The 57,220-nt window shown below is 67.5% G+C and carries 47 protein-coding genes, 1 tRNA gene and 1 pseudogene (2 of these 49 running past the window's edge); 19 read left to right on the forward strand and 30 right to left on the reverse strand.

The annotated features are described in order from the left end of the window. Positions 1-515, forward strand: the 3' portion of a protein-coding gene (locus AC3A84_RS08715) for a GGDEF domain-containing protein (RefSeq protein ID WP_487969195.1). The gene continues 514 nt to the left of window position 1, outside the view; only the last 515 of its 1,029 coding nucleotides appear in the window; the start codon falls outside the window, past its left edge; its stop codon occupies positions 513-515. A gap of 117 nt (positions 516-632) precedes the next feature. Here the strand turns inward: AC3A84_RS08715 and alaS are convergent, their stop codons facing one another. The 4 genes from alaS to AC3A84_RS08735 form a co-directional block, all read right to left on the reverse strand. Next, on the reverse strand, positions 633-3,242 hold the full coding sequence (gene alaS, locus AC3A84_RS08720) for an alanine--tRNA ligase (RefSeq protein ID WP_487969196.1): 2,610 nt from the start codon (positions 3,240-3,242) through the stop codon (positions 633-635). 124 nt (positions 3,243-3,366) lie between these two features. After that, positions 3,367-4,578 carry an ABC transporter substrate-binding protein gene (locus tag AC3A84_RS08725; protein ID WP_487969197.1) on the reverse strand — a complete coding sequence of 404 codons (1,212 nt, stop codon included), beginning with the start codon at positions 4,576-4,578 and terminating at the stop codon, positions 3,367-3,369. Continuing rightward, complete coding sequence (locus AC3A84_RS08730) at positions 4,575-6,170, reverse strand: sensor histidine kinase (protein ID WP_487969198.1); 1,596 nt, start codon at positions 6,168-6,170, stop codon at positions 4,575-4,577. Before AC3A84_RS08730 ends, AC3A84_RS08725 begins: the two co-directional genes overlap by 4 nt. After that, a complete protein-coding gene (locus AC3A84_RS08735) occupies positions 6,157-6,879 on the reverse strand; it encodes a response regulator transcription factor (RefSeq protein WP_487969199.1) in 723 nt (240 codons plus the stop codon). Before AC3A84_RS08735 ends, AC3A84_RS08730 begins: the two co-directional genes overlap by 14 nt. 381 nt (positions 6,880-7,260) lie before the next feature. Here AC3A84_RS08735 and AC3A84_RS08740 point away from each other — a divergent pair, with 381 nt between their 5' ends. After that, positions 7,261-8,625: a CitMHS family transporter gene (locus AC3A84_RS08740; protein WP_487969200.1), complete on the forward strand. Its 1,365-nt coding sequence runs from the start codon at positions 7,261-7,263 to the stop codon at positions 8,623-8,625. 526 nt (positions 8,626-9,151) lie between these two features. Next, the gene (locus AC3A84_RS08745; RefSeq protein ID WP_487969201.1) at positions 9,152-11,656 is read left to right on the forward strand and encodes an EAL domain-containing protein; all 2,505 of its coding nucleotides are present in this window, start codon (positions 9,152-9,154) and stop codon (positions 11,654-11,656) included. Here AC3A84_RS08745 and AC3A84_RS08750 read toward each other — a convergent pair. Then, positions 11,609-14,044, reverse strand: coding sequence for a YgiQ family radical SAM protein (locus AC3A84_RS08750; protein ID WP_487969202.1), 2,436 nt, complete (start codon positions 14,042-14,044; stop codon positions 11,609-11,611). The two genes, AC3A84_RS08745 and AC3A84_RS08750, sit on opposite strands and share 48 nt — an antisense overlap. Before the next feature lie 270 nt (positions 14,045-14,314). Between AC3A84_RS08750 and AC3A84_RS08755 the strand changes: the two are divergent. Continuing rightward, positions 14,315-16,143, forward strand: a pseudogene (locus tag AC3A84_RS08755) (methyl-accepting chemotaxis protein). A gap of 197 nt (positions 16,144-16,340) precedes the next feature. Here the strand turns inward: AC3A84_RS08755 and azu are convergent. Beyond that, a complete protein-coding gene (gene azu / locus AC3A84_RS08760; RefSeq protein ID WP_487969203.1) occupies positions 16,341-16,802 on the reverse strand; it encodes an azurin in 462 nt (153 codons plus the stop codon). 346 nt (positions 16,803-17,148) lie between these two features. On the opposite strand from azu, the gene AC3A84_RS08765 reads away from it, so the two are divergent. The 4 genes from AC3A84_RS08765 to AC3A84_RS08780 all read left to right on the forward strand — a co-directional run bounded on the left by AC3A84_RS08765 (position 17,149) and on the right by AC3A84_RS08780 (position 20,212). Beyond that, positions 17,149-17,742: an IMPACT family protein gene (locus AC3A84_RS08765; protein WP_487969204.1), complete on the forward strand. Its 594-nt coding sequence runs from the start codon at positions 17,149-17,151 to the stop codon at positions 17,740-17,742. A 128-nt stretch (positions 17,743-17,870) separates the two neighbouring features. Next, complete coding sequence (locus AC3A84_RS08770; RefSeq protein ID WP_487969205.1) at positions 17,871-19,313, forward strand: dihydrolipoyl dehydrogenase; 1,443 nt, start codon at positions 17,871-17,873, stop codon at positions 19,311-19,313. A 112-nt stretch (positions 19,314-19,425) separates the two neighbouring features. After that, positions 19,426-19,635 carry a putative motility protein gene (locus AC3A84_RS08775; RefSeq protein WP_487969206.1) on the forward strand — a complete coding sequence of 70 codons (210 nt, stop codon included), beginning with the start codon at positions 19,426-19,428 and terminating at the stop codon, positions 19,633-19,635. Between the two features lie 61 nt (positions 19,636-19,696). Further along, positions 19,697-20,212, forward strand: coding sequence for a hypothetical protein (locus tag AC3A84_RS08780; protein WP_487969207.1), 516 nt, complete (start codon positions 19,697-19,699; stop codon positions 20,210-20,212). A 76-nt stretch (positions 20,213-20,288) separates the two neighbouring features. Here AC3A84_RS08780 and AC3A84_RS08785 read toward each other — a convergent pair whose 3' ends face one another. The 3 genes from AC3A84_RS08785 to dsdA all read right to left on the reverse strand — a co-directional run bounded on the left by AC3A84_RS08785 (position 20,289) and on the right by dsdA (position 24,340). Further along, positions 20,289-21,845, reverse strand: coding sequence for an amidase (locus AC3A84_RS08785; protein WP_487969208.1), 1,557 nt, complete (start codon positions 21,843-21,845; stop codon positions 20,289-20,291). Between the two features lie 62 nt (positions 21,846-21,907). Next, a complete protein-coding gene (locus AC3A84_RS08790; protein ID WP_487969209.1) occupies positions 21,908-22,900 on the reverse strand; it encodes a Bug family tripartite tricarboxylate transporter substrate binding protein in 993 nt (330 codons plus the stop codon). A 69-nt stretch (positions 22,901-22,969) separates the two neighbouring features. After that, positions 22,970-24,340 carry a D-serine ammonia-lyase gene (gene dsdA / locus AC3A84_RS08795; protein WP_487969210.1) on the reverse strand — a complete coding sequence of 457 codons (1,371 nt, stop codon included), beginning with the start codon at positions 24,338-24,340 and terminating at the stop codon, positions 22,970-22,972. A gap of 117 nt (positions 24,341-24,457) precedes the next feature. Between dsdA and AC3A84_RS08800 the strand changes: the two genes are divergently transcribed. The 3 genes from AC3A84_RS08800 to AC3A84_RS08810 are packed head-to-tail and all read left to right on the forward strand — an operon-like array spanning position 24,458 to position 27,138. Further along, positions 24,458-25,417 carry a LysR substrate-binding domain-containing protein gene (locus AC3A84_RS08800; RefSeq protein WP_487969211.1) on the forward strand — a complete coding sequence of 320 codons (960 nt, stop codon included), beginning with the start codon at positions 24,458-24,460 and terminating at the stop codon, positions 25,415-25,417. 53 nt (positions 25,418-25,470) lie between these two features. Further along, positions 25,471-25,788: a helix-turn-helix domain-containing protein gene (locus AC3A84_RS08805; protein ID WP_487969213.1), complete on the forward strand. Its 318-nt coding sequence runs from the start codon at positions 25,471-25,473 to the stop codon at positions 25,786-25,788. A 27-nt stretch (positions 25,789-25,815) separates the two neighbouring features. Continuing rightward, on the forward strand, positions 25,816-27,138 hold the full coding sequence (locus AC3A84_RS08810; protein WP_487969214.1) for a type II toxin-antitoxin system HipA family toxin: 1,323 nt from the start codon (positions 25,816-25,818) through the stop codon (positions 27,136-27,138). Positions 27,139-27,148: 10 nt separating this feature from the next. On the opposite strand, the gene AC3A84_RS08815 is transcribed toward AC3A84_RS08810, so the two are convergent. Further along, on the reverse strand, positions 27,149-28,480 hold the full coding sequence (locus AC3A84_RS08815) for a PQQ-dependent sugar dehydrogenase (protein WP_487969334.1): 1,332 nt from the start codon (positions 28,478-28,480) through the stop codon (positions 27,149-27,151). 217 nt (positions 28,481-28,697) lie between these two features. Next, entirely contained in the window at positions 28,698-29,030 is a 333-nt protein-coding gene (locus tag AC3A84_RS08820) for an SMR family transporter (protein WP_487969215.1), read from the reverse strand. Between the two features lie 211 nt (positions 29,031-29,241). Between AC3A84_RS08820 and AC3A84_RS08825 the strand changes: the two genes are divergently transcribed. Further along, a complete protein-coding gene (locus AC3A84_RS08825) occupies positions 29,242-31,377 on the forward strand; it encodes a TonB-dependent receptor family protein (RefSeq protein WP_487969216.1) in 2,136 nt (711 codons plus the stop codon). Between the two features lie 238 nt (positions 31,378-31,615). On the opposite strand, the gene plsY is transcribed toward AC3A84_RS08825, so the two are convergent. The 3 genes from plsY to AC3A84_RS08840 all read right to left on the reverse strand — a co-directional run bounded on the left by plsY (position 31,616) and on the right by AC3A84_RS08840 (position 34,158). Then, on the reverse strand, positions 31,616-32,245 hold the full coding sequence (gene plsY, locus AC3A84_RS08830; RefSeq protein WP_487969217.1) for a glycerol-3-phosphate 1-O-acyltransferase PlsY: 630 nt from the start codon (positions 32,243-32,245) through the stop codon (positions 31,616-31,618). Positions 32,246-32,316: 71 nt separating this feature from the next. Continuing rightward, positions 32,317-32,817: a Cys-tRNA(Pro) deacylase gene (gene ybaK / locus AC3A84_RS08835; RefSeq protein ID WP_092939518.1), complete on the reverse strand. Its 501-nt coding sequence runs from the start codon at positions 32,815-32,817 to the stop codon at positions 32,317-32,319. Positions 32,818-33,096: 279 nt separating this feature from the next. Further along, positions 33,097-34,158 carry an aldo/keto reductase gene (locus tag AC3A84_RS08840; protein ID WP_487969336.1) on the reverse strand — a complete coding sequence of 354 codons (1,062 nt, stop codon included), beginning with the start codon at positions 34,156-34,158 and terminating at the stop codon, positions 33,097-33,099. Between the two features lie 125 nt (positions 34,159-34,283). Here AC3A84_RS08840 and AC3A84_RS08845 point away from each other — a divergent pair, with 125 nt between their 5' ends. The 6 genes from AC3A84_RS08845 (at position 34,284) to AC3A84_RS08870 (ending at position 41,451) form a co-directional block, all read left to right on the forward strand. Then, on the forward strand, positions 34,284-35,240 hold the full coding sequence (locus tag AC3A84_RS08845; RefSeq protein WP_487969218.1) for an alpha/beta fold hydrolase: 957 nt from the start codon (positions 34,284-34,286) through the stop codon (positions 35,238-35,240). A gap of 179 nt (positions 35,241-35,419) precedes the next feature. After that, a protein-coding gene (gene prfB, locus AC3A84_RS08850; RefSeq protein WP_139222791.1) for a peptide chain release factor 2 occupies positions 35,420-36,524 on the forward strand; the annotation gives its coding sequence in 2 pieces (ribosomal slippage) (positions 35,420-35,500 and positions 35,502-36,524; 1,104 coding nt in all). Between the two features lie 34 nt (positions 36,525-36,558). Then, a complete protein-coding gene (pepN, locus tag AC3A84_RS08855; protein ID WP_487969338.1) occupies positions 36,559-39,267 on the forward strand; it encodes an aminopeptidase N in 2,709 nt (902 codons plus the stop codon). A gap of 72 nt (positions 39,268-39,339) precedes the next feature. Continuing rightward, positions 39,340-40,347, forward strand: coding sequence for a class 1 fructose-bisphosphatase (locus AC3A84_RS08860; RefSeq protein WP_487969219.1), 1,008 nt, complete (start codon positions 39,340-39,342; stop codon positions 40,345-40,347). Positions 40,348-40,358: 11 nt separating this feature from the next. Then, positions 40,359-40,434, forward strand: a tRNA-Thr gene (locus AC3A84_RS08865). Between the two features lie 210 nt (positions 40,435-40,644). After that, positions 40,645-41,451 carry a hypothetical protein gene (locus AC3A84_RS08870; protein WP_487969220.1) on the forward strand — a complete coding sequence of 269 codons (807 nt, stop codon included), beginning with the start codon at positions 40,645-40,647 and terminating at the stop codon, positions 41,449-41,451. A gap of 29 nt (positions 41,452-41,480) precedes the next feature. Here the strand turns inward: AC3A84_RS08870 and AC3A84_RS08875 are convergent, their stop codons facing one another. From AC3A84_RS08875 to rpsB, 16 genes are all read right to left on the reverse strand, one after another. Further along, positions 41,481-42,254 carry a TrmH family RNA methyltransferase gene (locus AC3A84_RS08875; protein WP_487969221.1) on the reverse strand — a complete coding sequence of 258 codons (774 nt, stop codon included), beginning with the start codon at positions 42,252-42,254 and terminating at the stop codon, positions 41,481-41,483. An 87-nt stretch (positions 42,255-42,341) separates the two neighbouring features. Continuing rightward, complete coding sequence (rnhB, locus tag AC3A84_RS08880; RefSeq protein WP_487969222.1) at positions 42,342-43,028, reverse strand: ribonuclease HII; 687 nt, start codon at positions 43,026-43,028, stop codon at positions 42,342-42,344. After that, positions 42,997-44,166, reverse strand: a complete 1,170-nt coding sequence (gene lpxB / locus AC3A84_RS08885) for a lipid-A-disaccharide synthase (RefSeq protein WP_487969223.1) — start codon at positions 44,164-44,166, stop codon at positions 42,997-42,999. The genes rnhB and lpxB overlap by 32 nt, the downstream gene beginning before the upstream one ends. A gap of 16 nt (positions 44,167-44,182) precedes the next feature. Then, a complete protein-coding gene (lpxA, locus tag AC3A84_RS08890) occupies positions 44,183-44,971 on the reverse strand; it encodes an acyl-ACP--UDP-N-acetylglucosamine O-acyltransferase (protein ID WP_487969224.1) in 789 nt (262 codons plus the stop codon). Between the two features lie 20 nt (positions 44,972-44,991). Next, on the reverse strand, positions 44,992-45,432 hold the full coding sequence (gene fabZ, locus AC3A84_RS08895; protein ID WP_092940152.1) for a 3-hydroxyacyl-ACP dehydratase FabZ: 441 nt from the start codon (positions 45,430-45,432) through the stop codon (positions 44,992-44,994). Between the two features lie 12 nt (positions 45,433-45,444). Continuing rightward, a complete protein-coding gene (lpxD, locus tag AC3A84_RS08900; RefSeq protein ID WP_487969225.1) occupies positions 45,445-46,434 on the reverse strand; it encodes a UDP-3-O-(3-hydroxymyristoyl)glucosamine N-acyltransferase in 990 nt (329 codons plus the stop codon). Between the two features lie 27 nt (positions 46,435-46,461). Continuing rightward, entirely contained in the window at positions 46,462-46,998 is a 537-nt protein-coding gene (locus AC3A84_RS08905; RefSeq protein ID WP_487969226.1) for an OmpH/Skp family outer membrane protein, read from the reverse strand. Further along, the gene (bamA, locus tag AC3A84_RS08910; protein ID WP_487969227.1) at positions 46,998-49,295 is read right to left on the reverse strand and encodes an outer membrane protein assembly factor BamA; all 2,298 of its coding nucleotides are present in this window, start codon (positions 49,293-49,295) and stop codon (positions 46,998-47,000) included. The genes AC3A84_RS08905 and bamA overlap by 1 nt, the downstream gene beginning before the upstream one ends. Before the next feature lie 45 nt (positions 49,296-49,340). After that, positions 49,341-50,705, reverse strand: a complete 1,365-nt coding sequence (gene rseP / locus AC3A84_RS08915) for an RIP metalloprotease RseP (RefSeq protein WP_487969228.1) — start codon at positions 50,703-50,705, stop codon at positions 49,341-49,343. A gap of 21 nt (positions 50,706-50,726) precedes the next feature. After that, positions 50,727-51,911: a 1-deoxy-D-xylulose-5-phosphate reductoisomerase gene (ispC, locus tag AC3A84_RS08920; RefSeq protein ID WP_487969229.1), complete on the reverse strand. Its 1,185-nt coding sequence runs from the start codon at positions 51,909-51,911 to the stop codon at positions 50,727-50,729. Next, positions 51,908-52,762 (reverse strand): phosphatidate cytidylyltransferase, encoded by an 855-nt coding sequence (locus AC3A84_RS08925; protein ID WP_487969230.1) that lies wholly within the window; start codon positions 52,760-52,762, stop codon positions 51,908-51,910. Before AC3A84_RS08925 ends, ispC begins: the two co-directional genes overlap by 4 nt. Positions 52,763-52,817: 55 nt before the next feature. Further along, positions 52,818-53,558, reverse strand: coding sequence for a polyprenyl diphosphate synthase (gene uppS / locus AC3A84_RS08930; protein ID WP_487969231.1), 741 nt, complete (start codon positions 53,556-53,558; stop codon positions 52,818-52,820). Between the two features lie 51 nt (positions 53,559-53,609). Continuing rightward, positions 53,610-54,170 (reverse strand): ribosome recycling factor, encoded by a 561-nt coding sequence (gene frr, locus AC3A84_RS08935; protein ID WP_487969232.1) that lies wholly within the window; start codon positions 54,168-54,170, stop codon positions 53,610-53,612. Positions 54,171-54,216: 46 nt separating this feature from the next. Beyond that, positions 54,217-54,939: a UMP kinase gene (pyrH, locus tag AC3A84_RS08940; RefSeq protein WP_092940143.1), complete on the reverse strand. Its 723-nt coding sequence runs from the start codon at positions 54,937-54,939 to the stop codon at positions 54,217-54,219. Positions 54,940-54,998: 59 nt separating this feature from the next. Then, entirely contained in the window at positions 54,999-55,925 is a 927-nt protein-coding gene (tsf, locus tag AC3A84_RS08945) for a translation elongation factor Ts (RefSeq protein WP_092940142.1), read from the reverse strand. Between the two features lie 106 nt (positions 55,926-56,031). After that, a complete protein-coding gene (gene rpsB / locus AC3A84_RS08950) occupies positions 56,032-56,784 on the reverse strand; it encodes a 30S ribosomal protein S2 (protein ID WP_288508789.1) in 753 nt (250 codons plus the stop codon). 283 nt (positions 56,785-57,067) lie between these two features. Here rpsB and AC3A84_RS08955 point away from each other — a divergent pair, with 283 nt between their 5' ends. Beyond that, positions 57,068-57,220, forward strand: the beginning of a protein-coding gene (locus AC3A84_RS08955) for an FAD-dependent oxidoreductase (RefSeq protein WP_487969233.1). It continues 1,101 nt past the right edge of the window; the window shows 153 of its 1,254 coding nt (coding positions 1-153); the start codon lies at positions 57,068-57,070; its stop codon lies off the right edge, out of view.

Raw genomic sequence — 57,220 nt, forward strand, 5'->3', positions numbered from 1 at the left:
TCTCTCGGCGCATCGCCGGCAACACCCACAGCGCCACAGAACTGGGTCCCGAGGGCGCCGAGCAGGACGTGCAGCAGTGGCTGGCCGTGGTGGACGTCGATCACTTCAAGCAGGTGAACGATCGCTTCGGCCACCTCTACGGCGACGAGGTGCTGATCCTCATGGCCAACATCCTGCGCAATTCGTTCCGCGCGCAGGACCGCATCTTCCGCTTCGGCGGCGAGGAGTTCGTGGTGCTGCTGCGCTCCACCACGCTGGAGATGGCCTACCGGATCTTCAATCGTTTCCGAGAGGCCGTGCAGGACCACCACTTCCCACAGGTCGGCAAGGTCACCGTCAGCGTGGGCTTCGTCAGCACGCAAGAGGGCATTCCCGTCGAGATCCTGGGGCACGCGGATCAGGCGCTCTACTACGCCAAAGACCATGGCCGCAACCAGGTGTGCTTCTACGGCGACCTCGTCAAGCAAGGCCACGTCGCTGCCACGGTGCGGCAGGACGACGTCGAATTCTTCTAACGCCTTCTCGGCAACCTTGCGGGCTTGGCTACCGGCCGCCGCTCCACAGAAGACGAAAAAAAGGCCTGCATGTGCAGGCCTTTTTCCATCGGCGCCCGAAGGCGCTGGCTACGGGGCTCAGACCCGATCGGCCACCCAGGCCTGCACCGAGGCCAGAGCTGCCGGCAGCGCCGCAGCGTTGGTGCCGCCGGCCATGGCCATGTCGGCCTTGCCGCCGCCCTTGCCACCGACCTGGCTGGCCACGAAGTTCACCAGTTCGCCCGCCTTGACCCGGCCCGTACTGTCGGCCGTCACGCCTGCGGCGATCTGCACCTTGTCGCCATCGGCGGCGGCCAGCACGATGGCGGCCGTCTTGAGCTTGTCCTTGAGCTTGTCCATGGTGTCGCGCAAGGTCTTGGCATCGGCGCCGGGCAGTGTCGCTGCGAGCACCTTCAGGCCCTTCACGTCCACCGCCTGGCCGACCAGCTCGTCGCCCTGGCTGGAAGCGAGCTTGCCCTTCAAGGCCGCCACTTCGCGCTCCAGCGCCTTGACCTGATCCAGCGCCTGGCCGATGCGGCCAGTGATCTCGGCCACCGGAGCGCGCAGCGCGCCTGCGGCCTGGCTCACGGTGTCTTCCAGCTGCTGCAGGTAGGCCAGCGCATGGGTGCCGGTCACGGCCTCGATGCGGCGCACGCCTGCAGCCACGCCACTTTCGGCCACCACCTTGAAGAGGCCGATGTCGCCCGTGCGCTCGACGTGGGTGCCGCCGCACAGCTCGCGGCTGCTGCCGATGTCCAGCACGCGCACGGTCTCGCCGTACTTCTCGCCGAACAGCATCATGGCGCCCGTCTTCTGGGCCGATTCGATGTCCATCACGCGCGCATCGGTGGCGGTGTTGGCCAGGATCTCGGCATTCACGCGGCGTTCGATCTCGCGGATCTGCGCATCGGTCACCGGGGCGCCGTGCGTGAAGTCGAAGCGCGTGCGCTCAGGCGTCACCAGGCTGCCCTTTTGCTGCACGTGATCGCCCAGCACCTCGCGCAGGGCCTTGTGCATCAGGTGAGTGGCCGAGTGGTTGCGCAGCGTGGATTCGCGCAGGGGCTTGTCCACCTCGGCGGAAATCGTCTGGCCCACGCGCAGCTCGCCGCGCACCATCACGCCGTGGTGGCCGAACACCTGGGCCTTGATCTTCTGCGTGTCGGACACGGCGAAGTCGGCATGGTCGGCCCGCAGATGGCCCTGGTCGCCCACCTGGCCGCCGGATTCGGCATAGAACGGCGTGGCGTCGAGCACGACCACACCCGCCTGGCCCTGTTCGAGGCGCTGCACGCTCACGCCATCGGCGTAGAGCGCGGTGACCGTGGCGGTGGAGCCCAGCGTCGTGTAGCCCACGAATTCGCCATCGGCGCCGGTGTATTCCAGGGCGCGGTCCATCTTGAACTTGCCTGCGGCGCGGGCCTGGGACTTCTGGCGCTCCATGGCGGCCTTGAAGCCCTCTTCGTCCACCGTCAGGCCGCGCTCACGGCAGACGTCGGCCGACAGGTCGAGCGGGAAGCCGTAGGTGTCGTGCAGCTTGAAGGCCACGTCGCCGGGCAGCACCTTGGCGTCGCCGGCGAGGGCGGCGTCGAGGATCTCCATGCCGTTGGCCAGCGTCTCAAAGAAGCGCTCTTCCTCGGCCTTGAGCACTTCGGTGATGCGCTGTTCCTGCTCGCGCAGCTTGGGGTACGCCTCGCCCATCTGCTCGGCCAGGTCCTTCACCAGCTTGTGGAAGAACGGCGTCTTCTGGCCCAGCTTGTAGCCGTGGCGGATGGCGCGGCGCACGATCCGGCGCTGCACGTAGCCGCGGCCTTCGTTGCTGGGGATCACGCCGTCGCTGATGAGGAACGAGGTGGCACGGATGTGGTCGGCGATGACCTTGAGCGAAGGGTTCGCCAGATCGGTGGTGTGCGTCTCGCGCGCAGCGGCCTTGATCAGCGCATCGAAGATGTCGATCTCGTAGTTGCTGTGGACGTGCTGCAGGATGGCGGCGAGCCGCTCCAGGCCCATGCCGGTATCGACGCAGGGCGCGGGCAGCGGCACGACGCTGCCGTCTTCCTTCATGTCGAACTGCATGAACACGTTGTTCCAGATCTCGATGAAGCGGTCGCCGTCTTCATCGGGGCTACCTGGGGGGCCGCCGGGGATGTGCGCGCCGTGGTCGTAGAAGATCTCGGAGCACGGGCCGCAGGGGCCGGTGTCGGCCATCATCCAGAAGTTGTCGGACTTGTAGCGGCCGCCCTTGTTGTCGCCGATGCGGATCACGCGCTCGGGCGGCAGGCCGATCTCCTTGGTCCAGATGTCGTAGGCCTCGTCGTCTTCCTGATAGACGGTGGCCAGCAGGCGCTCGGGCGGCAGTCCATACACCTTGGTGAGCAGCTCCCAGGCCCACTTCAGCGATTCGCGCTTGAAGTAGTCGCCGAAGCTCCAGTTGCCCAGCATCTCGAAGAAGGTGTGATGGCGGGCGGTGTAGCCCACGTTCTCCAGGTCGTTGTGCTTGCCGCCGGCGCGCAGGCAGGCCTGAACCGAGGTGGCGCGGTTATAGGGACGCTTGTCGGTGCCCAGGAACACGTCCTTGAACTGGACCATGCCCGAATTGGTGAACATCAGCGTGGGGTCGTTGCCCGGAACGAGCGACGACGAAGGCACCACGGTGTGGCCGCGCTCGGCGAAGAAGTCGAGGAACTTGGCGCGGATTTCAGAGACTTTCATCCGGGTCTTTCTGCGCGGCCTGCCGCGCTGGGGCCAGCGCATGCCAAGCGGCGTCTTTTCGGTGGAAATGGAAGGAGGCGAAAGCCTTCGATTATCTCATCGTTCCCCGGGTGGCCCTGCCCCTTTAGCCCGTGCCCATGCTGGTCGCCCAGGCCTGCAGGAAACGCTGGCGCTTCAGAGGGTCCAGATACACCAGCAGGCCCAGGCCGGGCGCCAGCAGGCGCCATGAACTGGCGCCCGCGCCCAGCAGCTCGGGGTCGATGCCGGCCGTGCGGCCGGCAGTGCCGGCGGCCACCGCCTGGCGGATGGGGATCAGCCGCGTGTCCCGGGCCAGCACGGCCTGGCCCTCGGGCGAAATCAGGTAATCAAGGAAAGGCCGGGCCAGCTCGGGATGAGGGGCCGTGGCGGGGATGACGGCTGAGCGGGTGGTGAGCAGGGTGTAGTCCTCGGGCACCACCACGCGCAGCGGCGAACCTGCCGCGATACGGGCCTGGGCGTAGGAGGCCGGCACGTTGTAGACCAGCGCCAGCTCGCCGCGCTCCAGCGCATCCAGCAGCGGGTCGATGTGGTCGCCCAGCCGCACCCGGTTGGCGCCCATCGCGGCCAGCAGCACGCTGGCGGTGCTGTCCTGGCGGGAGTCCTGCGTGGCCAGCAGATAGCCCAGGCCGCTGCGGGTGGCGTCGTAGGTGCCCAGGCGGCCCGCCAGCGGCCGCTGGGAGTCGCGCAGCAGCGCCAGCAGCTGGCCCCGGGTGCGCGGCGCCAGGTGCGGCGGCAAGAGGCGCGGGTGATAGGCCATGACCACCGCGTCGGCGCCCAGGCTGAACACCTCGTGCCGCCAGTGCGCTCCGGCGGGCAGGCTGCGCGCCAGCGCCGACGGGTGGGCCAGCACGTGGCCGTCGTTGGCCAGCTGGGTCTGCAGGTCCAGGCTGCTGCTGACGAGCAGGTCGGGGGCGCCGTCGGCTGCCGCCAGCGGGGGCGCGGCGCCCCGCAGCCGTCCTTCGGCGCGGGCCAGGGCCTGGGCATGGATGTCCAGGCTCTGCCGGTCGGCGCAGCGCACGGCCAGGTCAGGTTCGCGGCGCTGGAAGTCGCGGATGGCCGGGGCGAAGAGCGCCGTGTCGGTCGCGCAGTCGATGCTGAGCAGCGCCTGCTGGCGGCCCGAGGCTGGCGGGAAGAAGGTGACGGTCGCGGCGTCGCCGCGCATGGTGGTCGTGCCGCGCATGGCCTTGGCGGCGGCGTTGGGCAGCGGCGCGGCCAAGGCCGGCGCGGCGCCGGCCGGGGCCAGCGCGAGCGCGGCGACGCCCTGCAGCCACTGGCGGCGGGAAGGGATGGCGTTCACGGCGAACGCTCCCCAACAGGTGGCAGCGCGGAGGGGGGCGACATGCCATCGGCAACCGCCGGCAGGGTGAAGGCGATGCGCCAGCCACCGCCTTCGCGCGCCGCCATCTCGATGCGCCCGCCGTGCCCGGCGACCACGCGCTGCACGATGGCCAGGCCCAGACCCGCGCCGCCGGCCCCCGCGCCCGGCCCGCGCACGAAACGCTCGAAGAGATGCGCATGCTGCTCTTCGGGCACGCCCGGGCCCCGGTCGGCCACTTCCAGCTGCCAGCCGCCGGGCACGGCGCGCAGCGTCACATCGACGATGGCGGGCTGCGCCGCCTCTTGTTCGTCGTGCCCGAGCGGCACGCCGTGCTTGAGCGCGTTGTCCACCAGATTCTTGATTGCCTCGCGCAGCATCAACGCGTCGCCATGCACCCGGGCCGGGCGGCCAGGCAGTGCGGCCATTTGGGCTTCTCGCCCTTGCGGATAAATGGCAATCAGCTCCTCTTTCGATAGCAAATCGGACTGCAGCCAGAGCCGCACCACCGGCTGAGGCTCAGCGCGCGGCACCACGTCGCGCAGGGCCTCGCGGGCCAGCGCCAGCAGATCGACGGGCGCGAACCGCTGCAGCTGGCCCTGGTGGCTGACGCTGGCATCGCTCAGCAGCTGGTTGAGCAGCCGGCGCAGGCGCAGCGCGTTGCGCTCGACCGCCTGCAGGCTCTGGCGCTGGGCATGCGGGTCGTCATCGTCCAGCCCCTCCTGCGCCTGGGCGATGAGCGCGGCCAGTGGCGTGCGCATCTGGTGGGCGGCTTCGGCGATGAAGGTGCGCAGCGCGTCCAGGTTGAGCGCCAGCCGCCCCATGAAGCCGTTGAGCGCACCGGCCAGCTGCGCCAGCTCGCGCGGCACCGGGCTGGCGATGGGGCGCAGGTCGGAAGCCTCGCGCTCCAGCAGCTCGCGCTGCAGCTGGGCCAGCGGGCGCAAGGCGCGGTCCACGCCCAGCCACAAGAGGCCGAACACGCAGGCCATCAGCGCCGCGATGGCGGCGGTGGCGCGCCAGACGATGTCCGCCGCCAGCGCGTCGCGTGCCTGCCGGGTCTGGCCCACCTGCACCCAGAACCGGCCCGAGCCCGGCCCGCCCGCGATGGCCCTTGGCACAGCGACGAAGCGCACGGGCGCGCCACGGTAGTGGGCGCTGAAGAAGACGGGCTGCTGGCCGTCGGCATCCCCCCTGGAGAGGGAGGCCGGCGGCGGGGGCAGGTCGGCATAGCCGGTGATGGTGGCGCCGTCCGGCCCGGCGATGCGGTAGAAGGCGCGGTCTTCGGGCGCCATGGCCAGCAGATCGAGTGCGGCATAAGGCAGATCGACCTGCCAGCGGCCCTGCACGAAGGCCACGCTGTCGGCCATGGAGAGGGCCGAGGCGCGCAGCAGGTGGTCGTAGGAACGGTCGGCCGCGCTCAGTCCGTAGCTGCGGGCGGCGAAGAACAGCACCACCGTGGCCAGCGCGAACAGCGCGGCGATGGCCGTGAGCAGCGTGCGGCGCACGGCGGGCAGCGTGCGCGCCGGCGCGTCGGGCGCGGGGCCGGCGCCCAGCGCGCTGTCAACGGCCGTCATCGGCGGGGGCCGGGGCCGGCGGGGCCCCATCGGCCGGCGGCAACGGCTGCACGTCTGCGCGGTAGCCCACGCTGCGCACGGTGGTGATCACCAGCTGGCTGCCGGCCAGCTTGCGGCGCAGGCGGCCCACATAGACCTCGATGGCGTTCAGGCCCACGTCCTCGTCGAAGTGGAAGAGCCGGCCGGCGATCTCGTCCTTGCTGACGGCGCGGCCCAGCCGGCCGACCAGGATCTCCAGCAGGCTGAACTCACGGTGCGGAAGGTCCAGCGCCCGCCCGTGCAGGCTGACGCGGCGTGCGGCGCTGTCGATGGCCAGCCCCCCGACCGCCCAGAGCCCGGAGGCCTGCCCCTGCGGCCGGCGCAGCAGGGCGCGGCAGCGCGCGTCCAGCTCGCGGAAGTCGAAGGGCTTATCGAGGTAGTCGTCGGCCCCCTCGTCCAGGGCGTTGACGCGGTCCTCGATGTCGGAGCGCGCGGTGAGCATCAGCACCGGCGTCTTGTTGCCCTGGCGGCGCAGGTGGGCCAACAGGGCCATGCCGTCCATGCCCGGCAAGCCGATGTCGAGCAGCAGCAGGTCGAACTGCGCATAGCCCAGCACCTCGCAGGCCTCGCGGCCGTTGGACTGCCAATCCACCGCATGGCCCTGGCGCCGCAGGCGGCGCACCACGGCCTCGGCCAGGTCGGTGTCGTCTTCGACCACCAGGATGCGCATCGTCAGCCCCCGGCTCCGCGCCGCGTGAAGGCAGCAACGGCGGGAACGGCAGCGATGACAGAGCGGGCAGGCTGTGCGGCGGCAGCGGCAACGGGCGTCGGATACATGGCAGGGGTCGGCGGTGCAAAGCCCGGCAGTATCGCTGCAATCGGCCCCAGGCTTGGTCGTCAAAACCAGGGTTTACCCCATCAGCACATCCACCTATAGCCGCGCCTACGACAGGCGCACGACAGGGTCGCTGCCTAAGGTTCACCCCGCTCGCACTCCTGCAGCCCCACCCCTGGGCGCAGGCCTTCGCTGTGCGTTGTTTTTTACGACCCCGCATTCGATTCGATAGAACACGGAGACACCCCCGATGCCATCCACCCGGAGAACCCCGCCATGCTGCTGACCCTGCTCGGATTCGGCATGGTGCTGACGTTCATGACGCTCATCATGACCCGGCGCCTTTCGCCGCTGGTCGCGCTCATCATCATTCCCATCGTCTTCGCCCTGGTGGGCGGCTTCGGGCCCACCATGGGGGCCATGATGCTGGACGGCATCCGCAAGATCGCGCCCACCGGCGTGATGCTGATGTTCGCCATCCTGTACTTCGGGGTGATGATCCACGCGGGCCTCTTCGACCCGGTGGTGGGAGTGATCCTCAAGCTGGTCAAGGGCGACCCGCTCAAGATCGTGATGGGCTCGGCCGCGCTGGCGCTGCTGATCTCGCTCGACGGCGACGGCTCGACCACCTACATGATCACCATCGCCTCGATGCTGCCGCTCTACAAGCGGCTGAAGATGAATCCGCTGAACCTGACCTGCGTGGCGCTGCTGGCCAGCGGCATCATGAACCTGACGCCCTGGGGCGGCCCCACGGCCCGCGCCGCCAGCGCCCTGCACGTGGACCCGGGCGAGGTCTTCGTGCCCATGGTGCCCGCCATGGGCATCGCCATCGCGAGCCTGATGGCCATCGCCTTCTGGCTCGGCCTGCGCGAACGCCGCCGCCTGGGCCGCGTGGCGCTGCCGGGCGATGGCATGAGCGACGCCTCCGCCGTGCAGGGCGATGACGAGAGCACGGGCGAGCACCTGCCCACCATGGCCGGCACCGAGACCGCCGAACTGCGCCGCCCCCAGCTGCTCTGGGTGAATTTCGCTCTCACCACCGCGCTCATGGTGGCCCTGGTGATGGGCCTGCTGCCGCTGCCCGTGCTGTTCATGATCGGTTTCGCCATCGCGATGGTCATCAACTACCCCAACCTCGCGCATCAGCGCCACCTGATCGCCGAATACTCGGGCAATGCCCTTGCCGTGGTGGCGCTGATCTTCGCAGCCGGCATCTTCACCGGCATCCTCTCCGGCACGGGCATGGTGGAAGCCATGTCGCGCGGCCTGCTGGCGGCCATCCCGCCCAGCCTGGGGCCCTACCTGCCGAGCATCACCGCGCTGCTGAGCATGCCGCTGACCTTCTTCATGTCGAACGACGCCTTCTACTTCGGCGTGCTGCCCATCCTCAACGAAGCCGCCCAGGGTTACGGCATCAGCGCCGTGGAAATGGCCCGTGCCTCGCTCATCGGCCAGCCCGTGCACCTGCTGAGTCCGCTCGTGCCCTCCACCTACCTGCTGGTCAGCCTGGCGGGCGTGGATTTCGGCGACCACCAGCGCTTCACTCTGAAGTGGGCCGTGCTGGTCTGCCTGGCGCTGATGGGCGCCTGCCTGCTGCTGGGGCTCTTCCCGCTGGTGGGCCAGGCGCTGGCACGCTGAGCCGGGCTTTCCGCCCCGGCCACGGCGGCGGGGCTGCCCAGCAGAGCGGCCCGCGTGCACCGGCCACGCACCAGACCGTCGCCGCCGTCGTGGCGAGTCGCTCCTGCGCCCCACTGCAGGCACTGGCCCGGGAGCACCACAATCCGGAAAACGCACTCCCTGGTGACGGATCGCCGGGTGCGTGGCTCAGTTGCAAACGCTCCTCTTTTGATAGCGAAAAGCCCAAAGGAAGCATGGGCCTGACGTCGATTTGACCTGCAGCCATGGGGCCCAACCCCGGCCCGCCCGCAGCCTGGCGCTCCAGCGCAACACCCCTGCAGCGGCCCATCTGATCGTTGTCCAATGCAATTCCCTACGGGATTACAGGCGGATGCCGGGGGGCCGCAAACAGATGCTTCGTCGCTATAGTGATTGCCATGCAAGCGTACGCAAGTCACCCTTTGCTGCCTCGTCTCGGCGCCCCGCACGGACCCCGCGGTCCAAAGGCGCCGCGTAGCCGCCGCCGCGCCCGCTAGCGGGCATCGCCATGAGCACGCAGCCGCAGCAGCCATCGCCCATCGCGCAGCTGCGGGACACCTTGCGCCGCTCGTGGCCCGTCATCGCCATGGTGCTGCTGCAGGTGGCGCTGGCCGCCGGCAGCATCCATCTCATGTCCGCACTGCGGGCTCTGGTCTATGGCGAGAGCCAGTGGAGCAAGGGACAGAAGGACGCGGTACGCTATCTGAGCCTGTATGCGGACAGCGGCCGCGCCGACCACCTGGCACGCTTTGAACAAGCCCTCAGCGTGCCACTGGCCGACCGGCTGGCGCGGCAGCTCGCCCTGTCCGATCCCGCCGATGACGTAGCGGCGCACGCCGCAGCGGTACGCGGCGGCAATCATCCGCATGACGCCAGCGACCTGATCTTCCTGATCCGCCACTTGCAGCATTCGGCTCTGCTCAGGGAACCCATTGCGCTCTGGAAGCTGGGCGACATCTACCTGCTGCAACTGCAGGACCTGGCGCTGGAGATGCGCGCCCACCTCGCCAGCGAAGGTCTGCCCGATGCCGCCCTCCGGCAGCAATGGCAACAGCGCATCCAGGCCATCGACGAAGCCGCCACGCCTGCCAGCATCGATTTCGGCCTCGAACTGGGCAATGTCACGCGCCAGATCAGCCGGCTGCTGCTTGCAGTGAACCTGTGCACCGCCGGCCTGCTCATCGTGTGGACGCTCTGGATCACCCGCCAGTTGCAGGCGCAGCGCCGCCGAATGGAAAACGCGCTGCAAGGCGAGCGCGAGAATGCGCGCTCCACCCTGGCCGCGATCGGCGACGCCGTAGTCACCACCCGGGTGGACGGTCGCGTGGCCTACATGAACCCCGCCGCCGAAGCCATGCTGGGCGTGAGCCTGCAGCACGCCCACCAGCGTCCAGCCCAGGATCTGATGCGATTTTCGGCAAGCGCTGCTGCCTACCCGTTCGCCCCGTTGCTGGAGCTCGCCCTGCATCAGGGAGGGCCGCTGCACGAGGGCGACACCATGTTGGCGGTGCAGCGCGCCGACGGCAGCACGCTGCCCGTCACGGTGGTGGGCTCGCCGCTACACGAACAAGGAGAGGTGTCCGGCGCCGTCTTCGTGCTCCGTGACATGCAACGCGAGCAGGAGTATCTGGAACAGCTCTCCTGGCAGGCCACGCACGACCCGCTGACAGGGCTGGTGAACCGCCGGGAGTTCGAGCGCCGCCTGCATGCCCTGCTGGCGCAACCTCTGCCAGCCGGCGAAGCAGACGGGCCGCAGCCGACCCGTGGCAGTCTGCTCTATGTGGACCTGGACCAATTCAAGCTCATCAACGACAGCTGCGGCCACCCTGCCGGCGATGCCATGCTGCAGGCGGTGTGCCAACTGCTGCAGAACGGGCTGCGTGCCGAGGACACCCTGGCACGCCTGGGCGGTGATGAATTCGGCGTGATACTGGCGGGCTGCCCGTCCGACAAGGCACTGCAGGTCGCCACCGAGATGCGCCAGGGCGCTGAATCGCTGCACATCCGCTGGGGCGAACGCGTCCTTCGCACGGGCGTGAGCATCGGACTGGTGCATCTGACGCCCACGCTGGACTCGCTGCAGGAAGTACTGCGCGTGGCCGACATCGCCTGCTACGGCGCCAAGGAACGAGGCCGCAACACCGTCCATGTCCACCAGCCCCAGAGCAGTGCGCCCCCCACCGGCGCGAGCGACATCGACTGGATGCAGCGACTGCGGGACGCACTGGACCGCGGCCTCTTCAGCCTCTACGCGCAGGAGATCCATCCGCTCCAGCGGGAAAGCTCGGGCCTGCATCTGGAGGTGCTGCTGCGGCTGGAAGACGGCACGCCCGAGGGCAATGCGCCGGCCGAGTTCATACCGGCGGCCGAGCGATTCGGGCTCATGCCCGCCATTGACCGTTGGGTGGTGAGCCGCGCACTCGCCGAGCTGGCCCGGCGCCGGGCGAACAGCATCGGGCCTTCCATCGAACGCTGCGCCATCAACCTGTCGGGCACCAGCCTGGGCGACGACGGCCTGCTGGCCTTCCTGCGCGGCCAGATCGCGCTGCATGCCGTGCCGCCCGGCGTGCTGTGCTTCGAGATCACCGAGACAGCGGCGATCGGCCGCATGTCCAATGCCATCCGGCTGATCGGCGAGCTACGGCAGCTCGGCTGCCGCTTCTCGCTGGACGACTTCGGCGCCGGCATGTCCTCGTTCACCTACCTTCGGCAGCTGCCGGTGGACTATCTCAAGATCGACGGGAGCCTGGTGCGCAGCATGGCGCAGGACGACGCCCACCGGGCGATGGTGCAGATGGTCCACCACATCGCCCACGTGATGGGCAAGGAAACCATCGCGGAATACGCCGAAACCCCCGCCACCGTGCAGGCGCTGCGCGAGATGGGCGTGGACCATGCGCAGGGCACCGCCATCGGCCCACCCACACCGTTCGCGGCCGCGCAGCCCACCAGCAAGCCGCTGCCTTCAGCGGCCGCGGCGCAGCGGTTTGCCGGCGGCGGGTTTTCCGCCTGAGCCGGCAGGGCGCGAGCCGCCCGCCGACTTGGCGGCAGCGCCGCCCACACCGGCACGCGGTGGCAGGCCGGTATGCTGCGTCAGCAAGCGGCCCGGAACGGGCTTGCTGGGCTGCACCGTCTTGCGGGCCGGAGCGACGGTGCTGTTGCTGCGCCGCGCGCTCTGGTAGCTGCCATCCGTCATCGGCTGGAAGGTCGGGATCAGATGGTGCTTGCCGTTGCCGATCAGGTCGGCCCGGCCCATGGCCTTGAGCGCATCCCGCAGCAGCGGCCAGTTGTTGGGGTCGTGGTAGCGCAGGAAGGCCTTGTGCAGGCGGCGGCGCTTTTCGCCGCGCACGATATCCACCGACTCCTCGTCCGCATCGCGCATCTGGCGCCGCACGCGCGTGAGCGTGTTGCGCCCGGAGTGGTACATGGCCGTGGCGGTGGCCATGGGGCTCGGGTAGAAGGTCTGCACCTGGTCGGCGCGGAAACCGTTCTTCTTGAGCCAGATGGCGAGGTTCATCATGTCCTCGTCGCTCGTGCCCGGGTGGGCAGCGATGAAGTACGGGATCAGGAACTGCTTCTTGCCCGCCTCTTCGCTGAACTGCTCGAACATCTGCTTGAAGCGGTCGTAGCTGCCGATGCCCGGCTTCATCATCTTGGTGAGCGGACCCTGCTCGGTGTGCTCGGGCGCGATCTTGAGATAGCCGCCCACGTGGTGCTGCACCAGTTCCTTGACGTACTCGGGCGACTTCACGGCCAGGTCGTAGCGCAGGCCCGAACCGATCAGGATCTTCTTGATGCCCTTGAGCGCGCGGCCGCGGCGGTAGATCTTGATGAGCGGGCCGTGGTCGGTCGTGAGGTTCTGGCAGATGCCCGGATAGACGCAGCTGGGCTTGCGGCAGGCGGCCTCGATCTCGGGGCTCCTGCAGCCCAGGCGGTACATGTTGGCCGTGGGGCCGCCCAGGTCGGAGATGGTGCCGGTAAAGCCCTTGACCTTGTCGCGGATGTCCTCGATCTCCTGGATGATCGAATCCTCCGAGCGGCTCTGGATGATGCGGCCCTCATGCTCGGTGATCGAGCAGAAGGTGCAGCCGCCGAAGCAGCCCCGCATGATGTTCACGCTGAAGCGGATCATCTCCCAGGCCGGGATCTTGGTCGCGCCGTCGTGGCTGCCGTTCTCGTCGGCGTAGCTCGGGTGCGGGCCGCGGGCATAGGGCAGGTCGAACACGTAGTCCATCTCGGCCGTGGTGAGCGGGATGGGCGGCGGGTTGATCCACACGTCGCGCGCCGTGGCGCCCTCGCCGTGCGCCTGCACCAGCGCGCGGGCGTTGCCGGGGTTGGTCTCCAGGTGCAGCACGCGGTTGGCGTGGGCGTAGAGCACCGGGTCGCTCCTGACCTGCTCGTAGCTCGGCAGGCGGATCACGCTCTTCTCGCGCGGCGGCACCTTGAGCTTGACCCGCAGCGACGGGTTGGCGACGAACTGGATGGGCTGGGCGGCCGGCTGGGCATCCTTTGGGCCGCTAGCGCAGGCGGCACCTGGGCCTTCAGCTACCGATTCAGGAGCATCTTCCTTGCTGCAGGTGCTGCCCTGGGCGGCGGCCTGCTCGCTGGTCGTCATGTAGGGGTTGACGTGGGCCTCCACGCGGCCGGGCTCATCGACGTCGGTGGAGTCGATCTCGAACCAGCCGGCGGCCGTCTCGTCGCCCGGGCGGCGCACGAAGGCCGTGCCGCGCACGTCGGTGATCTGCTCGACCGGCTCGCGCCCGGCCAGGCGGTGGGCCACCTCGACCAGGGCGCGCTCGGCATTGCCGTAGAGCAGCAGGTCGCACTTGGCATCGACCACGATGGAGCGCCGCACCTTGTCGCTCCAGTAGTCGTAATGGGCGATGCGGCGCAGGCTGCCCTCGATGCCGCCCAGCACGATGGGCACGTCCTTGTAGGCCTCGCGGCAGCGCTGGCTGTAGACGATGGCGGCGCGGTCGGGGCGCTTGCCGCCCACGTCGCCGGGGGTGTAGGCATCGTCGCTGCGGATCTTCCGATCGGCCGTGTACCGGTTGATCATCGAATCCATGTTGCCCGCCGTCACGCCCCAGAACAGGTTGGGCCGGCCCAGCGCCTTGAACGCCTCGGCGCTCTGCCAGTCCGGTTGGGCAATGATGCCCACGCGAAAGCCCTGCGCCTCCAGCGTGCGGCCGATCACCGCCATGCCGAAGCTGGGGTGGTCGACGTAGGCGTCCCCGGTGACGAGGATCACGTCGCAGCTGTCCCAGCCCAGCTGCTGCATCTCCTCGCGGCTCATGGGCAGGAACGGAGCCGTGCCGAAGCGCTTGGCCCAGTAAGGGCGGTAGCTCGTCAGCGGCTTGGCGGCGCGCGCGAAAAAGGAAACGTCGACAGGGGCGTTCATTGGATTGGTGTTGGCGGGGGGCCGTGGATTTTAGTGGGTCATGCCGTGAGGCGTCTTTGCACGGGCACTGCCACCACGGGAGCGATGTGGACTTCCCGACCCAGGCGCCTCTTTGTGGCGTCTGTGCAAGGCCGCGGGCTGCCGCCCCATGGCCCAAGACAGGCAAAACACCAAAAGTGTTCGCAATTTCCTACACGCGCACCTTTTTACTTATGGAAACAATAGCCCCGCACACAAACAAGCGCCTCAGGCGCTCCGAGGACGCTCCCGATGATCACCCCACGCTTCAAAGTCAAGACCCAACTCAGCCTCGCTTTTGGTGCATTGGTGGTCATGGTGCTTGTGGTGGCCGCGCTGTCGCTGCTTTCATTGAGTTCGGCGAACAGCAAGTTCACCGACTACGTGCATGGCATACAGGCGCAGTCCGATCTGGCCAGCAGCATGCGCGACGCGGTCAGTCGGCGCGCCGTCGCCGTGCGGAATCTGGTGCTCGTCACCGAAGCCTCGGATATCGAAAAGGAACTCAAACTGGTACTCCAGGCGGATAAAGACGTGCAGAAAGACTTGGCGGCCCTGACGCAGGCCATCGCGAAAGGCGGCGCCATCCCCGAATCGACCCGCGGCCTGCTGGCCGACCTGACCCGCATCGAATCCGTCTATGGCCCCGTGGCACGTGACATCGTGCGCCTGGCCATGGCCGGCCAGCACCAGGCCGCCGTGGCCAAGATCGATCAGGAATGCCGACCTCTGCTGGCAGAGCTCACGGGCAAGGCCGGGGACTTCGTCGCCGATGCCGGCTTGCGCGCCGCCGAGACCAACAAGGCGACGGTCGAGAGTTTCTCGCAGCAGCGCAGCATCCTGATCGTGGCCTGCGTGGCGGCCCTGGCCATGGCCATCGTTTCGGGGGTGATCATTACCCGCCGGCTCGCGCGCGCGCTGGGGGCGGAGCCCGCCGAGCTGGGCCTGGCGGCGCAGCGCGTCGCCGGAGGCGACCTGAGCCCGCTGGAGAACTTCCACACCATGACGGACGGCAGCGTCATGGCCTCTCTGGCGGCCATGCAGCGCAGCCTGGCCGGCATGGTCGCGCAGGTGCGCAACGCCTCCGACTCCATCGTCACGGGATCGACCGAGATAGCCACGGGTGCCCGCGACCTGAGCATGCGCACCGAACAGCAGGCGAGCGCACTGCAGCAGACCTCCGCCACCATGGAAGAGCTCAGTTCCACCGTCCGCCATAACGCCGACAACGCCCTGCAGGCCAACCAGCTGGCGCAAGGCGCCTCCACCGTGGCACAGCAAGGCGGGGACGCCGTGGGGCAAGTCGTAGTGACCATGCGCGGAATCAACGAAAGCGCGCGCCGAATCTCCGAAATCATCGGCGTGATCGATTCCATTGCCTTCCAGACCAACATCCTTGCACTGAACGCAGCGGTGGAGGCCGCCCGGGCCGGGGAGCAGGGGCGAGGCTTCGCGGTGGTGGCCGGAGAGGTACGCAATCTGGCGCAGCGCAGCGCGCAAGCGGCGCGGGAAATCAAGACCCTCATCACCGACAGCGTGGCACAGGTGGAGACCGGCTCTGCCCTTGTGGAACGTGCGGGCCGAACGATGGAGGAAGTGGTGTCTTCCATCAAGCGCGTGACCGACATCGTGGGCGAGATCAGCGCCGCGAGCAGAGAGCAGAGCAACGGAGTGGCTCAGGTGGGTATCGCCGTGAACCAGATGGACGAAGCCACGCAGCAAAACGCCGCACTGGTCGAAGAAAGCTCCGCAGCGGCCAGCAGCCTTCAGCAGCAGGCGCAGGAGCTCTTCGATGCGGTGTCCACTTTCAAGCTGAAGCCGGCTTCTGTGCCCACCCTGGGCATGGCGCCTCGGTCACTGCGACTGGCCTCACCGCAGAAGTAAACCGGGCGATCACCACTCGCCCGAGGCGCGAACGCGCTGGTCCAGATCGGCCGGCGGCTCGTCGTAGGCAGACAGCAGCGTCGCAGCGGCAGGCCCCGCCTCTGTCGCCCGCACTGGCAGCAGCGCAGCGGTGGCCGGCGACTCCCCCACGAACGACGGGGCAGAGAACAGGCGGGTCAAGGCGAACGGCAGATTGAAGGACAACATGGCGGGCTTCCTGTAGCGGCGCACGGGCGTCGCGGGGTGATGCAGTGCAGACGGTGCAAGTCCGAGCCTAGAAGGCTTCCTGCCGCACCGGTGTAGGCCGTCGCCCCTCTCCTGCTCAACGCCATCCCGCCGTGGTGCCACGGTCACGCCGGCCCGCCGCTGTGGTCGTCATCGCGGCGTCACTGCTTCATTTCGCCAGCGTCAGCGTGCCCTTCATGATGGCTGCATGACCGGGGAAGGAACAGAAGTACGCATACGACTCGCCAGCCTTCAGCGAAGCCACGGGAAACGACACTGCATCGCTCTCGCCGCCCCCCACCAGCTTGGTGTGCGCGATCACGCGTGCATCACCGTCCTTGACGAAATTTTTCGCCGCGCCCGCCGCGATGCCGTCCGTCAGAGCGCCCTGCATGTCGGACGCCTTGGTCAGCACCCAGTTGTGGCCCATGGCTGTCTTGGGCAGCTTGCCGGAATGCTTGAGCTTGACGGTGAACTGCTTGCAGCTGGCGGGCACCGAGATGCTGGCCTTGCTGAACTGCATCGCGTCGTTGCCGTCGATCTCGACGGAGCAGTCGGCCGCACGGGCGGGGCCCGCCACAGCGGCGGCACACAGTGCGACGAGCGCCAGGGGTTTCCAGAAAATTGCCATGTTCTTGTTGCCTTCGTTGAGAGAGAGGATGGCAGGCACGGGGCCTGCGGAAGCGATGGGCGCTTGCACGCAGCCATCGGTCAGGCCATCTTAGGCAGACGGCTCCTGCGGACATTGATGTGGCTCAAGCAGGCGCCTGGCCGATCTGGGACCGGACAGGCTTCGCCTCGCCTTGCCCCCGAACACGAATCCGGATCTGCGTCGCCAGGAGCCGGTACACACGCTCAGCGCAACGCCAAGGCGGCGGCGGCCATCCCGCTGATCTTCGGGCTGCCCGCACCCGGAGCCATCCGGGATCCACGCAAACCCCAAGGCCAGTGGCAACAGGCCCTAGACTTTGCGCCCCATGCCCCAGACCCTGAGCTCCCCCGCATACAGCGAAATCATCATCAAGAAGAGCCGCTTTATCGGCTGCGTGCAGCCCATGGCCGACCGCGCCAGCGCGCAAGCCGCCGTGGATGCGCTCTGGAAGCAGCACCCCGATGCGGCCCATATCTGCTGGGCGCTACTGGCGGGCGGACAGTCCGCCGCCGTGGATGACGGCGAACCCGGCGGCACCGCAGGCCGGCCCATGCTCGACGTGCTGCGCCACCAGGATCTCGAGGGTGTCCTGGCCACCGTAGTGCGCTATTTCGGCGGCGTGAAGCTCGGAGCGGGCGGCCTGGTTCGCGCCTACACCGATACCGTGGCGCAGGCACTGCTCGGCGCCGAGAAGGTGGTCCTCCAGCGCATGGCCACGCTGCAGTGCGAGGTGCCCTACGCACTGGAAGGGCTGCTGCGACGAGAGACCGACGCGACGGGTGCCGAGCTGCTGCAGGTGGAGCACGCCTCGCAGGTGATGCTGCGCCTGCGCCTGCCCCACGCCCAGGCGGATGCGTTCGTGCAGCGCATCAACGATCTGGGCCAGGGCCGGGTCGGCTGGCACCCGGTGCAGGACTGAAGCCACCGGGCTGCCGGCACGGCCTGCCTGCGCAAGCGCAGGGCCTGGCGGCCTACACCGCCGTGCGCTGGCACAGGCCACACTGCCCCATCCAACTCCTTCTCTTCCGCTGGGGAAGAACTGCGTTCATGAGCGACACCCTCGACGTCATCATCATCGGCTCGGGCTCCGCCGGGCTGGCGGCCCTGCGCGAAGTACGCAAGCGCACCGACCGCTACCTCCTCGTCAATGACGGGCCGTGGGGCACCACCTGCGCCCGCGTGGGCTGCATGCCGTCCAAATTGCTGATCGAGGCCGGCAACGCTTTCCACGCGCGGCGCAAGCTGGAAACGCTGGGCATCCGGGGCGCAGACGGCCTTTCGGCGGACCTTGCGGCGGTGTTGCAGCGCGTGCGCTCCGTGCGCGACCGCTTCGTTGACGCCACGCTGCGCTCTACCGACGCGGGCGAGCGGGCCATATCGGGCCGGGCGCGCCTTTTGGACGCGCAGCGTGTCGAAGTGAACGGCACCGTCCACAGCACACGCAACATCGTCATCGCAACCGGCTCACGGCCGGTGGTGCCTGAGCCCTGGCTCGCGTTCGGCGACCGCATCCTGACGACCGACACCCTTTTCGAGCAGCCCAGCCTGGGGCCGCGCATCGCGGTGATCGGCCTCGGGCCGGTCGGCTCCGAGATGGCCCAGGCGCTGGCACGCCTGGGCCTGGAGGTGTCGGCCTTCAGCAAGCAGGGCACCGTAGCGGGACTGAGCGACCCGGAGATCAACAACGCGCTGCTCGACAGCTTCAAGGACGAATTCAGCGTGTACCAGGGCGGCGAGGTCCAGTTGCGGGAGGTGGCCAGCGGCATCGAGGTGACCAACGGCCGCACCACTGTGGTGGTGGACCAGGTGCTGGCCGCTCTGGGCCGCCGCCCCAACGTCGAGCACTTGGGGCTCGACACGCTGGGGCTGGAACTGAACGACAAGGGGCTACCCCCCATCGACCCACGCTCCATGCAGGTGGGCGAGCTGCGCGTCTTTATGGCGGGCGACGTGGACGGCGACCGCTCGCTCCTGCATGAAGCGGCGGATGAAGGCCACATTGCCGGACTGAATGCCATGGCGGATGAGCCCCACCCATTCAAACGCCGCACCCGCCTCGCGATCGCTTTCACCCAGCCCAATGCAGCCGTGATCGGCCGTCGCCATGCGGTTCTGCACAAGCGCCAACAGGAGTCTGAGGCATCGGCCGGCAGCGACTTCGTGACCGGCAGTGTGGACTTCGAGGACCAAGGCCGTGCCCGTGTGGCGCAACGCAACCATGGCCTGCTGCACGTCTATGCCGACAAAGCCGACGGCCGGCTGCTGGGCGCGGAACTCTGTGCGCCCGACGGCGAGCACCTGGCCCATCTTTTGGCTCTGGCCATCGAACGCAAGCTGACTGTGGCTGAACTGCTCGGCATGCCGTTCTACCACCCGGTGCTGGAAGAAGGCCTGCGCACCGCGCTGCGCAAGGCCGCCTCCCAACTGCCGCGCTTGTCCGAATCGGACCTGGCCGCTTGCGGCGCCTATGGCAGCAACGCACTGGATTGAAGATATTGACGCAGAGAGGCTCAACCCGCGGGCCGATATGCCGATAAAGAAGCGGACTGCACTCGCATGCCGGCGGCCCGCCGGGATTCAGACACACTCCCAGGAGTCTTCCATGGACGTTTCGCTCTCCCAATCCATCGTCAACGCCGCCACCGCGGCGACCAACGCCCAAACGTCCAATGCCGTGGGTGTTGCCGTACTGAAAAAAGCCATGGACACGCAGAAAGCGGCCGCCGCCACGCTGCTGCAGGCCCTGCCCTCGCCCCAGCCTGCACTCGCGACCTCCGGCAATCTGGGCACGCAAGTGAACGCCTTCGCCTGAAAAGCATCCAAGGGGGACTGGCAGCGGCCGTTGCAAGGCCGCTGACACCAAAGGAGTTCGTATGGACGTTTCCCCTTTCGCCGGCCTCCCCGGCCTTCCCGGCCTCTTCAGCGCAGGGTTCGACGCGTCCAGCAGCACCGCGCGATCGAACGCGTTGCGGCCGATCCAGGATCTTGAGCAGGCCGACGAGTTGGCGCTCCTCGGCCCGGCTTCCGTGCTATCCGACTCCCTGCAGGCGGCATTGCTGGACAGCCAGACACTTGCAAGCCAGCCGCCGGCCACCCCAGGCACGGCCGACCCCGCTCTCGAAGCGGCACTGAATGAAGCCAGCCTGCTGCAAACCGGCATGCTGGACAGCACACTGCTGGGTTCCGTGTCCCAGGGAGGCATGTCACAGGCCTATACCGGCATGACCGAACCGGGGGCCTTTGGTGGCGGGTTGCTTCAAGCCGGCCTGCTGGAATCGTTAGCCTCACTACAGGCCGATACGGGATCGAACACGGGCGCAGCCGCCCCACCCAAGCTGCCGCCAGCCGGTTCCGGACCCTTGGGCACCCAGGTCAACACCTACGCCTGAGCAGGAAACGACGGACTGCCGCCGAGGTCTGCCCGTCCCTGTCTGCCAGGGGGGGCCGGGCCACAGCAGACCGCAATCAGACCGCGGATACCGTAGCGGCCGACACCGACGCTCCCGCGCGCGGCACGCCACGCGCATCTTCGGGGTGCGGCGCCTGCGTCACGATGGAGGTCAGCGCCGGCTCGGCCGGCATGTGCACCAAAGCCTCCAGATCAGGGCGCGGCCTCTGGAGCCCAGGAATGCCAGTGAAAGCCTGTTCCAGCGATTGCCCTATGCCCAGCGTGAAGTGATCACCCCGGAACGGCCCCACCACCTGCAGCCCGAACGGCATGCCCGCTTCGTCACGCCCGCACGGCAGGCTGAGCGAGGGGTGGGTAGTGAGCGTGGTGACATAGGTGAGGCCGAGCCAGCGGTAGTAGTTGGCTTGCGCCTCTCCGTCGATATGACTGGCGAAGAGCGACGTCCACGGAAAGGGCGAAACCGGCGTGGTGGGCGCCAGGATCACGTCGAAGTCGCGGAAGGCCTGCTGGAAACGCGCCAGGATGCGCGTCTGCTCGGCCTGCGCCCAGGCGCTGTCGATCAGCGACATGGCGGCACCGATCTCGTAATTGGCGCGGGTGTTGGGGCCCAGGCTCTCCGGATCGCGCTGGTAGGCGTCGCGCGTGCTGGCCACGAAGGCCTCGGCGCGCAGCACGTCGAAGCAGCGATGCACATCGCCCAGGTCGAAGTCGATCGGGTCACAGCGCTTGAACAGGTGCCGCATGGCAGCGACCTTCTCGCGGAAGGTGCGGCGGATGCCCGCATCGACCGCGCAGGCACCGAAGTCCTCCGTGTAGCCCACGCGCAGGCCGGCCAGATCCACCGGCTCAGGATGCAGAAAGCTCATCGGGTCCAGCGGATAGCTCAGCGGATCGCCTGCCGACAGGCCCGCCGAGGCGGCCAGTTGCAGGCAGGCTTCGGCCACCGTGCGGCCCATGGGTCCAACGACGGAGAGTGGCGTCCAGCCCAGCAGCTTGCGCGAACTGGGCACCACGCCGGGCGAAGGCCGAAAGCCCACCACCCCGCACTTGGCGGCGGGGATGCGCAGCGAGCCGCCAGTGTCGGAGCCCGTGCAGACCGGCAACATATCGCAGGCCAGCGCGGCCGCCGAGCCTCCCGAGGAGCCGCCCGCATTCAGGTTCGGATTGAAAGGGTTGCCCGTGGCACCCCACACTGTGTTGCGCGAATTGGCGCCCGCGCCCATCTCGGGAATGTTGGTCTTGCCCGTGACGATGGCACCCGCCGCGCGCAGCCGAGCCACCAGCACGTTGTCCTCGGCAGGGATGTTTTCGCGGTAGATCTGCGAGCCGTAGGTGGTCAGCAGGCCGGCCGTGGCCTCCAGATCCTTCACCCCCATCGGCAGCCCGTGCAGCAACCCCAGCGGCTCGCCGCGCAGCACGGCCTGCTCGGCCGCACGGGCCTCGGCGCGGGCGCGGTCGTAGCAGGTAGCCGTGACGGCGTTGACATAAGGATTCACCGCGTCGATGCGCTCGATGCAGGCTTCGAGCAGTTCGACGGGCGAGATCTCGCGCTGGCCGATGCGGTGGCGGAGCTCATTGGCGGACAGCTCCACCAGGCGGGTGTCAGAAGTCATGTCGTTTCATCAAGAGAGGCGGACGGCCGGGCCGCCGTGGGTACTAGGCCGTGGGAGGGGGCTCAGTCGGCCTTGATGCCGGCACGCTGGGCGATGGCCCGCATCAGGGGCAGTTCCTTTTCGATCATCGCACTGACCTCCTTGCCGGGCATGAAGACGGGCTCGAAGCCATTGTCCAGCAGCTTCTGGCGCGTGCCAGGGTCGGCCATCGTGGTGGCGAGGGCCTGTTCAAGACGGCTCCTCACGGCAGGCGGCAGGCCCGCGGGAGCCACGAGGGCGAGCCAGGTATCCATCTCCAAGCCCGGGTAGCCGCTTTCGGCCAGGGTGGGCACCTGCGGCAGCAAGGGCGATCGGCGCGCCGAGGTAACGGCGATCGCACGGATCTTTCCTTCCTTGACCTGAGGCACGGCAGCGGACACGGTATCGACCGTGAACGGGATCTGCCCACCCATCAGGTCCACCATGGCCGGTGCGCTGCCTTTGTAGGGCACATGCTGAATCTTCAGGCCGGCGGCGTTGAAGAACATCTCTCCGGCGAACTGCGAGGTCGTGCCGGAGCCGAAGGAACCATAGGAATAGGTATCGGGTGCGGCCTTGACCGTGGCAACGAACTGCTTCAGGTCACGCACGGGCACATCCTTGCCGGCCAACAGCACCAGTCCGGTGCGTCCGGTCATGCCGATGGGCTCGAAGCTCTTGACCGGGTCATAGGGCAGCCGGGCGCGGATGGCGGGGTTCACGGTGAAGGTGGTGCCCGAGCTCATGAACAGCGTGTAGCCGTCGGGTGCAGCCTTGGCCACAAAGCTCGCGCCGATCACCGTGCCCGCGCCAGCCCGGTTGTCGATCACCACGCTCTGGCCCAGCACATCGCCCAGCTTCTTGCCGATAAGCCGGCCCAGCACGTCGGTGGCGCCGCCCGGCGGGAACGGAATGACCACCGTGATCGGCCGGGTGGGATAGGCCTCGGTCGCGGCAGCGATGCCGGGCGCGGAGGCACCCAGGGCGCAGAGCGCTGCGGGCAGCAGCAGGGACAGCATCATCTTCTTGCGGTTCATGGCGGTTCTCTCAGAAGGCGGTTGACGAAAAACGGAAGCGGAAGCGAAAAGGGGAAGATGGCCGGCGGCTCAGGCAGCGGGGCCTTGCGCCAGCAGCGCCCTACCCCGCTGTTCGAAGCGAACGTACTCGGCGGGTGGCACAAAGAGCCCCCCTGTGGTCCAGACCAGGTGCGTGGCCCGTTCCAGGCGGATGTCCAGGCCCGAGGCCTCCAGCCATCGCCGGCCTGCGGGGCTGTCCGCCAGCCACGCCGGGCCGCTGAAGCCGGCCGCAGCCGATGGCTCGATACGCTGACCCGTGGCGTCCAGCACCTGCACCAACTGGCGGAACAAGGTGTCGTCGCGCACGGTGAAGCAGCCCGAAATCACCGGCTGCATCAGCTCCGCCGCCAGCAGCGAGGCGCGCGGCACGGCGAGCCCATCGGCCTCGGTGGCGTTGGTCAGGCCGTGGTCATAGACGGAGGGGTGGGCGCCCTCGCCCGCCAGCATCTGCACCAGAAAGCAAGGCGACTGCACAGGCTCGGCGAAGAAGCAATGCACGTGCGGGCCCAGCAGCTGCCGCAGCCCGAAAGCGATGCCGGCGGGGGCTCCGCCCACGCCGCAGGGCAGATACACGAAGAGCGGATGCTCGGCATCCACCTCGATGCCCGCTTGCTGCAACTGGCCCTGCAGATGCAGAGCCGCTGCGCTGTAGCCCAGCAGCAGCGAGAGCGAACGCTCGTCATCCACGAAGTGGCAGAACGGATCGGCTTCGGCCTCGGCGCGGCCCGCGGCCACGGCGCGTTCATAGTCGCCTGCATGCTCCACCACCTGCACGCCACGCTGGCGCAGGCGTGCCTTCTTCCATTCCTTGGCGTCCGCCGACATGTGCACCACCGCCTTGAAGCCCAGCGCCGACGCGGCCACCCCGATGCTCAGGCCCAGATTGCCCGTGGAGCCGACCGCCACCGTGTAGCGACCGAAGAGTGCCCGGGCACGCGGAGAGGCCAGGGTGCGCCAGGCCTCAACCTGCGAATCAGGCGGAGTGGTCGGGTCCACCAGGCCGTGCTCCAGCGCCAGGCGCTCGGCGAATTCCAGCACCTCGTGCAGCCCGCCACGCGCCTTGATGGAGCCCGCTACCGGCAGGCTATGGTCGGCCTTGATCCAGAGCGCACCGGCCTGCGCCTGCAGCCCCAGCGCCGGTCGCAGCGCCTCGGCGGGCAGCAGGGGCGACTCGATCACTCCGCCGGTGGCCTGCAGTTCAGGGAACAGCTCGGCCAAAGCGCCGGCCCACCGCGCGAACCGGCCAGCGGCCGCCTTCGTATCACCCAGGCTAATGCCTTGGCCATCGGCGTCGAGCACGGGCTGCAGATCCGCGGCGCGGCTGGGGTTGGCCCAGAAAGCGGGCTCCGCATTGCGGATGCTGGACAACAGGAGATCGGGAACGGGGCATTCAGAGCGCATGGATCGCATTCTTGGGCAGGCAGGCGTCTGCACACAAAGCATTTATATTGGCCGCCATCATTAGTCATACTCATAGCGAAGACTTGGCAGCCCGCCCGTCGCAGACACTTGCCCGCCATGGACATCCGACTCTCCCCCTCACTGCTGGCCTGGCTGCGCGCGTTCGACGCGGCCGCCCGCCACGGCAGCTTTACCCGCGCAGCGGCCGAACTGTGCATTACCCAGGGTGCGGTCAGTCAGCAGGTCAAACAGCTGGAGCAGTGGCTCGGCCGGCCCGTGTTCCTGCGCGCGCCGCGTGCCCTGGTGCCCACGCCCGAAGGCAAATGGCTGGCGGTGGTGCTGCGCGAGAGCTTCGACGCGATCGAGAGCACGCTGGGCCAGATGCAGCGGCGAGGCGATGCGGAATCGCCGATCGCAACCCTCAGCTGTTCGCCCTCTTTCGCCATGCAGTGGCTAACGCCGCGCCTGGGTGAGTTCCTGCGCCAGCATCCCGAGGTGGGCCTGCGCGTATTCGGAGAATTCCACCGCCTGGACCGCACACGCATGGTGCAGGGCGGCATCGAGGCCGCCGTGCGCTTCGACCTGGGCGGCTACCCCGACTTGCAGGCGACCGTCTTTCTTGACGAATGGCTGATCCCGGTTGCAAGCCCTGACTTTCTGGCGGCCCATCCCGGCCTGCAGGAGCCCGCACAACTGCAGGGCGACTGGCTGCTGCATGACAGCACACCCTGGGAAGGCGCCCGCCCCCATGAAGAGTGGCAACAGTGGCTGAGCCAGGTCGGCGCACCCTTGCCGGCCTGGCACGGCGGACCCGAATTCAATCTCTCGCAGCTGGCACTGAGCGCGGCGCTGGCCGGCCGGGGCATCGCCATGGGCCGCGCCGCGCTGGTGCTCGACGATGTGATCGCCGGGCGCCTGGTGCCGCTTTTCGGCCGCAGCGTGGTCTCGCACGCGGCCTATTACTACGTGACCCTCCCGCAGCCCGGCACAGCCATGCAGTGGGTGGGCGAATGGCTGATCCAGGAGGGGCGGCGCTTCGCGCAACGGAGAGCCAGCGTCCTGCCGCCCCCCGCCTGATGCATTAGCTATTTAAAATGAGCTTTATCACAAATAAGCGTATAAATATGATCATGAATCCAGACTCCCCGCCCTCGCTGATCTCCAGCCTGGCAGCGGCACGCAAGGCGCAGCAGCTCACCCAAGCGCAACTGGCCGAGCGCGCTGGCCTCTCGCGCATGACGGTGCAGCGTACCGAAGGCGGCGATCTGGACCCACGCTTTTCCACCCTGGCCGAGATGGCCCGTGTATTGGGCATGGAACTGATCGCCGTGCCCAGCGCACTGAGGCCCGAGCTGCAGGCCTTCATCCAGGCCGGCGGGCGCTTTCTGGGCCAGCCGCCGGGTGCGGATGCACCGCCCTCGGTCGTGGATGGCCTTCGCCAGGGCTAGGCCCCGCCCAGAACCCACGCCCCAGCCATGTCCACCGCCATCCGCTACTTGCGCCTCTACCTGCACCAGCCTGCAGCGCTGGGTGCCGGTCGGCGGGGTATCGGATACCTCTCGCAGTACGGCGACATCCTGCGCGTGTCCTTCGACGCGGAGTACATAGCAGACCCGGCCCGCCCCACCCTGTCGCTGGCATACCGGGGCGATAGCGAGGCTGCCACGCGGCAGATCCTGACCTCGGCCCGCGACGCGCGGCTGGTGCGCACTGACGGCCGCTGGCCGGCGTATTTTCAGAACCTGCTGCCCGAAGGCCACAACCGCGACCGGCTGGCGCGCGAGCGTGGCTGCGGACCGGACGACGAATTCGAGCTGCTGGCAGCCGCCGGCCACGACCTGATGGGCGCGCTGGAGGTAGAACCGGTGCCGCCGCGCGAAGGCATTCCCGACGTGGTGCGCCACTGGCACACCACGCAAGGACTGGACGTGCTGGAGCCCGGCTTCGTCGAATACCCCGTGGAAGATGCGGCCTCGCTGCCAGGCGTGGTGACCAAGTTCAGCGCCGTGCAGGACGGGCGCCGCTACGTGGTGCGGCGCCGGGGCGCAGCGGGCAGCGTGATCCTGAAGCTGCCCACCACCGCACACCCCGACTTGGTGGACAACGAATTCACAGGCTACCGGCTCTGCCGGGCGCTGGGCCTGGAATGCGCGCAGGCCGCCATCGTCACCCGCGCAGAGGCCGACCTGCCCGAAAGCCTTCCCTTCGACAGCCTGCTGGCCGTGCAGCGCTTCGACCATCTCCCCGACGGCTCGCGCATCCACATGGAAGAGTTCAACCAGGTGCTGGGCTATACGCCGCGCCAGAAGTACGGCCGGGGCCTGCTGCACGATGGCACCACCATGCTGCGCGTGCTCGACCGCCTGAGCAGCCGCCCGGTGCAGGACGTGCGGGAATTCGTCACCCGCATGGTCGCCTTCACCCTGCTGGGCAATACCGACGCACACCTGAAGAACTGGGCGCTGATCTATCCCGACGGCCGCACGCCCTGCCTGGCACCGCTCTACGACCCGGTCTGTGTGGCCGCCTTCTTCGAGGGCACACCGCCCACGCAATACGCCGTGAACCGCGCCATCGACAAGACCTTGCGCGCTCTGACCTGGGCCGACCTGGAGGCGCTGCTCAAGGCCGCGGGCCTGCTGCGAGCGCCGCGCTACGTGGCCTGGGCACGTGAGGCGGTGGCGCAAGCCCAGGCCGAATGGCCGGCCCTGCTGGCCGAGGCGCCCGCCAGCCTGCGCGCCACGGTGCTGGAGCGGCTGCAGGGCGGCGTGGCCCTCACCGCATCGCGCCGCGCCTGAACGACGGGGCTCAGCGCGCCGGGGCCGCGCTCACGCGCCAGACCGCATTGCCCACGTCATCAGCCACCAGCAGGCCGCCCTTGGCATCGAGCGCCACGCCCACCGGGCGGCCCCAGGCCTTGCCGTCAGGGCTGACGAAGCCGCTCAGCACTTCGATCGGCCGGCCCTGCGGCTTGCCACCCACGAAGGGCACGAAGACCACGTTGTAGCCGCTGCGCGGCTTGCGGTTCCAGGAGCCGTGCTGGCCGATGAAGGCGCCGCTGGCAAGCGCGGGCGGCAGTGCCTTGTCGCGCGCCGGGTCGGAGAACGCCAGCCCCAGCGGGGCCACGTGGCTGCCCAGGGCGTAGTCGGGCGAGATGGCCCGGGCCACCAGCTCGGGCTGCGGCGGCTGCACGCGCTGGTCCACATGCTGGCCGTAGTAGCTGTAGGGCCAGCCGTAGAAGCCGCCATCCTTCACCGAAGTGAGATAGTCCGGCACGAGGTCGCTGCCGATCTCGTCGCGCTCGTTGACCACCGTCCAGAGCGCGCCGGTGCCAGGCGCCCAGGCCAGGCCGTTGGGGTTGCGCAGGCCGCTGGCGAAGAGGCGGTGCGCGCCCGTGGCGCGATCCACCTCCCAGATGGCGGCACGGCCGGCTTCGGCCTCCATGCCGTTTTCGGCCACGTTGCTGTTGGAGCCCACCGTCACATAGAGCTTGGCGCCGTCGGGACTGGCGATGAGGCTCTTGGTCCAGTGATGGTTGATGGGCAGCCCGGGCAGGTCCACCACCTTGGCGGGCGCGGCGGAGATCTGCGTCTGGCCTGTCTGGTACGGAACGCGCACCACCGCATCGGTGTTGGCCACGTAGAGCTCGCTGCCCACCAGCGCCATGCCGAAGGGGGAATGCAGGCCCTGCTGCAGCAGCACGCTGCGGGTCTCGGCCACGCCGTCGCCGTCGGTATCGCGCAGCAGCGTGATGCGGTTGGCCGGAGGTGCGCCGGAGCCGGCGCGCGCCATCACCTTGCCCATCACCCAGCCGCGCAGCTTCTGCCACAGGCTCTGGTCGGGCTGAGGGGGCTTCGCAGGCGTGTTGGTCTCGGCCACCAGCACGTCGCCGTTGGGCAGCACCAGCAGCCAGCGCGGATGGTCCAGCCCCTGGGCGAAGGCCGTCACCTGCATGCCGGCCATGGGCACAGGCTTTTGCCCCTGCGGCCAGCCTTCGGCGGGAGCGATGTTGACGGTCGGGATCAGCGACTTGTTCGGCTCGGGCAACGTGGGCGCCGGGCCCACGCCGGCCTCGAAGGGCAGCTTGGCGGTATCGCCGCAGGCCGACAGCGCGGCAGCGGCAATCAGGCCCAGCGCCATGGCGGGCCAGCGGGTACGCAAGGAGTGGCAGAAGACGAAAGCGCGGGGCTCTGGCATGGTGGGTGTCTTTCGGCAGGGGCAACAGAGGCCGCAGTCTGGCCTGGCGCCAACGGCCCTGTCTGTCAGCCGTTCGCCCGTCCACCCGCTGCTATCAAAATAAAAGCGCAATGCGCCCGTTTTGCATACGCCAGGGGGCGATTTGACCTGAACCAGCGGGTCAGTGCGACGCGGTCTTGGACAGCAGCTGGATCACGGCCACCCCGGCCACGATCAAGGCCATGCCGGCGATGGCCGCCGCATCGAGCTTCTGGCCGTACAGCACCCAGCCGACGACGGAAATCAGCACGATGCCCAGACCCGACCAGATGGCATAGACCACGCCGGTCGGAATGCTTTTCATCACCTGGGCCAGCATGAAGAAGGCCAGGCAGTAGCCGGCCACGGACAGCACCGAGGGCCAGAGCCGCTGGAAGCCATCGGACGATTTGAGGGCCGAGGTGGCGATGACCTCGGCCACGATGGCGATACCCAGGAGTGCGAAGGGATGCATGGAGGGGAAGCGAAGACAGACGGTTGAAGCGGGGCGAAAGGCGGGCCGCATGGGGCCCCGGGCGACGCGTGCCGCCCCATGACTCAGAACTATAAGCAACACGCGCCCTGGAGGCGCCGCCGCCGCTGGGCACCGTGCCTGTATCCTCGCCGCCTCCTCTGCGCCCTTGCGCGCCCGGTCTCGGTCTTTTTTCTCTGCAGCCCACTCCGCCATGTCCCAGCGCCCTCCTCTCTGCCCCTTTGCTCCGTCCCTGCCACACCCCCACCGGCTCATCGCCCTGTGCGCTGCCCTGGCCTGCGCGCCCAGCGCCTTCGCCCAGGCCGCGGCCGGCACCGCGACGCTGCCCACGGTCGATGTGCGGGGCGGGAGCACCGAGGCGCAGCGCCGCTTCGATGCCGCGGCCAGCTACACACGGGTGGACGTGGACGGCTTCACCGCGCCCACGCCGCTGGTCAACCTGTCGGAACTGCTGGCCGGCCAGCCCGGCGTGGTGGCACTGGACCGCCAGAACTACGCGCAGGACCTGCAGATCTCGGTGCGCGGCTTCGGCGCCCGGTCCACCTTCGGCGTGCGAGGCGTGCGCATCCTGGTGGACGGCATTCCCGCCACCATGCCCGACGGCCAGGGCCAGGCCGCCACGGCGCAACTACAGTCGGCCGCGCACATCGACGTGCTGCGCGGCCCGCTGGCGCAGCTCTACGGCAACTCCGCCGGAGGCGTGCTGCAGGTGACGACGCGCGACCCACGCCCGGGCGGCGGCGCGCAGGCCGCAGTGGCGGCGGGCTCCTACGGCCAGCGGCTGGCCGATGCCTCGGTCGATTTCGGCGACCGCACCCTGGGCGGACTGGTCGATGTCTCGCGCTTCGAGACCGACGGCTGGCGCGACCACAGTGCCACCCGCCGCACCCACCTGAACGGCAAGCTCGTGGCCCGCCCCGATGCCGACACCACCATCACCACCCTGGTCAACCTCTACGACCAGCCCCTGTCGCAAGACCCGCTGGGCCTGACGCGCTCGCAGTGGCAGGCCAACCCGCGCCAGGCCACGGCCCAGGCCTACGATTTCGACACGCGCAAGTCCGTTTCGCAGAACCAGCTGGGCGTGGTGCTGGAGCGGCGCCTGGGCGAGCACGACAGCGTGCGCGCCCGCGCCTACGGCGGCAACCGCCAGCTCACGCAGACCCTTTCGTTCAGCAGCGCGGCCGCCACCAGCTCGGGCGGCGTGGTGGACCTGGACCGCGATTACTACGGCCTGGGCCTGGCCTGGACGCATGCCACCCGCATGCCCTCGGGCCTGCCGCTGACCTGGACGGTAGGACTGGACGCCGACCGCCAGTCCGAGCACCGCCAGGGCTTCGTCAACAACAACGGCCAGAGCGGGGCCCTGCGCCGCAACGAGCAGGACCGAGCGTGCAACACCGACCTGTTCGCGCAGGTCGATGCCTGGATCGCCCCGCAATGGCGCGCCATCGCCGGGCTGCGCATGAGCCGCGTGCGCGCCTCGGTGGACGACCGCTTCATCAACGCCGCCAGCCCGGACGACAGCGGCCTGCGCACCTGGAGCCAGACCAGCCCCGCCGTGGGCCTGGTCTGGGCCGCGAGCGAGCAGCTGAACCTCTATGCCAACCTGGGCCAGGGCTTCGAGACGCCCACGCTCGCCGAAATGGCCTATAGCCGCGACAACACCGGGCCCAACTACGGCCTGGCCGCATCGCGCAGCCGGCAGGTGGAGCTGGGCGCCAAGTGGCAGGGAGCGGTCCACCGCGTGGAGGGCGCGCTGTTCGACGCCAAGAGCCGCGATGAGATCGTGCCTGCCGCCACCGTGAACGGCCGCACCGTCTATCAGAACGCCGACAACGTGCGCCGCCGCGGCCTGGAACTGGCCTGGAGCGCCAAGGCCGGCGCCTGGACGCCGCGCGCCGCCTACACCTGGCTGGATGCCTACTTCGGCAGCCCCTACACCGGCGCCAACAACGCCCGCGTGACCGCAGGCAACCGCATTCCCGGCACGGCGCGCCAGGTGGCGCAGCTGGCGCTGGACTACGCCCCCACGGCCGCCTGGCAGCTGGGCGCATCGCTGGATATCTCCAGCAAGGTGCAGGTGAACGACACCAACACCGCCGCCGCCCCCGGCTTCGCCGTGGTGGGCCTGCGCGCGGGCTACACCATCGGCGGCGGCGCAGCAGGCGGCTCCGGCCAGCCACGCTGGCAGCTCTGGGCACGGCTGGACAACCTGTTCGACCGCAACTACGTCGGCTCGGTCATAGTGAACGACGGCAACGGCCGCTTCTACGAGCCCGCGGCCGGCCGTCGCGTCATGGTCGGGCTGCGAGCCCAGTTCCTGTAAGGCTGGCAATCGCCGAGCGCCCCCGGCTTCCGTGAGAAGGAATGCGGGGATGGCCACCGACGCCTGGCGCACCTGCCTTGAAGAACGAGAAGGCCAGGAGACGGGCCGTGAAAGGTCGATGAATGCCGACCATGGCCTCGCCGAGCGCGTCATGAAGGATTCCGCGCTCATGCGCCAGCGGACACGCCCCGGCTACGGCCTGACCGACGCGAGGTTCCCCTCGCCCCCGAAGGAACGGCTACTTCTTGCGCGAGCCCAGGCGCGACTCGGTGCCGGCCATCAGGCGCTGGATGTTCTCGCGATGCCGCCAGACCAGCAGTGCCGACATGGCGGCGATCGACACGCCGATGCGCGCATCGCCGTCCCAGGCCACGCCGCCACCCAGCACGTAGTAGGCCGGCGCAAACACTGCCGACACCAGCGAGGCCAGCGACGAATAACGGAATAAGAAGGCGATGATGATCCAGGTCAGCAGCGTGGCCAGGCCCAGCCAGCCGCTCACGCCCAGCAGCACGCCCAGCGCCGTGGCCACGCCCTTGCCGCCCTGGAAGCGGAAGAACACCGGCCACAGGTGGCCCAGGAACGCCGCCAGTCCCACCAGCGCCTGCGTCCCCTCTTCCATGCCATAGGGCTGGCCGAACCAGCGCACCAGCACCACGGGCAGCCAGCCCTTGAGCGCATCGAACAGCAGCGTGACGACGGCAGCCGCCTTGCTGCCCGAGCGCAGCACGTTGGTGGCGCCGGGGTTCTTGCTGCCATAGGTGCGCGGATCGTTCAGACCCATGACGCGGCTGACGATCACGGCGAAGGACAGCGAGCCCAGCAGATAGGCGGCAACGGTGGCAAGGAGCGGGTACAGGGCGGTCAAGGTCTTGTCTCGGAGAAGGGAGGAATCGTCATCGGCGTGCGGCCGGCCACGGCCGGCCGCCGGAAGGCTGGCTATTCTGCCAGCGCGCACTGCACGGGCCGCGCGCCCAGCAGTTCGACGCACACCTGCGGATCGAGCTGCACCAGGAAACCCCGCCGCCCGCCGTTGATGGCGATGCGCGGCAGCGCCAGGATGGTCTCCTCGATATAGATCGGCATCTCGCGCCGCGTACCGAACGGCGAGGTGCCGCCCACCAGATAGCCGCTGTGGCGGTGGGCGACCTCGGGCTTGCAGGGCTCGACCGACTTCGCTCCGATCTGCCGCGCCAGGTTCTTGGTGGACACCTTGCAGTCGCCGTGCATCAGCACGATCAGCGGCTTCGCATCCTGGTCCTGCATCACCAGGGTCTTGACCACCGCATGCTCATCGAGCCCCAGCTGCCGCGCCGACTCGGCCGTGCCGCCATGCTCCACGTACTCGTAGGGATGCTCCGTGAACGCCACCTTGTGCGCACGCAGCAGCTGCGTGGCCGGCGTCTCGCTCACATGCGCGGTCTTGTCTTTCTTGGCCATACTTCAGAAATGATAGCGTTATGCGCTTGATCCACAAGCGCCCGCGGCCATTTTCACCCAAAGATCAGAGCGCGGGCGATCCCGGCCAACGCCGATGGCACTGCTGGCACCGCCAGCCGCACTCGCCTCCCAAAGAATCAGAAGGCCGCGGAGCAGGCCACGCCAGCGAACGCCGTGGATCGGGCTGCGCCCGTCCACCGGCGTTGTCCCCCTTCCCGAATCGCGCAGCGATTCGAGAGAAGGGGGAAGGCGCGCAGCGCCTCAGGGGGATGCCCCCAATCACTGCGCCGGGTCGCGCAGCTCCCAGCGGATGGCGTCGATGGCCGCCAGCAACTCGGGGGACAGCTGCGTGTTCCAGGCGTCCAGGTCCTCGTCCAGCTGCGCCATCGAGGTCACGCCGATGATGGTGCTGGCCACGCGCCAGCTGCGATAGCAAAAGGCCAGCGCCAGCTGCGTCGGCGTGAGGCCATGGTCGCGCGCCAGCTGGTTGTAGCGGCGGGCGGCGGCCAGCGACTCGGGCCGGCCCCAGCGCTGCTTGCGCACCGATTCGTAGCGGGCGATGCGGGCACCCTGCGGCGCGCCGGCGTCGGTCGGCGCATGCTGGTCGAACTTGCCCGTCAGCAGGCCGAAGGCCAGCGGCGAATAGGCCAGCAGCGACACGTCCAGCCGGTGGCAGCTTTCGTCCATGCCGTTGTCCCAGCTGCGGTTGACGAGGCAGTACGGGTTCTGCACCGTGGCCACGCGCGGCAGGCCGTGGGCTTCGGCCAGGCGCACGAATTCATGCACGCCCCAGGGCGTCTCGTTCGACAGGCCGATGTGGCGCACCTTGCCCGCCTGGACCAGCCCGGCCAGCGCGTCGAGCTGCTCGCGGATCGGCGTCTTCGACGTTTCCTTGGCCGGGTCGTAATACAGCGCGCCGAAGGCCGGCACGTGCCGCTCGGGCCAGTGGATCTGGTAGAGGTCGATCACGTCGGTCTGCAGGCGCTGGAGGCTGGCGTCGCACGAGGCCACGATGTCGGCCGCCGTCATCCCCTGGCCTTCGCGCACCCAGGGCATGCCGCGCGAGGGGCCGGCCACCTTGGTCGCCAGCACCACCTTGGCGCGGGCGCCGGGGCGCTGGGCGAACCAGCGGCCGATGATGGCTTCGGTGGCGCCAAAGGTCTCGGCGCGGGCGGGCACGGCATACATCTCGGCCGTGTCGATGAAGTTGACGCCGCGCTCCAGCGCGCGGTCGAGGATGGCGTGGGCATCGGCTTCGGCCACCTGCTCGCCGAAGGTCATGGTGCCCAGGCAGATGGGGGTGACGCGCAGATCGCTCTGGCCCAGCGGAACGGTGTTCATCATGAAAAGAAGGCTTTCTTGGACGGACAAGCGGCGCAGTTTACGGGCCGCCTGCGAGGTCTGCAGAAGAGGGGCTGTCGCCCGCGAGCCAGTGCGCAGGGCGCGTTCCGGAATAATCCCCGCCCATGTACCAGCCCGCCCGCCCCTGCCGCACCGAAACGATCGCCCTGCGCAACCTCGACTACCACGTACGCCTCTGGGGCGAAGACAGGGGCGATGGCGGCGGCAGCCATGCAGACCGGCCCCTGCTGGTGCTGGTCCACGGCTGGATGGACGTGGGTGCCTCCTACCAGTTCGTGGTGGATGCGTTCTCCAGCGCCTTCGCCGAAGGCCGCCGCATCATCGCGCCCGACTGGCGCGGCTTCGGCCTGACCATGCCCCCCGCCCCCTGCGACCACTACCAGATGGCCGACTACCTGGGCGACCTGGAACGCCTGCTGGACCACTACGCCCCCGGCCAGGCCGTCGATCTCGTGGGCCACAGCATGGGCGGCAACGTGGCCATGACCTATGCGGGCGCCCGCCCCTCGCGCATCCGGCGCCTGGTCAACCTCGAAGGCTTCGGCATGCCCGACGTGCCCGCCGCCAAGGCACCCGACCGCTACGCGCAATGGCTGGACGAGCTGGCCCAGTACGAGCGCGGCGAAAAGGACCTGAAGAGCTACGACAGCGCCGAAGGCGTCGCCCAGCGGCTCATGAAGACCAACCCGCGCCTGGCGCAGGGCAAGGCCGCCTGGCTCGCCCGCCAATGGGCCCGGCCCGGCACCGACGGCCGCTGGCGCATCCTGGGCGATGCGGCCCACAAGATCGTGCGCCCCCACATCTACCGCGCCGACGAGACCCTGGCGCTCTACGAGCGCATCGTGGCCCCCACCCTGGCCGTGGAGGCCAGCGACGACAGCCTGGGCATGTGGTTCAAGGGGCAGTACACCCTGGCCGACTACCACGAGCGCCTGCTGCGCGTGCGCGACTGCCGCACGGCCCTGGTGCAGGACGCGGGCCACATGCTGCACCACGACCAGCCACGGGCCGTCGCCGCGCTGATCGAGGAATTCCTCTCGGCGGAAGCGCCACAGACCTAGCAGCACCAAGGCACCGCAGCCCGCGCCCCGCCTGGGCTGGTCGCTACACTTTTCGATGCATCGCCGCCACGCCGCCGCGGCGGCCAGCGCCGGGCCGGGGCATTGGCCCGGCCGGACCCCGCCCGTGAGAAAATCGCCGGTTACGCTGACATTCACCAAGAACACAGGACACCCGCACCATGGACGCAGAACGTATCAACCTCATCGGCACCACCCTCCAAGACCTGGCTCTGCGCACGCAAGAGTTACGGAGGTATCTTTGACTTCGATGCCAAATTCGAACGCCTGCGCACGGTAAACGCCTCGCTGGAAGACCCGGCCGTCTGGAACGATCCCAAGAAGGCCCAGGAACTCGGCAAGGAACAGAAGTCGCTCTCCAGCGTGGTCGTCACCCTGGACAAGCTCACCCGCGAGCTGGCCGACAACACCGAGCTCTATGACATGAGCAAGGAAGAAGGCGACGAAGCAGGCCTGGAGACCATCGAGGCCGAAACCGCCAAGCTGCGCCCGCTCATCGAAGAGCTGGAATTCCGCCGCATGTTCAGCAACGAGGCCGACCCGCTCAACTGCTTCGTCGATATCCAGGCCGGCGCCGGCGGTACCGAGGCCTGCGACTGGGCCAGCATGCTGCTGCGTCAGTACCTGAAGTACGCCGAACGCAAGGGCTTCAAGGCCACGGTGGAAGAAGAGACCCCGGGCGACGTGGCCGGCATCAAGAGCGCCACGATCAAGATCGAGGGCGAATACGCCTATGGCCTGCTGCGCACCGAAACCGGCGTGCACCGCCTGGTGCGCAAGAGCCCGTTCGACTCCTCGGGCGGCCGCCACACCTCGTTCGCCTCGCTGTTCGTCTATCCCGAGATCGACGACTCCATCGAGATCAACATCAACCCGGCCGACGTGCGCACCGACACCTACCGCGCCTCCGGCGCGGGCGGCCAGCACATCAACAAGACGGATTCGGCCGTGCGCCTCACGCACATCCCGACCGGCATCGTCGTGCAGTGCCAGGACGGCCGCAGCCAGCACAGCAACCGCGACGTCGCCTGGCAACGCCTGCGCTCGCGCCTCTACGACTTCGAGATGCGCAAGCGCATGGAAGAGCAACAGAAGCTGGAAGACACCAAGACCGATGTGGGCTGGGGCCACCAGATCCGCAGCTACGTGCTGGACAACAGCCGTATCAAGGACCTGCGCACCAACGTCGAAATCTCCGCCACCCAGAAGGTGCTGGACGGTGATCTCGACGCCTTCATCGAAGCCTCCCTCAAGCAGGGCGTGTAACCCCTCCAACACGCCCGGAAAGCCCCAAGCCATGATGCGAGAAGGACAAGCCACCGCCATCCACCGTGCCGACTACGCCGCCCCGGCGTACTGGATCGACGCCGTGGATCTCACGTTCGACCTGGACCCGGCCAAGACCCGTGTCCTCAACAAGATGCGCGTGCGCCGCAACAGCGGCGTGCCCGCCGCGCCGCTGCGCCTGCACGGCGACGAGCTGAACCTGGCTCGCGTGCTGGTCAACGGCGCCGGCACGTCGTTCAAGATGGAAGGCAGCTGCCTGGTGCTGGAGAACCTGCCCGAAGGCGATGCGCCCTTCGAGCTGGAGATCTTCACCACCTGCTGCCCGGCCAAGAACACGCAGCTGTCCGGCCTCTACGTGAGCCAGGGCACGTTCTTCACGCAGTGCGAGGCCGAGGGCTTCCGCCGCATCACCTATTTCCTCGACCGGCCCGACGTGATGGCCAGCTACACCGTGCTGCTGCGCGCCGACAAGGCCCAGTACCCGGTGCTGCTGTCCAACGGCAACCTGATCGAGCAGGGCGAACTGGAAGACGGCCGCCACTTCGCGCGCTGGAACGATCCGCACAAGAAGCCCTGCTACCTGTTCGCATTGGTGGCCGGCAAGCTGGTGGCGCGCGAGCAGCGCATCCGCGCCCGCAGCGGCACCGACCACCTGCTGCAGATCTACGTGCGCCCGGGCGACCTGGAAAAGACCGAGCACGCGATGAACTCGCTCATGGCCAGCATCGCCTGGGACGAAGCCCGCTTCGGCCTGCCGCTGGACCTGGAACGCTTCATGATCGTCGCCACCAGCGACTTCAACATGGGCGCCATGGAGAACAAGGGCCTGAACATCTTCAACACGAAGTACGTTCTGGCCAGCCAGTCCACCGCCACCGACGTGGACTTCGCCAACATCGAATCGGTGGTCGGCCACGAGTACTTCCACAACTGGACCGGCAACCGCGTCACCTGCCGCGACTGGTTCCAGCTCTCGCTGAAGGAAGGCCTCACCGTCTTCCGCGACCAGGAATTCAGCCTGGACCTGGCCGGCAGCCCGTCCGCGCGCGCCGTCAAGCGCATCGAGGACGTGCGCGTGCTGCGCACCGTGCAGTTCCCCGAAGACGCCGGCCCCATGGCCCACCCGGTGCGGCCCGACAGCTACGTTGAGATCAACAACTTCTACACCGTCACCATCTACGAAAAGGGTGCGGAAGTGGTGCGCATGCAGCACACCCTGGTGGGCCGCGAAGGCTTCGCCAAGGGCATGAAGCTCTACTTCGAGCGCCATGACGGCCAGGCCGTCACCTGCGACGACTTCGCCCAGGCCATCGCCGACGCCAACCCCGAGAGCGACCTCGCCCGCCTGCTGCCCCAGTTCAAGCGCTGGTATTCCCAGGCCGGCACGCCGCGCGTGCGCGCCGTGGGCGCCTACGACGCGGCCGCTCGCAGCTACCGCCTCACGCTGAGCCAATCCCTCGCGCCCACGCCCGGCCAGACCGAGAAGCTGCCGATGGTCATCCCCGTCGCGCTGGGCCTGCTGGATGCGAACGGCCAGCCGATCGCGCTGCAGCTCGAAGGCGAAGCCACCACGGGTGCCACCGACCGCACCGTGGTGTTGACCGAGCCCAGCCACAGCTACACCTTCGTCAACATCGACTCCGCACCCGTGCCTTCGCTCCTGCGCGGCTTCAGCGCACCGGTGCACCTCGACATCGACTACACCGACGACGAGCTCCTGGCCCTGCTGGCGCACGACACCGACGCCTTCAACCGCTGGGAAGCCGGCCAGCGCCTGGCGTTGCGCATTGCTATCAATGCCATAGCAGAAGGCGCAGGCGATACGGGCGCTGTGGCCTCGATCGCCCCCGATCTGCTGCCCGAAAGCTTCATCACTGCCATGCGCGACGTGCTGCGTCACCCGACGCTGGACGCGGCGTTCAAGGAACTGGTGCTGGCGCTGCCCTCCGAGGGCTACATCGCCGAGCAGCTGGACGTGGTGGACCCGCAGCGCATCCACGCAGTGCGCGAGGCCCTGCGCACGCAGCTGGCCACCGCCCTGCGCCCCGAATGGGAAGCCGCCTGGGAGCAGCACCACGACACCGGTGCCTACCGGCCCGACGCGCTCTCGTCCGGCCGCCGCGCGCTCGCCGGCATGGCCCTCTCCATGCTGTGCGTGGCAGCGCGCGAATCGGGCGACACCGTCTGGCCCGGCCGCGCCTACCAGCGCTTCAAGGACGCCGGCAACATGACCGACCGCTTCAACGCCCTGAGCGCGCTGGTCGTGAGCGGCCAGCCGCTGGCCGAACAGGCGCTGGCGCGTTTCCACGCCATGTTCAAGGCTGAAGCCCTGGTGCTCGACAAATGGTTCGCCCTGCAGGCCAGCGCACCCGATCGCGGCGGCCAGGCGCTGGCCACCGCCAAGGCCCTGCTCGCCCACCCCGACTTCAGCCTGAAGAACCCCAACCGCGCCCGCAGCATGATCTTCAGCTACTGCAACGCCAACCCCGGCGGCTTCCACCGCGCCGACGGCGCGGGCTACGCCTTCTGGGCCGACCGCGTGCTGGAGCTCGACGCCATCAACCCGCAGGTCGCGGCACGCCTGGCCCGCAGCCTGGACCGCTGGAGCAAGCTGGCCGAGCCCTACCGTTCGGCCGCCCGCCAGGCGATCGAGCGCGTGGCCGCCCGCCCGGCGCTCTCCAACGACGTGCGCGAAGTCGTCACGCGGGCGCTGGCCGACTGAGCGCCCCGCCCCGCCGCAGCACACAAGCCTGTCCTTCTTTCACACCACCCACGCTACGAAAGAGTCTTTTTCATGGCCCAGAAAATCAGCCTGACCCGCTACCTCGTCGAGCAGCAGCGCGTCGATGGCCTCATCCCCTCGCAGCTGCGGCTGCTGCTGGAGGTGGTGGCCCGCGCCTGCAAGCACATCAGCCATGCCGTGAACAAGGGCGCGCTGGGCGGCGTGCTCGGCTCGGCCAGCAGCGAGAACGTACAGGGCGAAGTCCAGAAGAAGCTGGACATCATCGCCAACGAAGTACTGATCGAAGCCAACGAATGGGGCGGCCACCTGGCGGCCATGGCCTCCGAAGAGATGGACAGCATCTATGTGGTGCCCAACCGCTACCCGCAGGGTGAATACCTGCTGCTGTTCGACCCCCTGGACGGCTCCTCCAACATCGACGTGAACGTCAGCATCGGCACCATCTTCAGCGTGCTGAAGAAACCCGAAGGCCACCCTGGCGTGACCACCGAGGACTTCCTGCAGGCCGGCACCAAGCAGGTGGCCGCGGGCTACTGCATCTACGGCCCGCAAACCACGCTGGTGCTGACCGTGGGCGACGGTGTGGCCATGTTTACGCTGGACCGCGAGCAAGGCTCCTTCGTGCTGGTCGAAGAGAACGTGAAGATCCCTGCCGACACCAAGGAATTCGCGATCAACATGAGCAACATGCGCCACTGGGACACCCCGGTCAAGCGCTATATCGACGAATGCCTGGAGGGCACCGACGGCCCGCGCGGCAAGGACTTCAACATGCGCTGGATCGCCAGCATGGTGGCCGATGTGCACCGCATCCTGACGCGCGGTGGCGTGTTCCTCTACCCCTGGGACAAGCGCGAGCCCAACAAGCCCGGCAAGCTGCGCCTGATGTACGAAGCCAACCCCATGAGCTGGTTGATCGAGCAGGCCGGCGGTGCCGCGACCGACGGCCGCCAACGCATCCTCGACATCCAGCCCACCCAGTTGCACCAGCGCGTCAGCGTCATCCTGGGCTCAAAAAATGAAGTGGAACGCGTGACGAGCTACCATTCCGGTATATAATTCAAGTCTTCGCCGGTGTAGCTCAGTCGGTAGAGCAGCTCATTCGTAATGAGAAGGTCGGGTGTTCGATTCATCTCTCCGGCACCAGTCAAAAAAGCCCTGATTCGCAAGAGTCAGGGCTTTTTTCATGGGCGGTTGCGGCCCCTGGGGTGCCTCTGCAGCCACCGGCGCCGCTCTTCGCGCTGCGCACCAACGTGATATCGAATCACGGACTCACACCTCCTACAAATGGTCGTCCTGCATCCGGCTAGACTTCCGGCATCGTCCTTCGGGATGCCGTAGAGGAGTTGGATTCGCATGTTCATCAAGGCTTCCGTTGCGCTGAGCTGCGCGGCATTCGTTTCGTGCGGCGCTTCGGCGTTCGAGCTGGCCAAATATCCGCAGGTATTCAGTGGCCCGCAGGGCCTGGAAGTGGCCCTCGCCCCGAGCCGCGACGGCAAGGAGGCGCTGGTGCGGGTGACCGGCGTGAACCACCCCATCGACGCAGTGGTCCTGCTCACGCAGCGCGAGCAGCGCGGCAACGGGGCGGAAGCCTTCGTCACTCCACTGGATGGCCGCCCCTACACGCTGGTGCAGAAGCAGCGCGGCGCCTACGGCGGCGACCAGACCCTGACCTATCTGCCCGGGCAGCGCGACGGCATCGCGCTGAGCTACGACGAAAAGAAGAGCAAAGCGCTGCAGCCCGCTACCCTGCTGGCCACCTACGAGCAGCAGAACCGCGAGGGTGTGCAGAACCTGCTGGCCCGCTTTGACAAGGACAAGAGCATCGCCCAGGCCAAGGCCGCGCTGCAGCGCAAGGACGAAACCGCCAGCGAATCCTGCGGCAGCCAGGTGAAGACCACGGTGGACTGGTCGTCGATCTCGGAGCAGCAGTTCAAGACCCTGAGCATCGCGGGCTACTGCGGCGAAGTGGCCTCACAACTGGGCTCCATGTGCAACGCCACACCCGCCTTCAAGACCAAGGCGGCCGACCTGGGCCAGATCAGCTGCCGCTTCGGTCCCGAGCTGAAACTGCGCGCCGAAGGCCGGCAACTGCTCTTCACCACGCAGGAAGACGCGCCCAATCAGGGCGAATTCGTGCAGCAGTTCCTGCGCAACCAATAAGCGCCCACCCGGGGCAATCGCGGCTGCCGTCAGTGGCGCGCAGCGGCGCTGGCATGCAGGCAGATGGCAGCGGCGGCACCGACGTTCAGCGACTCCTCCCCTCCCGGCTGCACGATGCGGATGTGCTGTGTGGCCCGCTCCTGCAGCGCGGCGGAAACGCCCTGCCCTTCGTGGCCCATGATCCAGCCGCAGGGCCAGGGCAGCGCCGCCTGGTGCAGATAACTGCCCTGGTGCGAGCTGGTCGCCAGCAGCGGCAGCTCCAGCGTGTCGATGTCGGCCGGCTCCAGCCCTTCGACCAGCCGCAGCGCGAAATGCGCGCCCATGCCGGCCCGCAGCACCTTGGCGCTCCAGAGCGCCGCCGTCCCCTTGAGCGCAGCGATCTGCCCGAAGCCGAAGGCGGAGGCGCTGCGCAGGATGGAGCCCACATTGCCGGCATCCTGCAGCCGGTCCAGCACCACTGTGGAGAGGCCCGCCTGCAAGGCCTGCGCTGGAGGCAGTTCCAGCACAAAGCCCATGCGCGCGGGCGATTCCAGCCCGCTGACATCGGCCCACAGGGCATCGTCTATCACTACGTTTTTTATAGCATTCTGCCCATATTCATGTTGGGCTGCAGGCCAGAAAGACTCCGCGAAGACCGCGATGGCCGGCCGTTGCCCCCGCTCCAGCGCCGCGCGGCAGAGGTGGTCCCCCTCCAGCCAGATGCGGCCCTGCTTGCGGTAGGCCGTGCTGTCCTGCGCCAGGCGCCGCAAATCCTTGACGAAGGCGTTGTCGCGGGAACGGATGGGAATCAGCGGAGCGGTCATGCGATGGAGAGAATCAGTCGAAGAAGCGGGCTGGCATCCGGAAAGGACTGCCGACGGAGCCAAGAGCCAGGTCGGCGGTCAACAGAGTCATGCGTGCGCCGGCTGTGCGCAAGGCGGCTGTGCCGGCGCCTGCGGGGCGATGCGGTCGGCGGAAGCTGCCAGCGTCCGCGCCACGGGCGCGAACGAACGGCGGTGCTCCGCGCAGACGCCATGCGCCCGCAATGCCTCCATGTGCTCGGCCGTGCCATAGCCCTTGTGCGCCGCGAAGCCGTACTGCGGATAGCGTTCGTGGAGCCGCGCGCACCAGCGGTCGCGCTCCACTTTGGCCAGGATTGAGGCCGCCGAAATGGCCTGCACCAGGGCATCGCCCTTGACGATGGCCTCGGCAGGGACGTCCAGCGGCGGGATGCGGTTGCCATCCACCAGCACCAGCACAGGCCGCAGGCGCAGGCCCTGGACGGCACGGCGCATGGCGAGCATGGTGGCCTGCAGGATGTTGATGGCATCGATCTCATCGACGCTGGCCTCAGCTACGCTGCAGCACAGCGCTTTGGCACGGATTTCGTCGTAGAGCGCCTCCCGGCGCGCGGCGGTAAGGACTTTGGAGTCGGCCAACCCGGCGATCGGGTTGAGCTCATCCAGGATGACCGCCGCCGCCACCACGGGCCCTGCCAGCGGGCCGCGGCCCGCCTCATCCACGCCAGCGACGAGGCCCGGCGGGTGCCACGGCAAAGCGCACTGCTCAAGCAGCGGCAAGGATTTTCTGGATCGCATCGGCGGCCAATCGGGGGGTGTCTCGGCGCAGGCTTTCGTGCAGCGCGGTGAAACGCTGCTGCAGCGACCGCAATACGGCGGGCTCCTGAGCCGGCGCATCCAGCCAGCGCTGCAAGGCGGCGGCCAGCGCTTCGGGCGTCGCGGCATCCTGCAACAGTTCTGGCACGACGAAGTCGCGGCACAGGATGTTGGGCAGGCCCACCCAGGGCTGCAGCTGCTTGCGGCGCATCAGGCGCCAGCTGATCGGGTGCATGTGGTAGCCGATGACCATGGGGCGCTTGAAGAGTGCGGCCTCCAGCGTGGCCGTGCCGCTCGCGATCAGGGTGCAGTCGCAGGCGGCCAGCACGGTGTGCGACTGCCCGGCGACGATCTGCACCGCATCAGCCACGCCGCATTCGCGGGCGATGGCCTCAATGCGCGCATGCAGGGCCGGCACGGCTGGCACTACGATCTTGATAGCAGGCCGTGTGCGCAGAAGCTGGGCTGCCGCCTGAAAGAAGGGCTTTGCGATGTAGGCCACCTCGGCCGAGCGGCTGCCCGGCAGCACGGCCAAAACTTCGTCGTGCGCCGCCAGGCCCAGTTGGGCGCGAGCGGCCAGGCGGTCGGGCTCCATCGGGATCACGTTGGCAAGCGGGTGTCCCACGTAGGTCGCGGCGATGCCGTGGCGGGCCAGCAGTTCGGGCTCGAACGGGAAGATGCATAGCACATGGTCGGCGCTGCGGCGGATCTTCTCCACGCGATCGGCCCGCCATGCCCAGATCGACGGGCAGACGAAATGCACCGTCTTCACGCCGCCTTCGCGCAGGGCGGCTTCGAGCCCCAGGTTGAAGTCGGGCGCATCGACTCCGATGAACACATCGGGGCGCGCACCGGGCGCCTGCAGGCGCTGGCGCAGCTGCTTGCGGATCGCCAGAATGCCCAGCAACTTGCGCACCAGCTCGATGCTGTAGCCGTGGACGGCCAGCCGTTCGCTGGGCCACCAGGCTTCGAAGCCTCGCCGCTGCATCTGCGGACCACCGATGCCGTGGGCGGCGAGGCCGGGCCACTTCTCGCGCAGCCCGTCCAGCAGCAGTCCGGCCAGCAGGTCGCCGGATGTCTCCCCGGCCACCATCGCGATACGCGGGGCGGTGTCTTGCATGGCTGCGCGCACCTCGTCAGCGCGCAATGCCGCGCGTCGAGGATGCGATGAAGTCCCGCAGCAGGGCCATGTCGCCCGCGGCTTCCGGGTGCTCTGACGGCAAGGCCTCCAGTGCCTTCAGGGCGGCGTCGAGTGTCAGACCTTGGCGGTACAGCAAGCGGTGCGCCTGCTTGATCGCTACGATGCGCTCAGGCGAGAAGCCGCGCCGGCGCAAGCCCTCCACGTTGAGCCCCCGCACGGCAAGCGGATTGCCGTCCACCATCATGAAGGGCGGCACGTCCTGCGAGATATGGCTGGCGAAGCCGGCCATCACATGGGCGCCGACATGGGTGAACTGGTGGATGCCTGTGAGGCCTCCAATGATGGCGTGGTCGCCCACGGTCACGTGGCCGGCAAGCGTCGCGTTGTTGGCCAGCACCGTGTGGTTGCCCACCACACAGTCGTGCGCGATATGCACGTAGGCCATGATCCAGTTGTCGTCGCCGACGGCGGTCACCGAACGGTCCTGCGTCGTGCCGGTGTTGAACGTGCAGAACTCGCGGATGGTGTTGCGATCGCCGATGACCAGTTCCGTGGGCTCGCCAGCGTATTTCTTGTCCTGCGGTGCCGCACCCAGCGAGGCGAACTGGAAGATCCGGTTATCGCGCCCGATGGTCGTGCGGCCTTCGATCACGCAATGCGGGCCCACCGAGGTCCCCGCCGCGATCGAGACGTGCGGCCCGACGACCGCATACGGCCCGATGCTTACGGACTCATCGATGCACGCCGCCGGATCGACGATGGCTGTGGAATGGATGTTGCTCACGTACGCGTCGCCTCAGCACGTCAGACGACGGAACGCATCGTGCACATGATCTCAGCTTCGCAAGCCACGCTGTCGCCCACGCGGGCCACGCCCTTGAACTTGTAGATGCCGCCCTTGATACGGTCGAGATCGACATCCAGCAGAAGCTGGTCGCCGGGCTCCACGGGCCGCTTGAATCGCGCGCCGTCGATGCCGACGAAGTAGAACACCTTGTCGTCGCCGGGCGCCTCGCCCATCATGTCGAACGACAGCAGGCCGGCCGCCTGGGCCAGCGCTTCAAGGATCAGCACGCCAGGCATGACCGGGCGCGCTGGGAAATGCCCCGTGAAGAAGGGCTCGTTGATGGTCACGTTCTTGAGCGCACGAATGCGCTTGCCCCGTTCGAGCTCGACCACCCGGTCCACCAGAAGAAACGGATAACGGTGGGGCAGGAGCTTGAGAATTTGGTGAATGTCCATCATTGCTGGAACGGCCTAGCCGTCCTTTCGAGTTTGTTTTTCCAGGGCCTTGATACGTTCGCGCAGCGAGTGCAAATTGCGAAGCGTGGCCGCGTTCTTTTCCCACTTGGCATTTTCGTCCATCGGGTACACGCCGGTGTAATGGCCGGGCCGTGTGAGCGAATGGGTGACCACCGTATTGGTGGACACATGCACGTGGTCGGCCAGTTCCAGGTGTCCCAGGATCGAGGCCGCCCCGCCAATCGTGCAATACGCGCCGATGGTCGTGCTGCCCGCCACACCCGAACACCCGGCCATGGCCGTATGCCGCCCGATGCGCACGTTGTGCGCGATCTGGATCAGGTTGTCGAGCTTGACGCCCTCTTCGATCACCGTGTCTTCCAGCGCACCGCGGTCGATGCAGGTGTTGGCGCCGATTTCCACATCGTCGCCGATGCGCACCGCCCCCAGCTGCTCGATCTTGACCCACTGGCCGCGCTGCGGGGCAAACCCGAAGCCATCCGCGCCGATCACGACACCGGGATGGATCAGGCAGCGCTCACCGATGTGGCAGCCCTCGCCCACCGTCACCCGCGACTTCAGCACCGTCTGCGCACCAATGATCGCACCGCGCTCGACCACGCACAGCGGGCCGATGGTGGCGGAAGGATGCACCTCGGCCGCTTCGTCCACCACCGCGGAGGGATGGATACCCCCCTCCTGCTGCAGCGGCTGGGCGTGAGCACGCTTCCAGAGCTGTGTCACCCGGGCGAAATACACGTAGGGCTCGTCGGTCACGATGCACGCGCCGCGCGACAAGGCAGCTTCCCGCATGGCAGGAGCCACAATGACACAGGCCGCCCGGGAGGCGGCCAGTTGCGGCTGGTATCGCGGGTTGTTCAGGAAAGAGAGATCGCCCGGCCCCGCAGAGTCGAGCGGCGCGATACGCAGGATTTCCACCCCGCGATCGGCTGCTTCCAGTGTCCCGCCCAGCGCATCGACGATGCTTCCAAGCGTCAGGCTCACGGGCGGAAACCCGCCCGGCAGGCCGAGTTACTTGGTCGCAGCACCATTGCCAGTCGAAGAGGCATTCAGAGCCTTGATCACCTTGTCGGTGATGTCGAACTTGGGGTTGATGTACACGGCCTCTTGCAGAATCACGTCGTACTTTTCGGCTTCCGCAACCTGCTTGACCACGCGGTTGGCGCGCTCCAGCACCTGGCTGAGTTCCTCGTTCTTGCGCGAGCTCAGGTCTTCCTGGAACTCGCGGCGCTTGCGCTGGAAGTCGCGGTCCTGATCAACCAGCTGGCGCTGGCGAGCGGTACGCTGGCTCTCGGCCATCGTGGGCGCATCGCGCTCGAACTTCTCGGTCGCGGCCTTCAGCGCGTTGCCTTGATCAACGAGGTCCTTTTCGCGGCGGGAGAACTCCTGCTCGAGCTTGGTCTGTGCCGCCTTGGCGGTATTGGCCTCGCGGAAGATACGGTCGGTGTTCACGAACCCGGCCTTGAAATCGTCGGCATGGGCTGGCACTGCAGCGGACAGCGTGCCCAGCAGAAGGACCAGAGGAATATGGCGGGAAAGAGATTTCATTAGAAAGACGTTCCGATCTGGAATTGCAGTTTCTGGATTCTATCGCCGGCGAACTTGCGCACCGGCTGTGCATAGGCGAGGCGCAGCGGACCAAGCGGAGAGATCCAGCTCAGACCCAGGCCAGTGGAGACCCGCATCTGGCCGAAATCCACCTTGTCGTTTTCGCCGTAGACGTTGCCCGCATCCACGAAGGTGAAGACGCGCAGCGTCCGGTCGTTGCCCGCGCCGGGGAATGGTGCGATGAACTCGGCGTTCAAGGTGACCTTCTTGGGGCCGCCCAGAGAGGCGCCAGTCACGTCGCGCGGGCCCAGCGTGCCCTGGTCGAAACCACGCACGGAGCCCAGGCCGCCGGAATAATAGTTCTTGAACACGGGGAACGGGCGGCCGTTCAGGCCGGAACCCCAGCCCAGTTCGCCATTCAGCGCGATAGTGAACTTCTTGTTCAACGGCAGGTACTGCTGCACCTGGTAGTTGGCGCGGACGTAGCGGGCATCTCCCGCCACCGACCAGTCGGAGTTCAAGCGCTGATAGCGGCCCGAATTGGGTGCCAGGGCACTGTCGCGGTCGTCGCGCGACCAGCCGACGGTGAGCGGCACGGCGTAACTGGTGGCGCCGTAAGTGTCCGAATAGGCCAGGTAGGCGGCTGGAATGTTGGTGCCAGCCTTGATCTCGGTCCGCTCCAAACCGCCGCCGAAGAACACGGTGTCGGTCTCGCTGAATGGGATACCGAAACGCACGCTCGTACCCGCCGTCACCAGCTTGTAGTTGCCACCCTGGTCTTCATAGGGCTTGTCGGTTCGGTAGTACAGATCCAGGGTGCGCGAGACACCATCCTTGGTGAAGTAAGGGTCGGTGGTGCTGAAAACCAGGGTCCGGCGGTACTTGCTGGTGTTGACATCCACGCCCAGGTAATTGCCGGAGCCGAAGACGTTTTCCTGCTTGATGCTGAACGACAGCGAAATCTTCTCGGCGCTGGAAAAGCCTGCGCCCAGTTGCAGGGAGCCCGTGGGCTTCTCGGCCACGTTGATCACCAGATCGACCTGATCAGGTGCGCCGGGCACTTCCTGCGTTTCGACGTTCACTTCGGTGAAATAGCCAAGCCGGTCCACCCGGTCGCGCGAGAGCTTGATCTTGTCGCCGTCATACCAGGAGGCCTCGTACTGGCGGAACTCTCGGCGGATCACTTCGTCGCGAGTACGGTTGTTGCCGCTCACGTTGATGCGGCGCACATAGGCGCGACGTGACGGCTCGGCCCGTACCACCAGGGCCACGCGGTTATTCTCACGGTCGATCTCGGGGACTGCTTCGACACGCGCGAACGCAAAGCCGAAGTTGGCGAAGTGGTCTGTGAAGGCCTTCGTGGTTTCAGCCACCGTATCCGCGTTGTAGGGCTCGCCCGGGCGGATGGTGACCAGCGACTTGAACTCGTCGTCGCGGTCCAGGTAGTTGCCTTCCAGCTTGACACCGGAGACCACGTATTTCTGACCCTCGTTCACGTTGATCGTGATGGTGATGTCCTGCTTGTCGGGCGAGATGGCGACCTGCGTGGATTCGATGCGAAATTCGAGGTAGCCACGCGACAGGTAGTACGAGCGCAGGGTTTCGAGGTCAGCATTGAGCTTGGCGCGCGAGTAGCGATCGGACTTGGTGTACCAGCTGAGCCAGCCACCGGTGTCCTGGTCAAACAGTCCCTTGAGCGTGGATTCGCTGAACGCCTTGGCGCCGACGATGCGGATGTCCTTGATCTTCGCAGGTTCGCCTTCAGTCACCGTGAAGGTGAGGTTCACGCGGTTGCGCTCGATGGGCGTGAGCGTGGTGACCACATCGACGCCGTAGAGGCTCTTGTTCAGGTACTGGCGCTTGAGCTCCTGCTCGGCGCGATCGGCCAGGGCCTTGTCGTAAGGCCGGCCTTCGGCCAGGCCCACGTCGCGCATGGCCTTCTTGAGGGTGTCCTTGTCGAACTCCTTGGTGCCGACGAATTCGACATCGGCGATGGTGGGGCGCTCTTCCACGACCACCACCAGCACGTTGCCGGAAGCCTCCAGGCGCACATCCTTGAACAGGCCCAGGGCGAACAACGCACGGATCGCGGCGGCCCCCTTCTCGTCGTTGTAGTCGTCGCCCACGCGCAATGGCAGCGAGGCGAAGATCGTCCCGGGCTCCACGCGCTGCAGGCCCTCGACGCGGATGTCCTGCACCTTGAAGGGTTCCAGCGCCCAGGCGGCGTTGACGGACAGGATCATGGCGGCCACGGCCACCGCTCTGCGCACGCCCATGCGATTGATGTGTTTTTTCATGAAAAGAAGCTGAAGCCGATGCTGCGTGACAGGTGCGGCAGGAAGTTAGCCAAACAGGCGGGTGACATCGTTGAAAAAGGCAATGGACATCATCAGGAGCAGCACTGCGACACCGCCGCGCTGCAGGCGATCCATCCAGGCTTCCGATACGCCCTTGCCCGTCAAGCCTTCCCAAAGATAATACATCAGGTGCCCCCCATCGAGGACGGGCAGCGGCAGCAGGTTCAGCACGCCCAGGCTGACGCTGATCAGCGCCAGGAAGGCCAGGTACTGGGTCAGTCCCAGGCTGGCGGAGCGACCCGCGTAATCGGCGATGGTGAGCGGCCCGCTGAGGTTCTTCAGAGAGGCCTCTCCGATCACCATGCGCCCCATCATCTTGAGCGTGAGCATCGAGACCTCCCAAGTGCGGGTGACGCCCTTCCAGAGCCCTTCGAACGGACCGCTGCGCACGGTAACGAGCTGGGGCGGCGCTCCCACGTAGGCCGCGATGCGGCCGATGGGCACCCCACCGTCCAGATGCACTTCAGGTGTGACCTGCACCGTCATCGACTGGCCGCCGCGTTCGATGCGCCAGCCCTGCTTCAGCGGCTGCGCATCGCGCACGGAGGCCCGGATGAGGTCGCGCAACTGCTGGCCGTCCACCACCGGCACCGAGCCGACCTGCTGCACCACGTCGCCTTCGCGCAGACCGGCCCGCTCGGCCGCGCCGCCGGGCATCACGCCACCCAGCACGGGACGCGTCCAGGGCCCGATGATGCCGATCTTGCGGAACAGTTGTGCATCGGCCTCGCGGCTCCCCAGCTGCGCCAGTTCCAACACATACTGACGAGCAGCCGTGCCCGATGCAGGCTGCACTTCGAGCCGGAGATTGTTGCCATCCAGGGCGCTACGCGTGAGCAGCCAGCGCAGGTCTTCGAAGGAGCGCACGGGCTCGGCCTCATCGCCATCCAGCGCACCGCTCAGCACCAGGTCGCCGCCCTGCAGGCCGGCACGCTCGGCCACGGAGCCGGCCACCGGGCTGGCCAGATAGGCTTTCGGCTCCTGCACGCCCAGCCAGCTGACGGCGGCATAAAGCGCCGTGGCCAGCAGAAGATTGGCCATCGGACCGGCGGCAACGATGGCCGCGCGGGAACGCAGGGGCTGGTTATTGAACGCCAGGTGACGCTCGTCCTCCGGCACGGGCGCCTCGCGCTCGTCGAGCATGCGCACGTAGCCACCCAGCGGAATGGCGCCGATCACGAATTCCGTGGATGAGCCCTTGGGCTGCCAGCGCACCAACGGCTTGCCAAAGCCGATGGAAAAGCGCAGCACCTTGACGCCGCAGGCCACGGCGACGCGGTAGTGGCCGTATTCATGCACTGCGATCAGCAGTCCCAGCGCAACGACGAAAGCCACCAAGGTCAACAGCATGTGAATGTTGTCCAACGAAAGTCAGAGGGACGGAGCCAGCCGCTCGGCCACTAGGCGAGCAGCGCCGCGGGCCTGGGCATCCAGGGCCATCAGGGCTTCGAGCGAATCCGGCTTGGAGGGCACCACCGCCTCCAAAGTTGCAAGGTTGAGCTGATGGATCTGGTCGAAGCGGATGCGACGGCTCAGAAAAGCCTCCACGGCCACCTCGTTGGCGGCGTTCAGCACGGCGGTGGTGCCGGGGACCGAACGCAGCGCCTGCCAGGAAAGGTGCAGGCCGGGGAAGCGGACGGCATCGGCTTCTTCGAAGGTGAGCCCTGCCAGCGCAGCGAAGTCCAGCCGGGCCGCGCCGCTTTCGATTCGTTCGGGCCAGGCCAGGCCGCAGGCGATGGGCACACGCATGTCGGGCGTCCCCAGCTGGGCGATGATGGATGCATCGACGAACTGCACCATCGAGTGGATGATCTGCTGCGGATGGATGACGACCTTGATCTGCTCGGGCGCCAGATCAAAGAGCCATCGCGCCTCGATCACTTCGAGGGCCTTGTTCATCATGGTGGCCGAATCGACCGAGATCTTGCGCCCCATCGAGAAATTGGGGTGTGCGCATGCCTCTTCGGGCGTGACACCTCGCAGCGTGCCCGGCTCTCGCGCTCGGAACGGGCCGCCGGAGGCAGTCAACAGCACGTGGTCGATACGGCGCGCCCAGGTGGATGCGTCTTCCGGAAGACTCTGGAAGATGGCCGAATGCTCGCTGTCGATGGGCAGCAAGGTGGCGCCGCCGGCCTTAACTGCGGACATGAACACCTCGCCGCCCACCACCAGCGCTTCCTTGTTGGCCAGCAGCAGGCGCTTGCCCGCGCGCGCGGCGGCCAGGCACGGGGCCAGCCCTGCCGCACCCACGATCGCCGCCATGACGAGATCGACCTCGGCATGGGATGCTATCGTTTCAAGAGCATCAGGCGCTTGAATCACCTGCGTGGACAGCCCATTGGCCTGCAACTTGTCGGCCAGCAGGCGGGCGTGCTCGGCGCTGGCCATCACGGCAAAGCGGGGCTGGTAGCGCGCGCACTGCGCCAGCATCTGCTCCACCTGCGTGGCAGCGCTCAGGGCGAAGACTTCGTAGCGGTCCGGGTGCCGGGCCACCACGTCGAGCGTACTGGTACCGATGGAGCCCGTCGATCCCAGAACGGTGAGGCGTTGTTTCATGCAAAAGCAAAGTGAGAAAGCATCATGGCCAAAGGCAGCGTGGGCAGCAGCGCATCTACTCGGTCGAGTACGCCGCCGTGACCCGGCAGCAGCGCGCTGCTGTCCTTGACGCCAGCGCTGCGCTTGATGAGCGACTCCACCAGATCACCGACCACACTCATGGCCGCCATGAAAAGTGCGCCGATCAGTAGCATCCACCAGCCGGGCGCGGCCAGGCGGGTATAGAGGCTGGGCACAGCAGCCTGGAAGCGGGCATCGGCCGCCACCCAGGCGAAGGCCAGCACCAGCACGCCGGCCATGCCGCCCCAGGCCCCTTCCCAGCTCTTGCCGGGACTGATGGCGGGCGCGAGCTTGCGCCGCGTGAAGCGCAGGCCGAAGGTGCGGCCGGCGAAATACGCAAAGATGTCGGCCACCCAGACCAACATCAGGATGGACATCAGGAAATTGATGCCCGCCATGCGGGCCTGCACCACCGCCACCCAGGCCATCCAGAGGGCGAGCAGGCCGCCCACGAGGCGCAGGGCACGCGGCACGCGCGGCCAGCCGGCCACGCCGGCATGCAGCAGCCAGGCCGAGCCCAGCACCCATGCCGCGCCGCCGATGGCCCAGAGCCAGGGATGAGGCTGCAACAGCCCGCCCGATGCCCAGGTCAGGCCGCACATCGCCACGCAGACGGCGCCCAGCCCCAAGGCGCCAGCGCCGTGGATGCCATTAAGCCTCGCCCACTCCCAGGCACCGGCGCCCATCAGCGCAAGCACGACCACGGTGAACGGAACGGAAGACGGATAGAACAAGGCCGGCAGCAGAATGGCCAGCAGTACCAAGGCCGTGATGACACGCTGTTTGAGCATGGAAGGCCCTTGAATGTGGGTGAAGAGAAGATCTGTCGGAGGAGCGCTCGAAGGCTCACCCGCCCAGCACGCCGGCCTGCGCATTGGCCCCAACGACCTGCGCGGAAGTCCGCCCGAATCGTCGCTCCCGTTGATTGAAGGCGGCGATCGCCTCGTCCAGCGCCTCTTCATCAAAGTCGGGCCAAAGGCGATCGCTGAAGTACAACTCGGAATAGGCCGCCTGCCAAAGCAGGAAGTTGCTGATGCGCATCTCACCCCCCGTGCGGATGACGAGATCCGGATCCGGCACGTGGGCCAACCCCATGGTCGTGTGCAGGCTGGCTTCGGTGATGGCCTCACCCCGCGCCGCCAGCGTGGCGGCAGCCTGCGCGATGTCCCAGCGCCCACCGTAGTTGAAGCACACGTTCATGATCAGGCGCGTATTGTGGGCCGTGGCGGACTCCGCGGCGCTCAGGCTCTGGCGCACCTTTTCAGACAGCGCTCCCTTATTGCCCACGAAGTGCACGCGCACCCCATCCTTGAGCAGGTGCGGGACTTCGCGCGCGAGCGCACGGCCGGTGAGATCCAGCAAGCCAGAGACCTCGTCGACCGGGCGGTTCCAGTTCTCGGACGAGAAGGCGAACACGGTGAGTACGGCCACGCCGCGATCGACGCAGGCTCGGGCGCAACGGCGCAGCGATTCCACGCCCTGCCGATGCCCGGCGAGACGGGGCAGGAATCGGCGCGTAGCCCAGCGACCGTTGCCGTCCATCACGATCGCGATATGCGCGGGGACGGCGGCCGAAGGTGAAGGCATGGAATCAACGTCCCTACTCAAAGAACGGGCGAATCGCATCGAAGCGGTCGGTCAGACCGCCATGATTTCCTGTTCCTTGGCGGCGACCAGGGAATCGATTTCTGCGATGTGCTTGTCGGTGACCTTCTGGATGTCGGTTTCCGAGCGTTTTTGCTCGTCTTCCGAGGCCAGCTTGTCCTTGACCAGCTTCTTCACGCCTTCGTTGGCGTCGCGGCGCAGGTTGCGCACGGCCACCTTGGCGCTCTCGCCCTCATTGCGCACCAGCTTGGTCATTTCCTTGCGGCGCTCTTCGCTCATGGGGGGCATGGGCACACGGATCAGGTCGCCCATGGACGCCGGGTTCAGGCCCAGGTCGCTTTCGCGGATGGCCTTCTCGATCTTGGCGCCCATCCCCTTTTCCCAGGGCTGGACGCTGATGGTGCGCGAATCGATGAGCGACACGTTGGCCACCTGCGACAGTGGCACGAACGAGCCGTAATACTCGACCTGCACCGAGTCGAGCAGCGCTGGATTGGCGCGGCCGGTGCGAATCTTGGAGAGATTGTTCTTGAAGGCCGAGATGGACTGGTCCATCTTGGCTTCCATGTTCTTCTTGATGTCGGCGATGGTCATGTTGTGTTCCTTGCATGGGCCCGCACGCGCAGTGCGGAGCCGGTCTTCAAGCGTACACCAGCGTGCCTTCGTCTTCACCCATGACGACGCGCTTCAGGGCGCCGTGCTTGACGATGGAGAAGACGCGGATGGGCAGCTTCTGGTCGCGGCACAGCGCGAAAGCCGTCGCATCCAGGATGCCCAGATTGCGGGACATGGCTTCGTCGAACGACAGCTTCGTGTAGCGCGTCGCGGACGGGTCTTTCATCGGGTCGGCCGTATAAACGCCGTCCACCTTGGTCGCCTTGAGAACGACCTCGGCACCGATCTCGGCGCCGCGCAGCGCGGCGGCCGTGTCGGTCGTGAAGAAGGGGTTGCCGGTTCCGGCGGCGAACACCACCACCTTGCCCTCTTCCAGATACTGCAGCGCCTTGGGGCGCACGTAGGGCTCGACCACCTGCTCGATCGCGATGGCGGACATCACGCGGGCCGTGAGGCCTTGCTTGTCCATGGCATCGGCCAGCGCCAGGGCATTCATGACCGTTGCCAGCATGCCCATGTAGTCGGCCGTAGCCCGGTCCATTCCGACCGAGCCGCCTGCCACCCCACGGAAGATGTTGCCCCCGCCGATCACCACCGCCACCTGCACACCCATGCGGGTGACTTCAGCGATCTCTTCGACCATGCGGACGATGGTGGCGCGGTTGATGCCGAAAGCATCGTCCCCCATGAGGGCCTCTCCAGACAACTTGAGCAGAATGCGCTTATGGGCTGGAGCGGCGAGGGTCATGAGGGTTTCTCCGTGAGGCAATGCGGGTTTCTGGAAGGGGGTTGGAACCGGAACGCCGATCAGGCGGCGGACTTGGCGGCAGCGACCTGGGCAGCCACTTCAGCTGCGAAATCGTCCACCTTCTTCTCGATGCCTTCGCCCACGACGTACAGGGTGAAGCCCTTGACCGTGGTGTTGGCAGCCTTGAGCATCTGCGCCACGGTCTGCTTGCCGTCAGCGGCCTTCACGAAGACCTGGTCGGCCAGCGAGACTTCCTTCAGGTACTTCTGAACGGCGCCGTCGATGCGCTTGGCGGTGATTTCCGCGCTTTGCGCAGGCTTGCCGGCAGCGATCAGTTCCTTGTTGGCTTCGTCAGCCTTGCCTTCGGCAACGGCGCGCTCCTTGGCGATCAGCTCGGCAGGCACGTCGGCGCTGGTCAGGGCCACGGGCTTCATGGCGGCGATGTGCATGGCCACGTCCTTGGCAGCGGTTTCATCGCCTTCGAACTCGACGACCACGCCGATGCGCGTGCCGTGCAGGTAGGAAGCCAGCTTGGCGCCCGAGAAGTGCTTGAAGCGGCGGAACGACATGTTCTCGCCGATCTTGCCGATCAGGCCCTTGCGCACTTCTTCCAGCGTGGGGCCGAAGCCGTCCTGGCTGTAGGGCAGCGCGCCCAGGGCTTCCACGTCGGCGGGGTTGTGTTTGGCGACCAGTTCGGCGGCAGCCTTGGCCAGGCCGATGAAGCTGTCGTTCTTGCTGACGAAGTCGGTTTCGCTGTTGACTTCGATCAGGCCACCGGTCGTGCCGTCGATGAAGCTGGCGACCACGCCTTCAGCGGTGATGCGGGCGGCAGCCTTGCCGGCCTTGGTGCCCAGCTTGACGCGCAGCAGCTCTTCGGCCTTGGCCAGGTCGCCGTCGGCTTCAGTCAGGGCCTTCTTGCATTCCATCATCGGGGCATCGGTCTTCGCGCGCAGTTCAGCGACCATGCTTGCGGTAATTGCAGCCATCGATTCTCTCCAGTTTCGTTCGGTTCGTTACAGACTAAAAGGCTAAAAAAAAGGGGGCTCACAAAAGCCCCGCTTTCATTCGCGACGTCGTCGCGCGGCCGGGACCTTAGGCAGCGGTTTCTTCCACTTCCACGAATTCATCCGAGCCTTCCTTCGCCACAGCCTTGACCACGTCGTTCACGGCGTTGGCGCGGCCTTCGATGATGGCGTCGGCGATGCCACGGGCGTACAGCGTCACGGCCTTGGCCGAGTCGTCGTTACCGGGGATCACGTAGTCGATGCCTTCGGGCGAGTGGTTGGAGTCCACCACACCGATCAGCGGGATGCCCAGCTTCTTGGCTTCTGCGATGGCGATCTTGTGGAAGCCGACGTCGATGACGAAGATGGCGTCAGGCAGAGCGTTCATGTCTTGAATACCGCCGATGTCACGCTCGAGCTTCTCGATTTCGCGGGTGAACGTCAGTTGTTCCTTCTTGCTCAGGCTGTCCAGGCCGCCTTCGAGCTGAGCCTTCATGTCCTTCAGGCGCTTGATGGAGGTCTTGACGGTCTTGAAGTTGGTCAGCATGCCGCCCAGCCAGCGCTGGTCCACGAAAGGCACGCCTGCGCGCTGAGCTTCAGTAGCGAGGATTTCGCGAGCTTGGCGCTTCGTGCCGACCATCAGGATCGTGCCGCGGTTGGCAGCCAGTTGCTTGGCGAACTTTTGCGCCTCCTGGAACATCGGGAGCGACTTTTCCAGGTTGATGATGTGGATCTTGTTGCGATGGCCGAAGATGTACGGAGCCATCTTGGGGTTCCAGAAACGGGTTTGGTGACCGAAGTGGACACCGGCTTCCAGCATTTCGCGCATGGTGACGGACATAGGAATACTCCAAAAGGTTAGGTCTAAAATCCAGCCCCGACATTCGCGCCCACGGCCTGCACGGCACATGGAAGAGCGACACCTTGGGAGGACTGGTTTGCGATTCGTCTTGCCTCTGGCAGCAGGCCCCATCGGCCCGCAATCCTCGGCAAAACCCTGAGATTCTAGCACAGCGCCACGGCCCACTCGTCGCGGCGGTCCACGCCAGGCCCACCTGCCCCACTACCAAAACAATAGCTGAAGGCGCCCATAGACAGGCGGCCCGGCGGATAATCGCGTCCCTATGCAGATCGCCATCGTCGGAGCCGGCATCGTCGGCTCCGCCACCGCCCTTGAACTGGCCCGAGACGGCCATTCCGTCACCGTTTTCGAACAACGCAGCGCCGCCGCCGAAGAGTCGAGCTTCGCCACACCCGGCCTGCTGGCCCCTTCCCTG

The sequence above is a fragment of the Paracidovorax sp. genome, assembly GCF_057642795.1.

Excerpts from the sequence above, each read along its gene's own strand:
- AC3A84_RS08775 (WP_487969206.1), top strand. The coding sequence starts at position 19,426 with ATGGACGTTTCGCTCTCCCAATCCATCGTCAACGCCGCCACCGCGGCG.
- AC3A84_RS08840 (WP_487969336.1), bottom strand. The coding sequence starts at position 34,158 with ATGAACACCGTTCCGCTGGGCCAGAGCGATCTGCGCGTCACCCCCATC.
- AC3A84_RS08730 (WP_487969198.1), bottom strand. The coding sequence starts at position 6,170 with ATGACGGCCGTTGACAGCGCGCTGGGCGCCGGCCCCGCGCCCGACGCG.
- ispC (WP_487969229.1), bottom strand. The coding sequence starts at position 51,911 with ATGAAACAACGCCTCACCGTTCTGGGATCGACGGGCTCCATCGGTACC.
- AC3A84_RS08905 (WP_487969226.1), bottom strand. The coding sequence starts at position 46,998 with ATGAAATCTCTTTCCCGCCATATTCCTCTGGTCCTTCTGCTGGGCACG.
- pyrH (WP_092940143.1), bottom strand. The coding sequence starts at position 54,939 with ATGACCCTCGCCGCTCCAGCCCATAAGCGCATTCTGCTCAAGTTGTCT.
- alaS (WP_487969196.1), bottom strand. The coding sequence starts at position 3,242 with ATGAAAGTCTCTGAAATCCGCGCCAAGTTCCTCGACTTCTTCGCCGAG.
- tsf (WP_092940142.1), bottom strand. The coding sequence starts at position 55,925 with ATGGCTGCAATTACCGCAAGCATGGTCGCTGAACTGCGCGCGAAGACC.
- ybaK (WP_092939518.1), bottom strand. The coding sequence starts at position 32,817 with ATGGCCAAGAAAGACAAGACCGCGCATGTGAGCGAGACGCCGGCCACG.
- AC3A84_RS08745 (WP_487969201.1), top strand. The coding sequence starts at position 9,152 with ATGAGCACGCAGCCGCAGCAGCCATCGCCCATCGCGCAGCTGCGGGAC.
- AC3A84_RS08800 (WP_487969211.1), top strand. The coding sequence starts at position 24,458 with ATGGACATCCGACTCTCCCCCTCACTGCTGGCCTGGCTGCGCGCGTTC.
- frr (WP_487969232.1), bottom strand. The coding sequence starts at position 54,170 with ATGACCATCGCCGACATCAAGAAGAACATGGAAGCCAAGATGGACCAG.
- rnhB (WP_487969222.1), bottom strand. The coding sequence starts at position 43,028 with ATGCGATCCAGAAAATCCTTGCCGCTGCTTGAGCAGTGCGCTTTGCCG.
- AC3A84_RS08825 (WP_487969216.1), top strand. The coding sequence starts at position 29,242 with ATGTCCCAGCGCCCTCCTCTCTGCCCCTTTGCTCCGTCCCTGCCACAC.
- AC3A84_RS08735 (WP_487969199.1), bottom strand. The coding sequence starts at position 6,879 with ATGCGCATCCTGGTGGTCGAAGACGACACCGACCTGGCCGAGGCCGTG.
- AC3A84_RS08750 (WP_487969202.1), bottom strand. The coding sequence starts at position 14,044 with ATGAACGCCCCTGTCGACGTTTCCTTTTTCGCGCGCGCCGCCAAGCCG.
- AC3A84_RS08860 (WP_487969219.1), top strand. The coding sequence starts at position 39,340 with ATGGCCCAGAAAATCAGCCTGACCCGCTACCTCGTCGAGCAGCAGCGC.
- rseP (WP_487969228.1), bottom strand. The coding sequence starts at position 50,705 with ATGCTGTTGACCTTGGTGGCTTTCGTCGTTGCGCTGGGACTGCTGATC.
- rpsB (WP_288508789.1), bottom strand. The coding sequence starts at position 56,784 with ATGTCCGTCACCATGCGCGAAATGCTGGAAGCCGGTGTCCACTTCGGT.
- fabZ (WP_092940152.1), bottom strand. The coding sequence starts at position 45,432 with ATGATGGACATTCACCAAATTCTCAAGCTCCTGCCCCACCGTTATCCG.
- AC3A84_RS08870 (WP_487969220.1), top strand. The coding sequence starts at position 40,645 with ATGTTCATCAAGGCTTCCGTTGCGCTGAGCTGCGCGGCATTCGTTTCG.
- pepN (WP_487969338.1), top strand. The coding sequence starts at position 36,559 with ATGCGAGAAGGACAAGCCACCGCCATCCACCGTGCCGACTACGCCGCC.
- uppS (WP_487969231.1), bottom strand. The coding sequence starts at position 53,558 with ATGCCTTCACCTTCGGCCGCCGTCCCCGCGCATATCGCGATCGTGATG.
- AC3A84_RS08770 (WP_487969205.1), top strand. The coding sequence starts at position 17,871 with ATGAGCGACACCCTCGACGTCATCATCATCGGCTCGGGCTCCGCCGGG.
- AC3A84_RS08810 (WP_487969214.1), top strand. The coding sequence starts at position 25,816 with ATGTCCACCGCCATCCGCTACTTGCGCCTCTACCTGCACCAGCCTGCA.
- dsdA (WP_487969210.1), bottom strand. The coding sequence starts at position 24,340 with ATGCGCTCTGAATGCCCCGTTCCCGATCTCCTGTTGTCCAGCATCCGC.
- AC3A84_RS08765 (WP_487969204.1), top strand. The coding sequence starts at position 17,149 with ATGCCCCAGACCCTGAGCTCCCCCGCATACAGCGAAATCATCATCAAG.
- AC3A84_RS08815 (WP_487969334.1), bottom strand. The coding sequence starts at position 28,480 with ATGGCGCTGGGCCTGATTGCCGCTGCCGCGCTGTCGGCCTGCGGCGAT.
- AC3A84_RS08790 (WP_487969209.1), bottom strand. The coding sequence starts at position 22,900 with ATGAACCGCAAGAAGATGATGCTGTCCCTGCTGCTGCCCGCAGCGCTC.
- AC3A84_RS08780 (WP_487969207.1), top strand. The coding sequence starts at position 19,697 with ATGGACGTTTCCCCTTTCGCCGGCCTCCCCGGCCTTCCCGGCCTCTTC.
- AC3A84_RS08785 (WP_487969208.1), bottom strand. The coding sequence starts at position 21,845 with ATGACTTCTGACACCCGCCTGGTGGAGCTGTCCGCCAATGAGCTCCGC.
- AC3A84_RS08875 (WP_487969221.1), bottom strand. The coding sequence starts at position 42,254 with ATGACCGCTCCGCTGATTCCCATCCGTTCCCGCGACAACGCCTTCGTC.
- bamA (WP_487969227.1), bottom strand. The coding sequence starts at position 49,295 with ATGAAAAAACACATCAATCGCATGGGCGTGCGCAGAGCGGTGGCCGTG.
- AC3A84_RS08740 (WP_487969200.1), top strand. The coding sequence starts at position 7,261 with ATGCTGCTGACCCTGCTCGGATTCGGCATGGTGCTGACGTTCATGACG.
- azu (WP_487969203.1), bottom strand. The coding sequence starts at position 16,802 with ATGGCAATTTTCTGGAAACCCCTGGCGCTCGTCGCACTGTGTGCCGCC.
- AC3A84_RS08845 (WP_487969218.1), top strand. The coding sequence starts at position 34,284 with ATGTACCAGCCCGCCCGCCCCTGCCGCACCGAAACGATCGCCCTGCGC.
- AC3A84_RS08820 (WP_487969215.1), bottom strand. The coding sequence starts at position 29,030 with ATGCATCCCTTCGCACTCCTGGGTATCGCCATCGTGGCCGAGGTCATC.
- AC3A84_RS08805 (WP_487969213.1), top strand. The coding sequence starts at position 25,471 with ATGAATCCAGACTCCCCGCCCTCGCTGATCTCCAGCCTGGCAGCGGCA.
- lpxB (WP_487969223.1), bottom strand. The coding sequence starts at position 44,166 with ATGCAAGACACCGCCCCGCGTATCGCGATGGTGGCCGGGGAGACATCC.
- AC3A84_RS08925 (WP_487969230.1), bottom strand. The coding sequence starts at position 52,762 with ATGCTCAAACAGCGTGTCATCACGGCCTTGGTACTGCTGGCCATTCTG.